The 54,918-nt window shown below is 69.9% G+C and carries 57 protein-coding genes and 4 tRNA genes (2 of these 61 cut by a window edge); 20 read left to right on the top strand and 41 right to left on the bottom strand.

Features of this window, described 5'->3' with window-relative positions; translation table 11 throughout:
• From rpoB to EHO50_RS23105, 11 genes are all read right to left on the bottom strand, one after another.
• Positions 1–1,385: the beginning of a DNA-directed RNA polymerase subunit beta gene (rpoB, locus tag EHO50_RS23160; protein WP_128433109.1), read on the bottom strand. Its footprint begins 2,101 nt before the window's first position; the window shows 1,385 of its 3,486 coding nt (coding positions 1–1,385); its start codon is at positions 1,383–1,385; the stop codon falls past the left edge of the window.
• Between the two features lie 580 nt (positions 1,386–1,965).
• A complete protein-coding gene (rplL, locus tag EHO50_RS23150) occupies positions 1,966–2,355 on the bottom strand; it encodes a 50S ribosomal protein L7/L12 (protein ID WP_003992329.1) in 390 nt (129 codons plus the stop codon).
• A gap of 114 nt (positions 2,356–2,469) precedes the next feature.
• Complete coding sequence (rplJ, locus tag EHO50_RS23145; protein ID WP_030046352.1) at positions 2,470–3,000, bottom strand: 50S ribosomal protein L10; 531 nt, start codon at positions 2,998–3,000, stop codon at positions 2,470–2,472.
• Positions 3,001–3,290: 290 nt separating this feature from the next.
• On the bottom strand, positions 3,291–4,148 hold the full coding sequence (locus EHO50_RS23140; protein ID WP_128433108.1) for an SCO4651 family lipoprotein: 858 nt from the start codon (positions 4,146–4,148) through the stop codon (positions 3,291–3,293).
• A gap of 111 nt (positions 4,149–4,259) precedes the next feature.
• Positions 4,260–5,054 carry an SCO4651 family lipoprotein gene (locus tag EHO50_RS23135; protein ID WP_128433107.1) on the bottom strand — a complete coding sequence of 265 codons (795 nt, stop codon included), beginning with the start codon at positions 5,052–5,054 and terminating at the stop codon, positions 4,260–4,262.
• Positions 5,055–5,184: 130 nt separating this feature from the next.
• Entirely contained in the window at positions 5,185–5,910 is a 726-nt protein-coding gene (gene rplA, locus EHO50_RS23130; protein WP_128433106.1) for a 50S ribosomal protein L1, read from the bottom strand.
• A gap of 79 nt (positions 5,911–5,989) precedes the next feature.
• Positions 5,990–6,424 (bottom strand): 50S ribosomal protein L11, encoded by a 435-nt coding sequence (gene rplK / locus EHO50_RS23125; protein WP_028805116.1) that lies wholly within the window; start codon positions 6,422–6,424, stop codon positions 5,990–5,992.
• Positions 6,425–6,660: 236 nt separating this feature from the next.
• Positions 6,661–7,200 carry a hypothetical protein gene (locus EHO50_RS23120; RefSeq protein WP_128433105.1) on the bottom strand — a complete coding sequence of 180 codons (540 nt, stop codon included), beginning with the start codon at positions 7,198–7,200 and terminating at the stop codon, positions 6,661–6,663.
• A 286-nt stretch (positions 7,201–7,486) separates the two neighbouring features.
• Complete coding sequence (gene nusG / locus EHO50_RS23115) at positions 7,487–8,344, bottom strand: transcription termination/antitermination protein NusG (RefSeq protein WP_128433104.1); 858 nt, start codon at positions 8,342–8,344, stop codon at positions 7,487–7,489.
• A gap of 80 nt (positions 8,345–8,424) precedes the next feature.
• A complete protein-coding gene (gene secE / locus EHO50_RS23110) occupies positions 8,425–8,712 on the bottom strand; it encodes a preprotein translocase subunit SecE (RefSeq protein ID WP_128433103.1) in 288 nt (95 codons plus the stop codon).
• Between the two features lie 108 nt (positions 8,713–8,820).
• A tRNA-Trp gene (locus tag EHO50_RS23105) sits at positions 8,821–8,893 on the bottom strand.
• 284 nt (positions 8,894–9,177) lie between these two features.
• Here EHO50_RS23105 and EHO50_RS23100 point away from each other — a divergent pair.
• Both EHO50_RS23100 and EHO50_RS23095 read left to right on the top strand, forming a co-directional pair.
• The gene (locus tag EHO50_RS23100) at positions 9,178–10,404 is read left to right on the top strand and encodes a pyridoxal phosphate-dependent aminotransferase (RefSeq protein WP_031477886.1); all 1,227 of its coding nucleotides are present in this window, start codon (positions 9,178–9,180) and stop codon (positions 10,402–10,404) included.
• Between the two features lie 134 nt (positions 10,405–10,538).
• Positions 10,539–11,579, top strand: a complete 1,041-nt coding sequence (locus tag EHO50_RS23095) for an adenosine deaminase (protein ID WP_128433099.1) — start codon at positions 10,539–10,541, stop codon at positions 11,577–11,579.
• A gap of 39 nt (positions 11,580–11,618) precedes the next feature.
• Here the strand turns inward: EHO50_RS23095 and EHO50_RS23090 are convergent, their stop codons facing one another.
• Positions 11,619–12,215 carry a TetR/AcrR family transcriptional regulator gene (locus tag EHO50_RS23090; protein WP_128433096.1) on the bottom strand — a complete coding sequence of 199 codons (597 nt, stop codon included), beginning with the start codon at positions 12,213–12,215 and terminating at the stop codon, positions 11,619–11,621.
• A gap of 105 nt (positions 12,216–12,320) precedes the next feature.
• On the opposite strand from EHO50_RS23090, the gene EHO50_RS23085 reads away from it, so the two are divergent.
• Positions 12,321–12,953 (top strand): NAD(P)-dependent oxidoreductase, encoded by a 633-nt coding sequence (locus tag EHO50_RS23085; RefSeq protein ID WP_128433094.1) that lies wholly within the window; start codon positions 12,321–12,323, stop codon positions 12,951–12,953.
• Between the two features lie 34 nt (positions 12,954–12,987).
• On the opposite strand, the gene EHO50_RS23080 is transcribed toward EHO50_RS23085, so the two are convergent.
• From EHO50_RS23080 to EHO50_RS23050, 6 genes are all read right to left on the bottom strand, one after another.
• Positions 12,988–14,043 carry a UDP-N-acetylmuramate dehydrogenase gene (locus EHO50_RS23080; protein WP_128433092.1) on the bottom strand — a complete coding sequence of 352 codons (1,056 nt, stop codon included), beginning with the start codon at positions 14,041–14,043 and terminating at the stop codon, positions 12,988–12,990.
• Between the two features lie 380 nt (positions 14,044–14,423).
• Positions 14,424–14,852, bottom strand: a complete 429-nt coding sequence (locus EHO50_RS23070) for a MaoC family dehydratase (protein WP_128433089.1) — start codon at positions 14,850–14,852, stop codon at positions 14,424–14,426.
• A gap of 3 nt (positions 14,853–14,855) precedes the next feature.
• On the bottom strand, positions 14,856–15,320 hold the full coding sequence (locus EHO50_RS23065) for a MaoC family dehydratase N-terminal domain-containing protein (protein ID WP_128433086.1): 465 nt from the start codon (positions 15,318–15,320) through the stop codon (positions 14,856–14,858).
• Between the two features lie 157 nt (positions 15,321–15,477).
• Positions 15,478–15,642: a 50S ribosomal protein L33 gene (rpmG, locus tag EHO50_RS23060; RefSeq protein WP_003948671.1), complete on the bottom strand. Its 165-nt coding sequence runs from the start codon at positions 15,640–15,642 to the stop codon at positions 15,478–15,480.
• Between the two features lie 90 nt (positions 15,643–15,732).
• A tRNA-Met gene (locus EHO50_RS23055) sits at positions 15,733–15,805 on the bottom strand.
• 46 nt (positions 15,806–15,851) lie between these two features.
• Positions 15,852–15,924, bottom strand: a tRNA-Thr gene (locus EHO50_RS23050).
• Positions 15,925–16,209: 285 nt separating this feature from the next.
• Here EHO50_RS23050 and EHO50_RS23045 point away from each other — a divergent pair.
• The 3 genes from EHO50_RS23045 to EHO50_RS23035 all read left to right on the top strand — a co-directional run bounded on the left by EHO50_RS23045 (position 16,210) and on the right by EHO50_RS23035 (position 18,692).
• Positions 16,210–17,475, top strand: a complete 1,266-nt coding sequence (locus tag EHO50_RS23045) for an amidohydrolase family protein (protein WP_128433083.1) — start codon at positions 16,210–16,212, stop codon at positions 17,473–17,475.
• A 177-nt stretch (positions 17,476–17,652) separates the two neighbouring features.
• A complete protein-coding gene (locus tag EHO50_RS23040; RefSeq protein ID WP_128433081.1) occupies positions 17,653–18,309 on the top strand; it encodes an SDR family oxidoreductase in 657 nt (218 codons plus the stop codon).
• Positions 18,310–18,311: 2 nt separating this feature from the next.
• Positions 18,312–18,692, top strand: coding sequence for a nuclear transport factor 2 family protein (locus EHO50_RS23035; protein ID WP_246101350.1), 381 nt, complete (start codon positions 18,312–18,314; stop codon positions 18,690–18,692).
• Between the two features lie 125 nt (positions 18,693–18,817).
• On the opposite strand, the gene EHO50_RS23030 is transcribed toward EHO50_RS23035, so the two are convergent.
• Together EHO50_RS23030 and EHO50_RS23025 are read right to left on the bottom strand one after the other, a co-directional pair.
• Positions 18,818–19,030: a hypothetical protein gene (locus EHO50_RS23030; protein ID WP_128433079.1), complete on the bottom strand. Its 213-nt coding sequence runs from the start codon at positions 19,028–19,030 to the stop codon at positions 18,818–18,820.
• A gap of 84 nt (positions 19,031–19,114) precedes the next feature.
• Positions 19,115–19,196: transfer RNA gene (locus EHO50_RS23025), tRNA-Tyr, on the bottom strand.
• 224 nt (positions 19,197–19,420) lie between these two features.
• Here EHO50_RS23025 and EHO50_RS23020 point away from each other — a divergent pair.
• Complete coding sequence (locus EHO50_RS23020) at positions 19,421–19,909, top strand: YajQ family cyclic di-GMP-binding protein (protein ID WP_128433077.1); 489 nt, start codon at positions 19,421–19,423, stop codon at positions 19,907–19,909.
• Between the two features lie 124 nt (positions 19,910–20,033).
• On the opposite strand, the gene EHO50_RS23015 is transcribed toward EHO50_RS23020, so the two are convergent.
• Complete coding sequence (locus EHO50_RS23015) at positions 20,034–20,300, bottom strand: GlsB/YeaQ/YmgE family stress response membrane protein (RefSeq protein ID WP_128433075.1); 267 nt, start codon at positions 20,298–20,300, stop codon at positions 20,034–20,036.
• Between the two features lie 136 nt (positions 20,301–20,436).
• Between EHO50_RS23015 and EHO50_RS23010 the strand changes: the two genes are divergently transcribed.
• Entirely contained in the window at positions 20,437–21,711 is a 1,275-nt protein-coding gene (locus EHO50_RS23010; RefSeq protein ID WP_128433073.1) for an APC family permease, read from the top strand.
• Positions 21,712–22,008: 297 nt separating this feature from the next.
• On the opposite strand, the gene EHO50_RS23005 is transcribed toward EHO50_RS23010, so the two are convergent.
• From EHO50_RS23005 to EHO50_RS22945, 13 genes are all read right to left on the bottom strand, one after another.
• A complete protein-coding gene (locus tag EHO50_RS23005) occupies positions 22,009–22,575 on the bottom strand; it encodes an SMI1/KNR4 family protein (RefSeq protein ID WP_128433070.1) in 567 nt (188 codons plus the stop codon).
• A gap of 97 nt (positions 22,576–22,672) precedes the next feature.
• On the bottom strand, positions 22,673–23,068 hold the full coding sequence (locus tag EHO50_RS23000) for a YccF domain-containing protein (RefSeq protein WP_128433067.1): 396 nt from the start codon (positions 23,066–23,068) through the stop codon (positions 22,673–22,675).
• A complete protein-coding gene (gene htpX, locus EHO50_RS22995; RefSeq protein ID WP_128433064.1) occupies positions 23,065–23,925 on the bottom strand; it encodes a zinc metalloprotease HtpX in 861 nt (286 codons plus the stop codon). Before htpX ends, EHO50_RS23000 begins: the two co-directional genes overlap by 4 nt.
• Positions 23,926–24,162: 237 nt before the next feature.
• Entirely contained in the window at positions 24,163–25,686 is a 1,524-nt protein-coding gene (locus EHO50_RS22990; RefSeq protein ID WP_128433062.1) for an NADH-quinone oxidoreductase subunit N, read from the bottom strand.
• Positions 25,683–27,257, bottom strand: a complete 1,575-nt coding sequence (locus EHO50_RS22985; RefSeq protein WP_128433060.1) for a complex I subunit 4 family protein — start codon at positions 27,255–27,257, stop codon at positions 25,683–25,685. Before EHO50_RS22985 ends, EHO50_RS22990 begins: the two co-directional genes overlap by 4 nt.
• A gap of 6 nt (positions 27,258–27,263) precedes the next feature.
• Positions 27,264–29,258, bottom strand: a complete 1,995-nt coding sequence (locus tag EHO50_RS22980; protein WP_128433057.1) for an NADH-quinone oxidoreductase subunit 5 family protein — start codon at positions 29,256–29,258, stop codon at positions 27,264–27,266.
• The gene (gene nuoK, locus EHO50_RS22975) at positions 29,255–29,644 is read right to left on the bottom strand and encodes an NADH-quinone oxidoreductase subunit NuoK (RefSeq protein ID WP_128433055.1); all 390 of its coding nucleotides are present in this window, start codon (positions 29,642–29,644) and stop codon (positions 29,255–29,257) included. Before nuoK ends, EHO50_RS22980 begins: the two co-directional genes overlap by 4 nt.
• Complete coding sequence (locus tag EHO50_RS22970) at positions 29,644–30,408, bottom strand: NADH-quinone oxidoreductase subunit J family protein (RefSeq protein WP_246101412.1); 765 nt, start codon at positions 30,406–30,408, stop codon at positions 29,644–29,646. The genes nuoK and EHO50_RS22970 overlap by 1 nt, the downstream gene beginning before the upstream one ends.
• Positions 30,409–30,425: 17 nt before the next feature.
• Positions 30,426–31,037, bottom strand: a complete 612-nt coding sequence (locus EHO50_RS22965; RefSeq protein ID WP_128433053.1) for a NuoI/complex I 23 kDa subunit family protein — start codon at positions 31,035–31,037, stop codon at positions 30,426–30,428.
• Between the two features lie 2 nt (positions 31,038–31,039).
• Positions 31,040–32,008: a complex I subunit 1/NuoH family protein gene (locus tag EHO50_RS22960; protein ID WP_128433050.1), complete on the bottom strand. Its 969-nt coding sequence runs from the start codon at positions 32,006–32,008 to the stop codon at positions 31,040–31,042.
• On the bottom strand, positions 32,005–33,711 hold the full coding sequence (locus tag EHO50_RS22955) for an NADH-quinone oxidoreductase subunit C (protein ID WP_128433047.1): 1,707 nt from the start codon (positions 33,709–33,711) through the stop codon (positions 32,005–32,007). The genes EHO50_RS22960 and EHO50_RS22955 overlap by 4 nt, the downstream gene beginning before the upstream one ends.
• Positions 33,708–34,355: an NADH-quinone oxidoreductase subunit B gene (locus tag EHO50_RS22950; protein ID WP_128433044.1), complete on the bottom strand. Its 648-nt coding sequence runs from the start codon at positions 34,353–34,355 to the stop codon at positions 33,708–33,710. Before EHO50_RS22950 ends, EHO50_RS22955 begins: the two co-directional genes overlap by 4 nt.
• A complete protein-coding gene (locus tag EHO50_RS22945; RefSeq protein ID WP_128433041.1) occupies positions 34,346–34,768 on the bottom strand; it encodes an NADH-quinone oxidoreductase subunit A in 423 nt (140 codons plus the stop codon). Before EHO50_RS22945 ends, EHO50_RS22950 begins: the two co-directional genes overlap by 10 nt.
• 332 nt (positions 34,769–35,100) lie before the next feature.
• Between EHO50_RS22945 and EHO50_RS22940 the strand changes: the two genes are divergently transcribed.
• From EHO50_RS22940 to EHO50_RS22920, 5 genes are all read left to right on the top strand, one after another.
• Positions 35,101–36,309: a sensor histidine kinase gene (locus EHO50_RS22940; protein WP_128433039.1), complete on the top strand. Its 1,209-nt coding sequence runs from the start codon at positions 35,101–35,103 to the stop codon at positions 36,307–36,309.
• A gap of 126 nt (positions 36,310–36,435) precedes the next feature.
• Positions 36,436–37,800 carry a sensor histidine kinase gene (locus EHO50_RS22935; protein ID WP_128433037.1) on the top strand — a complete coding sequence of 455 codons (1,365 nt, stop codon included), beginning with the start codon at positions 36,436–36,438 and terminating at the stop codon, positions 37,798–37,800.
• Between the two features lie 284 nt (positions 37,801–38,084).
• On the top strand, positions 38,085–38,783 hold the full coding sequence (locus tag EHO50_RS22930; RefSeq protein ID WP_281288234.1) for a response regulator transcription factor: 699 nt from the start codon (positions 38,085–38,087) through the stop codon (positions 38,781–38,783).
• 254 nt (positions 38,784–39,037) lie between these two features.
• Positions 39,038–40,966 (top strand): 2-oxoacid:acceptor oxidoreductase subunit alpha, encoded by a 1,929-nt coding sequence (locus tag EHO50_RS22925; protein WP_128433034.1) that lies wholly within the window; start codon positions 39,038–39,040, stop codon positions 40,964–40,966.
• The gene (locus EHO50_RS22920) at positions 40,959–42,038 is read left to right on the top strand and encodes a 2-oxoacid:ferredoxin oxidoreductase subunit beta (RefSeq protein WP_128433031.1); all 1,080 of its coding nucleotides are present in this window, start codon (positions 40,959–40,961) and stop codon (positions 42,036–42,038) included. Before EHO50_RS22925 ends, EHO50_RS22920 begins: the two co-directional genes overlap by 8 nt.
• A gap of 61 nt (positions 42,039–42,099) precedes the next feature.
• On the opposite strand, the gene EHO50_RS22915 is transcribed toward EHO50_RS22920, so the two are convergent.
• The 3 genes from EHO50_RS22915 to EHO50_RS22905 all read right to left on the bottom strand — a co-directional run bounded on the left by EHO50_RS22915 (position 42,100) and on the right by EHO50_RS22905 (position 43,404).
• A complete protein-coding gene (locus EHO50_RS22915; RefSeq protein WP_128433028.1) occupies positions 42,100–42,351 on the bottom strand; it encodes a hypothetical protein in 252 nt (83 codons plus the stop codon).
• 15 nt (positions 42,352–42,366) lie between these two features.
• Positions 42,367–42,882 (bottom strand): DUF6082 family protein, encoded by a 516-nt coding sequence (locus EHO50_RS22910; RefSeq protein ID WP_128433026.1) that lies wholly within the window; start codon positions 42,880–42,882, stop codon positions 42,367–42,369.
• Between the two features lie 96 nt (positions 42,883–42,978).
• The gene (locus EHO50_RS22905; protein WP_128433022.1) at positions 42,979–43,404 is read right to left on the bottom strand and encodes a winged helix-turn-helix transcriptional regulator; all 426 of its coding nucleotides are present in this window, start codon (positions 43,402–43,404) and stop codon (positions 42,979–42,981) included.
• Positions 43,405–43,493: 89 nt separating this feature from the next.
• Here EHO50_RS22905 and EHO50_RS22900 point away from each other — a divergent pair, with 89 nt between their 5' ends.
• The 4 genes from EHO50_RS22900 (at position 43,494) to EHO50_RS22880 (ending at position 47,366) form a co-directional block, all read left to right on the top strand.
• Entirely contained in the window at positions 43,494–44,348 is an 855-nt protein-coding gene (locus tag EHO50_RS22900; RefSeq protein ID WP_128433020.1) for an SDR family oxidoreductase, read from the top strand.
• 204 nt (positions 44,349–44,552) lie between these two features.
• Positions 44,553–45,506, top strand: coding sequence for an EamA family transporter RarD (rarD, locus tag EHO50_RS22895; protein WP_128433017.1), 954 nt, complete (start codon positions 44,553–44,555; stop codon positions 45,504–45,506).
• A 259-nt stretch (positions 45,507–45,765) separates the two neighbouring features.
• On the top strand, positions 45,766–46,260 hold the full coding sequence (locus EHO50_RS22885; protein WP_128433011.1) for a VOC family protein: 495 nt from the start codon (positions 45,766–45,768) through the stop codon (positions 46,258–46,260).
• Positions 46,261–46,415: 155 nt separating this feature from the next.
• Positions 46,416–47,366 carry a M28 family metallopeptidase gene (locus tag EHO50_RS22880; protein ID WP_128433008.1) on the top strand — a complete coding sequence of 317 codons (951 nt, stop codon included), beginning with the start codon at positions 46,416–46,418 and terminating at the stop codon, positions 47,364–47,366.
• Positions 47,367–47,446: 80 nt separating this feature from the next.
• On the opposite strand, the gene EHO50_RS22875 is transcribed toward EHO50_RS22880, so the two are convergent.
• Positions 47,447–48,721: a tetratricopeptide repeat protein gene (locus EHO50_RS22875; RefSeq protein ID WP_128433005.1), complete on the bottom strand. Its 1,275-nt coding sequence runs from the start codon at positions 48,719–48,721 to the stop codon at positions 47,447–47,449.
• Between the two features lie 287 nt (positions 48,722–49,008).
• Here EHO50_RS22875 and EHO50_RS22870 point away from each other — a divergent pair, with 287 nt between their 5' ends.
• From EHO50_RS22870 to EHO50_RS22860, 3 genes are all read left to right on the top strand, one after another.
• Positions 49,009–49,533: a DUF6668 family protein gene (locus EHO50_RS22870; RefSeq protein WP_246101348.1), complete on the top strand. Its 525-nt coding sequence runs from the start codon at positions 49,009–49,011 to the stop codon at positions 49,531–49,533.
• 68 nt (positions 49,534–49,601) lie between these two features.
• Complete coding sequence (locus EHO50_RS22865) at positions 49,602–50,975, top strand: amidase (protein ID WP_128433002.1); 1,374 nt, start codon at positions 49,602–49,604, stop codon at positions 50,973–50,975.
• 45 nt (positions 50,976–51,020) lie between these two features.
• Entirely contained in the window at positions 51,021–51,608 is a 588-nt protein-coding gene (locus tag EHO50_RS22860) for a flavodoxin family protein (RefSeq protein WP_128432999.1), read from the top strand.
• Positions 51,609–51,615: 7 nt separating this feature from the next.
• Here EHO50_RS22860 and EHO50_RS22855 read toward each other — a convergent pair whose 3' ends face one another.
• The 3 genes in view from EHO50_RS22855 to EHO50_RS22845 are tightly spaced (at most 52 nt apart) and all read right to left on the bottom strand, a layout consistent with a single transcriptional unit that may run on beyond the window.
• On the bottom strand, positions 51,616–52,515 hold the full coding sequence (locus tag EHO50_RS22855) for an ABC transporter permease (RefSeq protein ID WP_128433476.1): 900 nt from the start codon (positions 52,513–52,515) through the stop codon (positions 51,616–51,618).
• A 10-nt stretch (positions 52,516–52,525) separates the two neighbouring features.
• Complete coding sequence (locus EHO50_RS22850) at positions 52,526–53,581, bottom strand: ABC transporter ATP-binding protein (RefSeq protein WP_164904916.1); 1,056 nt, start codon at positions 53,579–53,581, stop codon at positions 52,526–52,528.
• 52 nt (positions 53,582–53,633) lie between these two features.
• Positions 53,634–54,918, bottom strand: the 3' portion of a protein-coding gene (locus EHO50_RS22845) for a LolA family protein (RefSeq protein ID WP_128432996.1). 11 nt of this gene lie beyond the right edge of the window; the window shows 1,285 of its 1,296 coding nt (coding positions 12–1,296); the start codon falls outside the window, past its right edge — the gene reads right to left on this strand; the stop codon is at positions 53,634–53,636.

Below are 54,918 nucleotides of genomic sequence, written 5' to 3'. Positions count from 1 at the left end.
TGCACGTCACGGACCTCGAAGCCGGCCCGCTCACGGGAGAGACCACCCGGGCCAAGAGCCGACAGGCGGCGCTTGTGGGTGAGACCCGACAGCGGGTTGTTCTGGTCCATGAACTGCGACAGCTGGCTGGTGCCGAAGAACTCCTTGATGGAGGCGACGACCGGCCGGATGTTGATCAGGGTCTGCGGCGTGATCGCCTCGACGTCCTGGGTCGTCATGCGCTCACGGACGACGCGCTCCATACGAGCCAGACCGGTACGGACCTGGTTCTGGATGAGCTCGCCGACGCTGCGCAGACGACGGTTGCCGAAGTGGTCGATGTCGTCGGTCTCGACGACGATCGTCTGGCCGTTGTCGGCGGCCGTCTCGGTCTCGCCCGCGTGCAGCTTGACCAGGTACTTGATCGTCGAGATGACGTCCTCGACGGTCAGGACGCCCGCGTCGAGCGGAGCCTCCGCACCCAGCTTCTTGTTGACCTTGTAGCGGCCGACCTTGGCGAGGTCGTAGCGCTTGGGGTTGAAGTAGAGGTTCTCGAGCAGCGTCTGCGCGGCCTCACGCGTGGGGGGCTCGCCCGGACGCAGCTTGCGGTAGATGTCGAGCAGCGCGTCGTCCTGGCCCTGGGTGTGGTCCTTCTCCAGGGTGGCGCGCATGGACTCGTACTCGCCGAACTCCTCGAGGATCTGCTCGGTCGTCCAGCCGAGAGCCTTGAGCAGAACGGTCACGGACTGCTTGCGCTTGCGGTCGATGCGGACACCGACCATGTCGCGCTTGTCGATCTCCATCTCCAGCCAGGCACCCCGGGAAGGGATGATCTTGGCCGAGAAGATGTCCTTGTCGGACGTCTTGTCGATGGAGGAGTCGAAGTAGACACCGGGCGAACGGACCAGCTGCGACACCACGACACGCTCGGTGCCGTTGATGACGAAGGTGCCCTTGTTCGTCATGAGCGGGAAGTCGCCCATGAAGACCGTCTGGGACTTGATCTCGCCGGTCTCGTTGTTGGTGAACTCAGCCGTCACGAAGAGCGGGGCGGCGTACGTGAAGTCGCGCTCCTTGCACTCGTCGATGCTGTTCTTCGGCGGCTCGAAACGGTGGTCGCGGAACGTCAGCGACATCGACCCGGAGAAGTCCTCGATCGGAGAGATCTCCTCGAAGATCTCCTCCAGACCGGACTTGGTGGGGACGTCCTGACCGGACTCCAGAGCCGCCTCGACCCGACTCTGCCAGGCGGTGTTCCCGAGCAGCCAGTCAAAGCTCTCGGTCTGCAGCGCGAGCAGGTTGGGAACCTCGAGGGGCTCCTTGATCTTTGCAAAGGAGATGCGCAGCGGGGCGGTGCTGGCGCCGTTGTTCGTATTCGCGGTCGAGGCAGTGCGCGAGGCGGCCAAGAGGGGGTCCTTCCGAGGGCTCGGACTCACTACGCGCGTACCGGCCCCTCACCGGGGCACAGAGACAGGTGTTCCTTCTCCGACCAAAGAATGGCCAGGTCAGGGATGGTCCGGTCATCGGTGCTCAAGCGAGGGCATGCCCCTGGTGACGGGCAGGGGACAGCTAACAGGCAGCGCAAAGGGTCAGTGTAGCCACTTGGCACACTGATGTCCAGTGCGGGTTTTTCGCGACCCTCGTTGTTCTCAACGCCCTCGGCATGCTTGCCCTCAATGCACGTTGATACTGCCCTCTTCGCCGCCGATCCATGCCTCGGATTCGGATCCTTGTGACGACGCGTCCTGAGAATTGCGCGCTGCGTGCGGTTCGTCAAGGCCCCCATGCCCGAACCCAGGGGCTCCCGGAGACACGACGAAGATCACCATACCCCCCGCCGAAGCGGGCGCAAGGTAACCGTGGCCGCGCCCCCAGGAACGCCGAAGAGCGACCACCCGAATGGATGATCGCTCTTCGGTGCGACTGCGTTACAGCCTCAGGAGGCTGGTTTCAGCATGCGCGGCGGTCGCACTCGACCGAAAGGTCTTACTTGACCTCGACGGAGGCGCCGGCGCCCTCGAGGGACTCCTTGGCCTTGTCCGCGGCCTCCTTGTTGACCTTCTCCAGAACCGGCTTCGGCGCACCGTCGACCAGGTCCTTGGCCTCCTTCAGGCCGAGGGAGGTCAGCTCACGCACGACCTTGATGACCTGGATCTTCTTGTCGCCGGCGCCGGTGAGGACGACGTCGAACTCGTCCTTCTCCTCGGCAGCCTCGGCGGCGGCGCCACCAGCGGCACCACCGGCGACGACGACCGGCGCGGCAGCGGCGGCGGTGACGTCGAACTTCTCCTCGAAGGCCTTCACGAACTCGGAGAGCTCGATGAGGGTCATCTCCTCGAACTGCGCGAGCAGGTCTTCCTGGCTGAGCTTCGCCATGATGGCGGTCCTTCCACTAAATCGGCAGGTGCCGGGTGTACTGGGTGAGGCGGGCGTACGTCGGCCCGCTGTGGCCTCCGCGGTCAGGCTGCGGGGGCCAGTGTGCGAGCCGAATTACTCGGCACCGCCCTGCTCGGCCTGCTTGGCGCGAAGAGCGTCCACGGTGCGGACGAGCTTCGACGGCAGCGCCTGGAAGACGGAGGCAGCCTGGGACTGCTTCGCCTTGAAGGCACCGGCCAGCTTGCTGAGCAGAACCTCGCGGGACTCGAGGTCCGCAAGCTTCTTGATCTCGTCGGCGCTCAGCGCCTTACCCTCAAGGACACCGCCCTTGATGACGAGATTCGGGTTGTCCTTGGCGAAGTCACGGAGACCCTTCGCCGACTCCACCGGGTCACCGGTGACGAAGGCGACAGCCGTCGGACCGTTGAACAGGTCGTCCAGCGTCGTGATCCCGGCCTCGTTGGCCGCAATCTTGGTCAGCGTGTTCTTCACCACGGCGTACTGGGCGTTCTCACCGAGCGAACGACGCAGCGTCTTGAGCTGCGCCACGGTGAGACCGCGGTACTCGGTCAGCACGGCAGCGTTGGAGTTGCGGAACTGCTCCGTCAACTCGGCCACTGCGGCAGCCTTGTCGGGCCTCGCCATGAGCCTCGGCCTCCTTCCGGGTGATTCTGACCGCGCGGACCCGAAGGAGGACTGGGGAAAACGAAACGCCCCGGCGCAGGCGCACGGGGCGGACTCGACCGGTCGCACACACGTTGACGTACGCGCTCCGGGAGTTCTTCCACTGTCACCTGCGCGGGTCGCCCGCATTTTCAGCGGATCCTTCGGCCACCGCACCCTCTTATGAGTGCACGGCAACGACCAGCGGTCTTTGGCTTCTGTAGGAGAGTACGGGACTCGGTCGCCGTCAAGCAAATCGGCCCCTACGGCCCTCAGCTCCTGTTCTTCTTCAGCGGCTTGCGCAGGTCCGCCGTGTCGTCGGCGCGGGGTGCCGGAACTGTCACCGGCTTGCCGTAGTCGAGGAAGGTGAAGGTGAGGTCGAGTCGGCCGTGCCGGCCGAAGCCCTGGGTGCGCAGCCGTTTGAACTGGTCGTCGGCGTCGATCCAGACGTCCAGGGTGAGCTCGTCCACGCCCAGCTTCTCGTACTGGTCGAGGCTGTTCTCGCGGCCCTGGCGGGTGGCGTTGTCGTCGATCTTCTTGAGGGAGGCGCGGAGTTCGTCCATGGTGGCCGTCCCCGCGTAGTGCGTGGTGTCGGCGCCGTCCACCTTCTCGGAGCCGATCCTCTTCACGTCCTCGGCGGTGGTCAGGAAGGCGGCTTCACGGGCCGGGTTGCGGCTCACCTGGTCGCGCAGGCCGCCGACGTCCATGCGCAGGCCGCCGTGCGTGGTGAACTCGGCGTTCGGGCCGTAGCTGATCCAGTGCCGGCCGCCCATCTCCTCGACCATGTCGTCGGTCGCGCTGCCGTACAGCACCCGGCCGACCAGGCGCAGCTCGGACTCGCCCTTCTGATCGCCGCTCAGGTTGGCCGTCCTGAGTCTGGCCACCGGCGGTTTCGTACGGACGCTCGCCTCGTCCGCTATCCGCCCCCGCTCCGGGAACCGGCCGGTCACCCGGTAGTGCAGGGAAGTGACGTCTTCGGACTTCTTCACGGCCTGCGCGACGGCATCGGCGGCCGGTGAGTCCGCGGACTGCTCCGCGCCGCCCCCTGACCCGCAACCGGCGAGCAGCAGCGCGGCGAGGCCGGCGCCCGCCACCCGACGCGGCACGAAGGCACGTACGGCAAGGCTCATTGATTCCCCCCAAGGAACACACGGCTGGTGCGTGGTCGGCGCACAGCAAGATCGGGAGCGTAACCCGGCAGACCTTAGACCCTCTTCCGAGTTCCATGCCCCCAGCGGCACTCACGGGCGCTCAGGGGCCTTCAGCAACTCCTTGAAGTCCGCGGTGTCCTTCGCCGGGGGCTTCTCGACCGCGGCCTTCACTCCGTAGTCGCTGTAGTAGGCGGTCTGGGTCAGCTGCCCGGTGGCCGTCCGGCCCTTCTCGACCTTCTTGACCAGCAGGTTCCGCTTGTCGACCCATATGTCGAAGGTCTGCGTGGTGGCGCCCTCACCCTGCACCGTGCCGGCGTAGTGCGTGGTGTGCTCGCCTCTCACCTTCTCCTCGCCGACCTTCTTTACGTCCGTGGAGGACAGCAGCAGCTTCACCGACGTGTGCGGCGCGGTGGCGCGCATCTGGTCCGCGAGCTCCGCTCCGGAGCTGCCGGCGAGGCGCTTCAGGTCGTCGTAGCCGTACTTGATCCAGTGCTTGCCGTCGGCCTTCTCGGCGAACGTGTCGCCCATGCGCGCGTAATAGGCGTCGGGGAGATAGCGAGCCTGCATCGACGTGGTGCCCAGCCGGCGCATGGTCTCGGCCGTCGTGCCGCCGGTGTACGTGATCGTCAGGGTGCCGGTGAGGCCGTCGCCCCAGGCGAGGGTGCCGTCGGCCTTCATGGAGAGCGTCGAGCCCATGGTGGTCGTGGAATGGACGCGGGCGGACTCGGCGGCGTCGGTGGACCGTTCCACGGTGCGCAGGGCGGCCGTCACTGCGCGAGCGGGCTTCTCGCCGGGGCGGTCGGAGGACGTGCAGGCGGCCAGGGCCGTCAGCGCGGTCAGCAGCGCGATCCAGAGGACCGACCGGCCCGCCCTCGTGCTCGTCATTCGTCCCCCCTGTGCCCATCCCGTGAATGCACGTTAACCCAGGGCACTGACAAACGGGCCGGAGAACGGGGACGGGCCCCGCACCCGGGAGGGGTGCGGGGCCCGTCTGAGAGCCTGCTGAGCCGTTGGCTCAGACCGCGGCCGGGTCCTCCTCGACGAGGAGGTTGCGGGTGCGGTTCGGGTCGAGCGGAATGCCGGGGCCGATCGTGGTGCTGATCGCGGCCTTCTTGATGTAGCGACCCTTGGCGGCGGACGGCTTCAGACGGAGGATCTCCTCCAGCGCGGCGCCGTAGTTCTCCACCAGCTTGGTGTCGTCGAACGACACCTTGCCGATGATGAAGTGCAGGTTCGAGTGCTTGTCGACGCGGAACTCGATCTTGCCGCCCTTGATCTCGGTGACGGCCTTGGCCACGTCGGGGGTGACGGTGCCGGTCTTCGGGTTCGGCATCAGACCACGCGGACCGAGCACGCGGCCGAGGCGGCCGACCTTGCCCATGAGGTCCGGGGTGGCGACGACGGCGTCGAAGTCCAGGCGGCCCTTGGAGACCTCGTCGATCAGTTCGTCGGAGCCGACGATGTCGGCGCCCGCGGCTTCCGCGGCCGCAGCACGGTCACCGGTCGCGAAGACCAGGACCCGGGCGGTCTTACCGGTGCCGTGCGGAAGGTTCACGGTGCCACGGACCATCTGGTCGGCCTTACGCGGGTCGACACCCAGGCGGAAGGCGACCTCGACGGTGCCGTCGAACTTGGTCGTGGACGTCTCCTTGGCGAGACGGACGGCCTCGAGCGGGGCGTAGAGCTTCTCCCGGTCGATCTTCGCGTCCGCAGCGCGGAGAGTCTTGCTGCGCTTGCTCACTACTGCTCCTGTTGCTTCTTAGGAGGTGTGGTCCGGGCCGAGCAGGCCCTGCCACTCACTTCTGCTTGGGGGTTGGAGGTCAGCCCTCGACCGTGATGCCCATGGAACGGGCGGTGCCGGCGATGATCTTCGCGGCGGCGTCCAGGTCGTTGGCGTTGAGGTCGGGCATCTTGGTGGTGGCGATCTCGCGGACCTGCGCCTCGGTGATCTTGGCGACCTTGGTCTTGTGCGGCTCGCCGGAGCCCTTCTCCACGCCCGCGGCCTTGAGGATCATCTTGGCGGCCGGCGGCGTCTTGGTGATGAAGGTGAAGGAACGGTCTTCGTAGACCGTGATCTCCACCGGGATGACCCAACCGCGCTGCGACTCGGTCGCGGCGTTGTAGGCCTTGCAGAACTCCATGATGTTGACGCCGTGCTGACCCAGGGCCGGGCCGACCGGCGGAGCCGGGTTGGCCGCACCGGCCTGGATCTGGAGCTTGATAAGCCCCGTGACCTTCTTCTTCTTGGGAGGCATGCTCTCTCCGGGTCCTTAGTGAGAGGTGTTCCGCCGCCATCCTTACCGCTGGACACCTGGAACGGTGAACGTGCGGATCATCCGGATGGAGGCATACCGCACAACGATAACGGGTAACGCGTCAGGGCCAAAACCGGCAGCTCAGGCGACCGGCCGTCCGCGGCCCGGACAGGGCGGACGGGGCCGACAGGGAGAACCCCGGCCGCCGCGCGCCGGCCGGGGTCCGCGAGGGATGGTCAGCAGCGCTTGGCCGTGGTGACCTGGCCCGGCACCGGGTCGCCGGGGGCGCGCAGCGTGCCGATCGCCGCGGTGCACTCCTTCACCGTGTCGGCGGGCAGGGACCAGAATTCCTGGCTGTTGGTGGCGTTCCACCAGTCCTGGCCCACGACCTCGTCACGGGCGTAGCTGTAGACGCCGGTACTGACGTCGTAGTCCTTGATCTTGTCGCGGAAGCTCTGCCAGACCCAGACATAGCCGTAGTTCGCGCTGCACCTGGGCGAGTAGAACTGCTTCACCGAGGCGACGTGCGCGCCGGCCCGGTTGATATAGGCGGTGGCGCCGATCTGGTAGGCGTCCGAACAGACGCCGGCCGCCTGCGCCTTGACGCTGAGCGGGTTGCCCGCCTCGGACGGGGAGGTCGAGCGCGCGGCGGGGTTCGCGGTGGAGTTCTGCTTGTTCGGCGACGGGGCAGGGCCCGTGCCGGCGACCGCGGTGGTCGTCGGCAGCAGGGCGCAGGCGGACGCCGCCGCCACGACCAGGATGGTTCGAGCACGCATGAGGAAGTTCCCCCTACTTCTTGGTGACTGACCCGATGGGTGCGAATGCCGACGCGGGCAGCGATCAGCCCCGGGGCAAACCGCCACCAAGAGCCATAGATCGCCATGAAGAACGCTGTCCGCGCGTTTCGGTCATCAGGTCAGACCGGCGGGCTCGGCGGATGGTTGTGGCGCAGCACACATTTATTCCGGGGCGCGGTCTGCACAGAGACCGACGGAAACGACGAAAGGGCCTCCGATCAGCGAAAACCGCTGATCGGAGGCCCTTCGCGAGAGCTCTGTACCGCTAGTTCTTCTGAATCTGGTCGAAGGAGAGCTCGACCGGCGTCTCGCGACCGAAGATCTCCACCAGACCCTTGACCTTCTTCGAGTCGGCGTTGATCTCGTTGATCGTGGCCTGCAGCGTGGCGAACGGGCCGTCGGTGACGGTGACCGAGTCGCCGACCTCGAAGTCCAGCACCTGGACCTCGACCTTGCGCTGCGGGGCGGGCTTGCCCTCGGCCTCGGCGGCCTCGCGGGCGGCCTTCTCCTCGGCCTCCGGGGCGAGCATCTTGACGATCTCGTCCAGGGTCAGCGGGTACGGGTCGTAGGCGTTGCCCACGAAGCCGGTGACGCCGGGGGTGTTGCGGACGACGCCCCAGGACTCGTTGGTCAGGTCCATGCGGACCAGGACGTAACCCGGCAGCTTGTTCTGCTTGATCGTCTTGCGGTCGCCGTTCTTGATCTGGACGACCTCTTCCTGCGGCACCTCGGCCTGGAAGATGTAGTCCTCGACGTTCAGCGAGACCGCGCGCTGCTCGAGGTTGGTCTTCACGCGGTTCTCGTAACCGGCGTAGGTGTGGATGACGTACCACTCGCCGGGCAGGGTGCGGAGTTCCTCGCGCAGGGCGGCGACGGGGTCGACCGGCTCGGCCGGCTCCTCCTCGACGTCCTCTTCCTCGTCCTCGACGGCCTCGACGTCACCGCCGGACTCGTCCTCGACGTGGAGGGCGGATTCCTCGGCAGGCTCGCCCGCCTCGGCGTCGGCAGCCTCGACCTCGTCCAGGTCCTCGTCAGCGCCCTCGACGATGTCGAGCTCGTCTTCCACGGACTCGACGTCCTGCCCGTGCGGCTCGATGGCGTCGTTCAGGTTCTGGTCAGACACGGTGGCTGCTTCTTCCTGGATACATAGGGGTGGAACATGCGAAAGGGGCGCCGGTAACCGCGGCGCCCTTCGCTCTTGGCTCAGCCGAAGACGTACTTGGCGGCGTGGTCGAGCCCATAGTCAATCACGGTCACCAGACCGATCATGATGACGACGAAGAGGATCACCACAGTGGTGTACGTCGTCAACTGATTGCGCGTCGGCCAGACGACCTTGCGGAGTTCCGCGACGATCTGGCGGTAGAAGAGCGCGAGTCGCTTCAGCGGGCCCTTCTTGGCGCGCTTGCCACCCTTTCGGGTCTTCTTCTTGGACTCCGGCGCCTCGTCCTGGGCATCAGGCATGTCGATGGAGCCCACGGCGTCCGTCACTCGTCCTCACCTGATTCCGGGTCGTGGCCGTGCCGCGCCCGGTCTGAGCCGCACGGCGGTGCATTGCTGTACGTACATGCGCACACATCCTGGCGAAGGTGTGTGTAGCAGGGCCGGAGGGACTTGAACCCCCAACCGCCGGTTTTGGAGACCGGTGCTCTACCAATTGAGCTACGACCCTTTGTGGTGTCCCCCAACGTACCGCATCCGACCGAGTGCTCGGTGTGCACCGTGCGACCGCGGGCTGCTGAAGGCCAACGAGGTGAGAGTGTACGTGGTCCCGGGCGCGTCGTCGAACAGAAAGTGCCCGTGGGGGGCTTGGTCCGCGAAAGATCGGCCGAAGATCACCGGTGGTCGGGCGCAAGATCCGCTGGCCGTGGCCCGGATCCGCACGGTTGTTCAGCTGATGTTCAGTCTGTGAAACCCCCGTGCCGGGCGCGTTTCCTGTCTGAAACGATGGGCCCCATGAGCGCTGCAACCCCTCCCACCGAGCGCCGGGTCTCCGCCCGAGTCGGCGCGATCTCCGAGTCCGCCACCCTCGCCGTGGACGCCAAGGCCAAGGCCCTCAAGGCCGCCGGGCGTCCGGTGATCGGCTTCGGCGCCGGTGAGCCCGACTTCCCGACCCCGGACTACATCGTCGAGGCCGCCATCGAGGCGTGCAAGAACCCGAAGTACCACCGCTACACCCCGGCCGGCGGTCTGCCCGAGCTGAAGGCCGCGATCGCCGCGAAGACGCTGCGCGACTCCGGCTATGAGCCCGACGTCTCGCAGATCCTGGTCACCAACGGCGGCAAGCAGGCCATCTACGAGGCCTTCGCCGCGATCCTCGACCCGGGCGACGAGGTCATCGTGCCGGCCCCCTACTGGACGACGTACCCGGAGTCGATCCGCCTCGCGGGTGGTGTCCCGGTCGAGGTCGTCGCCGACGAGACGACCGGCTACCGCGTCAGCGTGGAGCAGCTGGAGGCGGCGCGCACGGAGAAGACCAAGGTCGTCCTCTTCGTCTCTCCGTCCAACCCGACCGGCGCGGTGTACTCCGAGGCCGAGACCGAGGCGATTGGCCGCTGGGCCGTCGAGCACGGCCTGTGGGTGATGACGGACGAGATCTACGAGCACCTGGTCTACGGCGACGCGGTGTCCGTGTCGCTGCCCGCGGTCCTGCCGGAGCTGCGCGACAAGTGCATCGTGGTCAATGGTGTCGCCAAGACGTACGCCATGACGGGCTGGCGGGTCGGCTGGATCATCGGCCCGAAGGACGTGGTGAAGGCCGCGACCAACCTCCAGTCGCACGCCACGTCGAACGTCTCGAACGTGGCCCAGGTGGCCGCCCTCGCCGCCGTCTCCGGCGACCTGGACGCCGTCGCGAAGATGCGCGAGGCCTTCGACCGCCGCCGCAAGACGATCGTGCGGATGCTCAACGAGATCGACGGCGTGGTCTGCCCGGAGCCCGAGGGCGCCTTCTACGCCTACCCCTCGGTGAAGGCCCTCATCGGCAAGGAGATCCGCGGCAAGCGTCCGCAGGACTCGGTCGAGCTGGCCGCGCTCATCCTGGAGGAGGCCGAGGTCGCGGTGGTTCCGGGCGAGGCCTTCGGCACGCCGGGCTATCTGCGGCTGTCGTACGCGCTCGGTGACGAGGACCTCGTCGAGGGCGTGAGCCGGATCCAGAAGCTCCTGGCGGAGGCCAGGGACTGACGACCTGCTCACGTGGGCAGGTGGCGGGCCGTTCCCTTCGGGGAGCGGCCCGCTTCGTCGTTTGCGCGTGCGAGCAAGACCACGTTCGGGGAAACCGCTACCGGGGCGGGCGGGGCGTACGGCAGGATCCTGGAATGGAGCGTGTACGTGATGTCTCTGAGCTGCCGAAAGCCCATCTGCACCTGCACTTCACCGGCTCGATGCGGCCGGCGACCCTGCTGGAACTGGCCGACAAGTACGGCGTGCGCCTGCCCGAGGCGCTGACCGACGCGCTGACCAGCGGGGAGTCGCCGAAGCTGCGGGCGACGGACGAACGGGGCTGGTTCCGCTTCCAGCGCCTGTACGACTCGGCGCGCTCGTGCCTACGGCAGCCGGAGGACATCCAGCGCCTGGTCAGGGAGGCCGCGGAGGAGGATCTGAAGGACGGTTCCGGCTGGCTGGAGATCCAGGTGGACCCCACGTCGTACGCGCCCCGGCTGGGCGGTCTGATCCCGACTCTGGAGATCATCCTGGACGCCGTGGAGACGGCGTCGCGGGACACGGGTGTCGGGATGCGCGTCCTGGTCGCCGCGAACCGTATGAAGCACCCCCTGGACGCCCGCACGCTGGCGCGGCTCGCGGTGCGCTACGCCGACCAGGGCGTGGTCGGTTTCGGGCTGTCGAACGACGAGCGTCGGGGTATGGCGCGGGACTTCGACCGTGCCTTCCACATCGCCCGCGAGGGCGGCCTGCTGTCCGCCCCGCACGGCGGCGAGCTGACGGGGCCGTCCTCGGTCCGTGACTGCCTGGACGACCTGGACGCGAACCGGATCGGCCACGGGGTGCGGGCGGCCGAGGACCCGCGGCTGCTGAAGCGCCTCGCCGACCGGGGCGTGACCTGCGAGGTGTGCCCCGCGTCGAACGTCGCCCTGGGCGTCTACGAGAAGCCCGAGGACGTCCCGCTGCGGACGCTGTACGAGGCGGGCGTCCCGATGGCCCTCGGCGCCGACGACCCCCTGCTGTTCGGCTCCCGCCTCGCCGCCCAGTACGAGATCGCCCGCCAACACCACGCCTTCACGGACGAGGAGCTTGCGGAACTCGCCCGGCAGTCGGTACGGGCTTCCGCGGCACCGGAGGAGGTGAAGGGGAAGCTGTTGGCGGGGGTGGACGACTGGCTCGCCCAGCCCGCCTCCTGACATCGCCCCGGCGATACCGGATCAGTCGGCGATACCGGATCAGTTGGCGATACCGGCGAGCAGCGTACGGGCCAGCCGGGCGGCGAACTCGTCCACCGGCGGTCGTACCGCCTCCTTCGTCGCGTCATAGGCGAACGCCCGCTGTGCGCAGGCTCCCATCAGCAGCGACGCCGCCGCGAACGTGTCCGTTTGCGTGCTGACCCGCCCCAGCTCCTGCTCGGCCCTCAGGTATGTGTCGAGCTCCTGGATCGGCACGTGCGGCCCCGACCCCATCTGCCGCATGGTGTCGTCGTGCCGCTGCTTGAGCTGGGTCTGTGCGTACAGCGACGCGGCGATCGGGAAGCTCTGTTCGTAGAACAGCGCCGCCTGGCGGGCGATCTCGGTGAGGTTCTCCTCGAGGGAGTGCCGGCCCGGCTCGGCGGCGAGGCTGCTGAGCAGCGGGCGGAGCGGCGGCAGCCGCTCGGTGAGCACCCGGATGAACAGCTCCTCCTTGCTCTCGAAGTGCTTGTACAGCGCCGCCTCGGAACACCCGGCCGCCCGCGCGATCTCCTTGGTCGTGGCCCGCGCCAGCCCGACCGTACGCATCAACTCGTATGCGGCGTCGAGGAGTCGAACCTGGGCCGGCTTGTTCTCCATGGCTTTTCCAATCGCCCTTGACGGGTGGGTGAGTACTTACCCACTCTAGAGGCAGTCAGGGTGAGTGAATACTCACCCACCCTTCTCATGCATACGGGAGCCCTCATGAAACTCACCGTTTTCGGCGCCACCGGAGGCATAGGCAAGGAGATCGTCCGCCAGGCCCTGGACGCCGGCCACCAGGTCACGGCAGTCGTACGGGACCCCGCACGCCTCCCTCTCGCCGGGGACCGTCTGGAGGTGTTCCGCGCGGATCTCACCGACCCCGGTGCGCTACGGCCCGCCGTAGCCGGCCGGGATGCCGTCCTGTCCGGCCTCGGTGCCCGCAACCGCGGGGACGCCGGCATCGCGACACGGCTCACCCGTACGGTGCTGGCGGCCCTGGAAGCCGAGGAGGTGCGGCGGCTGCTCGTGGTGAGCGCCGCGCCGGTCGGGCCCGAGCCGGAGGGGGACGGATTCCTGGACCGTGCCGTGCGGGGCGTCGTGTCGGCGGTCCTGAAGGACATCTACGCCGACCTGCGGGAGATGGAGGCCGACGTGGCCCGGAGCACCACGGGCTGGACGGTCGTACGGCCTCCGCGACTGCAGGACAAGCCTGTCACCGGCACGTACCGCACGGTCGTGGGCGGGTTTCCGCTCAAGGGGCGCTTCATCGGGCGGGCGGATGTGGCGCACGCGATGCTGGGGATGGTCGGGGATCCGGCGACGGTGAAGCAGGGCGTGGGCGTCGCCTACTGAAGGCGCGCTGGGCGCCTGCCTGCCGCGAGCCCGCCTACAGGCTCACGCCGACCGTCACCGGCTCGTTGACCAGCGTGATACCGAAGGCCTCGCGCACGCCGGCCACGACCTCGCGGGCGAGCGCGAGCAGGTCCTCGGTGGTCGCTCCGCCCCGGTTGGTGAGGGCGAGGGTGTGCTTGGTGGAGATGCGGGCCGGGCCGGTGCCGTACCCCTTGGTGAAGCCCGCCTTGTCGATGAGCCAGGCCGCGGAGGTCTTGGCGTGCCCCTCCCCCGCCGGGTACGCGGGCGGCTCCACGCCGTCGCCGAGGCGTTCACGCACGCGCGCGTGGAACGCGGCGAACTGCTCGTCGGTGAGGATCGGATTGGTGAAGAAGGAGCCGGCCGACCAGGTGTCGTGGTCCTCGGGGTCCAGGACCATGCCCTTGCCGGTACGCAGCTTCAGCACCGTCTCGCGCGCGGCGGCGAGCGGCACGCGGTCGCCGGCTTCGACGCCGAGGGCGCGGGCCGTCTCGGCGTACTTGAGGGGGGCGGAGAGCCCGTCGGCGTCCTCCAACTGGAAGCGGACGCGCAGGACGACGTAGCGCTCGGGGTCGGACTTGAAACGGCTGTGGCGGTAGGAGAAGGCGCAGTCGGCGTTCGGGATGACGATGGTCTTGCCCGCCCTGCGGTCGTACGCGATCACTTCGGTGATCGTCGAGGAGACCTCCTGGCCGTACGCGCCGACGTTCTGGATCGGCGTGGCGCCCGCGGAGCCGGGGATTCCGGCGAGGCACTCGATCCCGGCGAGCCCGGCCTCGACGGTGCGGGCGACGGCGTCGGTCCACACCTCGCCGGCGGCCAGTTCGAGCGTGGTGCCGTCCAGCTCGACGCCCTTGGTGGCGATGACCAGCGCGGTGCCCGCGAAGCCCTTGTCCCCGATGACCAGGTTCGATCCGCCGCCGATGAGCAGCAGCGGGGTGCCACTGGCATCGGCCTCGCGCACGACGTCGATCACCTCGGCGTCGGTCGTGGCGGTGACCAGGCGGGTGGCGGGGCCGCCCAGCCGGAAGGTGGTGAGAGGGGCGAGGGGGGCGTCGTGGAGTTCCTGCACGGGCTCAAGACTACGAGACGGCACTGACAGCCCCGGCACCCATGCGGAGTGCCGGGGCGCAGGCCCGCACCACGCGCGCGTGCCGATCAGCTCAGCCGCCGGATCGCCTCTTCCCAGCGGAGCGGAAGGTCGTCGCTCGACGCCTGCCAGGTGGCGAACTTCGCACCCCGCATCTGCGCCGACAGGCCCAGCGACGTCGGGGCACGGGCGCCCGCGCGGGCGAAGTCCTTGAGCGCCGCGGGCGACTCCCAGGCGGACAGCGTCCGCCCGGCGTACCCCCTACGGCAGGCAAGAGGAGCCGCCCTACGACAGGTAAGGGGCGCCCCACCATGGAGGACGCCCCTTACCTCACGGCACGCGCGTGCCGTTCACCTCGACATTCACCCCAGCTGTACGACCGCCCGCGACATCCCGAGCACCTTCTGCCCAGCGCTCTTCACGGTCAGGTCCACGCGGACCTTGTTGTCGTCGAGCTTGGCCGCGACCTTGCCGCTGACCTCGATCGTGGCGCCCTGGTCGTCGTTCGGCACGACGACGGGCTTGGTGAAGCGGACGCCGTACTCGACGACCGCGGCCGGGTCCCCGGTCCAGTCGGTGACCACACGGATCGCCTCGGCCATGGTGAACATGCCGTGCGCGATGACGTCGGGCAGCCCGACCTCCTTGGCGAACTTCTCGTTCCAGTGGATCGGGTTGAAGTCACCGGAGGCGCCCGCGTACTGGACGAGCGTGGCGCGGGTCACGGGAAAGGTCTGGGCGGGCAGTTCGACGCCGACCTCGACCTCGTCGTACCCAATCTTGGCCGTCATCGGTCAGGCCTCCCCTTCTTCGGAGTCCGCCCCGCGGGCGACGAGCTTCGTCCAGGCGGTCACGACGTGCTCCCCCGCCTCGTCGTGGACCTCGCCGCGGATGTCCACGATCTCGTTGCCCGCCATGGACTTGATCGCCTCGATGGTCGAGGTGACGGTCAGCCGGTCACCGGCGCGCACCGGCCGGGTGTAGGCGAACTTCTGGTCGCCGTGCACCACCCGGCTGTAGTCCAGGCCCAGCTGGGGGTCGGCGATGACCTGTCCCGCGGCCTTGAAGCTGATCGCGAAGACGAAGGTCGGCGGGGCGATCACATCGGAGTGGCCGAGCGCCTTGGCGGCCTCCGGGTCCAGGTACGCAGGGTTGGTGTCCCCCACCGCCTCCGCGAACTCACGGATCTTCTCCCGTCCCACCTCATAGGGGTCGGTGGGCGGGTAGCTCCGCCCCACGAAGGACTGGTCGAGCGCCATGGCTCGGTACCTCCTGCTGTCTGCTGCGATTGACCTGCGGTGGATCTGCTGGTTCGCCTGGCCGATTCGCCCGGGTCGGCCGGAACCGACCGGTAACCGGGGTGGAAACGACGCGAGGCCGCCCCCCAACGGGGACGGCCTCGTGTACGAGCCTGATTTATCGCGTTTCGCGGTGCGCGGTGTGCGCGTTGCAACGCGGGCAGTGCTTCTTCATCTCAAGACGATCCGGGTTGTTACGCCGGTTCTTCTTGGTGATGTAGTTCCGCTCCTTGCACTCCACGCAGGCCAGCGTGATCTTCGGGCGGACGTCGGTGGCAGCCACGTGAGTGCTCCTAAGACGAACGGATGGACTAATTCAACGCAAGAAAGAGTAGCCGATCGAAGGACCGACCCCGCAATCGGCTACTGTCAGTAGCGGTGACCGGACTTGAACCGGTGACACAGCGATTATGAGCCGCTTGCTCTACCGACTGAGCTACACCGCTTTGATGAGATCGGACCCCGCCTTGCGGCGGGAACCTCTCACACCAGAGCCCCAAAACGGAATCGAACCGTTGACCTTCTCCTTACCATGGAGACGCTCTGCCGACTGAGCTATTGGGGCGAGCGATGAAGACATTACACGCTCGGCTGCCGTTCACCCAAATCCGTTTCCCGGCCCCGGTCTGCGGCCGATCGGCGGAGCGCACAGACGCCTCGCAGGCCACCGCGGTACCGCGGAGACGGCTCCGTTCGACGGACCACACCGGTACGACTATTGCGCTCCTGCACGCCAGGGCCGGATCGCCACCCTAGGCTCGACTCACTCTGCGTGATCTTGCGTGCCCGGTGCAGTTCTCCAGCACCGTTCCCGCAGCCCCGATGCGCAGCCCCGAGCCCCTGGAACGCGATGCCCGACAGTCAGCCCCAGCCGCCCCACTCGTCGTCCTCGTCGGGTTCGTCCGGCCCGACCGACCCGGGTGCTCTGCTGCTGTGCGGGGCGCGGCTCACCGACGGCCGGACCGTGGACGTACGGCTGGGTGGCGGACGCATCGAGGCGGTCGGCACGGCCGGGAGCCTGGCGGCGGGCGACACGCGCGCGTGCGGCGCTCGCGTGGACCTCAGCGGCTATCTGCTGCTGCCGGCCCCGGCCGAACCGCACGCCCACGGCGACACCGCGCTCTCCGCCGACGAGGGCGGACCGGTCTCGTACGACCCCCATGACGTCCAGCGCCGGGCCACCGAGGCCGCCCTGCTCCAGCTCGGGCACGGGGCGACCGCGCTGCGGGCACACGTGCGCGTGGGCGACGTCCAGGGGCTGGGCGCGCTGGAAGCCGTACTGCAGGCACGGCGTTCGCTGCGCGGGCTCGCCGAGTTGACGACGGTGGCGATGCCACGGCTGCTGACCGGGGTGGCCGGCGCCGAAGGGCTCGCGATGCTGCGGGACGCGGTGAAGATGGGCGCGTCCGTGGTCGGCGGCTGCCCCGATCTGGATCCGGATCCGACGGGTTACGTGGAGGCGGTCCTGGAGGTCGCCTCCGAGCAGGGCTGCCCCGTCGACCTGCACACCGACGCCACCGACCCGGCCCGCCTGGCCCGCCTCGCCGCGATGGCCGGCGGACTGCGCCCCGGCGTGACGCTCGGCCCGTGCGGCGGCCTGGGGCGCCTGCCGGCCCAGCTGGCCTCCCGCACCGCCGACCAGCTCGCGGCGGCCGGAGTGACGGTGGTCTGCCTGCCACAGGGTGGCTGCGGGGGCGTGGAGCGGCGGGCCACGGCGCCCGTACGACTGCTGCGCGCCGCCGGCGTACGGCTCGCCGCCGGAAGCGGCGCCCTGCGGGACGTGTCGAACCCGGTGGGCCGCGGCGACCCGCTGGAGGCCGCCTACCTGCTGTCCTCCCGCCACGGGCTGCGCCCCGAGGACGCGTACGACGCCGTGAGCGCGTCGGCGCGTGCGGTGCTGGGCCTGCCCGAGGTGCGGGTGGAGGCGGGCTTCCCGGCCGAGTTGCTGGCGGTGCGCGGGGACCGGCTGGCGGGGGCGCTGTCGCTGGCGTACAGCCGCATCGTGGTGCACCGGGGGCGTGTGGTGGCGCGGACGAGCGCGGTGCGGGAGTACTGCAACTCGGCCGTGGCGGCGGAGTTGGGGCTGCCGCGACAGGGGCGGGGGGAGGTGTCTTGAGGCACGTGGGCGCGTGTGCTTGAGCGGTGGGGAGCGCAGGGAGCGGGTTGGCGCGCACAGGGGCGCACTGAGGGCTCGTGCGCCCGGCGACTGTGCCTGAGGTGTGCGCCTGTAGGGGCATGAGGCGTGGCTGAAGTCGTGCGGCGGATGCGGCCGTCCGGGCGTACGGTCGGAAACATGCGCATTGTCATCGCTGGTGGTCATGGTCAGATCGCGCTGCGGCTGGAGCAGCTGCTCGCCGCGCGTGGGGACGAGGTCGCGGGGATCATCCGCAAGGCCGAACAGAGCGACGACCTGCGGGAGGCCGGCGCCGAACCCCTCCTGCTGGACCTGGAGTCGGCCTCGGTCGAGGAGGTCGCGGAACATCTGCAAGGCGCGGACGCGGCGGTCTTCGCGGCCGGCGCGGGCTCAGGCAGCGGGGCCGCCCGCAAGGACACGGTGGACAAGGGCGCGGCGGTCCTGTTCGCCGACGCGGCGGTCCGGGCGGGCGTACGGCGCTTCGTGGTCGTGTCGTCGATGGGAGCCGACCCGAAGCACGAGGGCGACGAGGTCTTCGACGTCTACCTGCGCGCCAAGGGCGAGGCCGACGAGTACGTCCGCGGCCAGGACGCCCTGGACTGGACGATCCTGCGCCCCGGCATGCTGACGAACGACGCCGGAACCGGCCAGGTACGCCTGGAGGCCCACACCGGCCGCGGCCCGATCCCGCGCGACGACGTGGCCGCCGCGCTCGCGGAGTTGCTCGACACCCCGGCGACGGCCGGCCTGACGCTGGAACTGATCAGCGGTTCGGCCCCCGTGTCGGTCGCGGTGAAGTCGGTGGCGGGGAACTGAAGTTGGGCTCGGAGGGGGTTTCGGCCGCGCAGGAGGCGCTGTTGCGGCGCATGTACGAGGCCTTCTCGACGGACGAGCGAGAAGCCTTCATGCAACTGTGCCTCGCGCCCGACGTGGACTGGCCGAACGTCCTGGACGGAGTCCGGCTGCACGGCCGCGAGGCGGTACGCGCGTACTGGGCCCGGCAGTTCGCCGCCGGGCATCCCCTCGTACGACTGGAGGGCCTGCGCCCCGACGAGGACGGCGCGGCCGTGGTGGCGACCGTGCGGCCCGGCATGCGCGACGCGTCGGGCGACCGGTGGGCGGAGGAGACGGTCGAGCACGTGTACCGGTTCGACGCGGACGGGCTGGTGGCGCGGATGGATGTGCGGGCGGGCGTCTAGGGGGCCTGCGTCGGGGTGGGCCTGGTGGGGGTCGGCGAGGGGACGGTGGGGTTCGGCGAGGGTCCGGTGGAGCCCGGTCGATCTCTTGGGCTCCGTGGAGAGCCCGGCGTGGCTCGCTGGAGCTCTCAGAACAGCGGCAGCTGCCCGGGGAACTCCGGTACGACGTACCCGTCCAATGCGGGCTGGGCGGCCCCCAGTTGCGCCTGCCGACGCGATCCGGGACACGACACGAGTTCCCCGTTCTCCCGCGCGCCGGGCGGATCATGCCGTGCGAACCGACCGGCGACGACGGCGATCTCACGACGGCACTCGGGGCAGCTTCTGCGACGCATGGCCATGCAGCCAGTGTGCCCTGGGCGTGGCCCTGGAACGCGAAAACCCCTCCGCTCTACGTTTCCGCAGATCGGAGGGGTTTCTCAGCGTGGCGGCGCCAGGATTCGAACCTGGGAAGGCTGAGCCGGCAGATTTACAGTCTGCTCCCTTTGGCCGCTCGGGCACACCGCCGGGTTTGCTGCCGTTCGAACCGCTTTTCGGCGGTGCTCCCTGGCAACGACGTAAACAATACCCGATGGGGAGGGGTGCTTCGCCACCCGATTGATCGCCGCCCGGGGGACCAGGGGTGGCTAGGCTTGTCCGGATGCGGTCCGGGGCTTGCCCCGGCTCGGCGGCCACCCCCACACCCGCCGATACGCACCCCATACGCACCCCGATACAAGGAGCCACAGGACATGGCCGACTCCAGTTTCGACATCGTCTCGAAGGTCGAGCGGCAGGAGGTCGACAACGCCCTCAACCAGGCCGCCAAGGAGATCTCGCAGCGCTACGACTTCAAGGGCGTGGGTGCCTCGATCTCGTGGTCCGGTGAAAAGATCCTTATGGAGGCGAACTCCGAGGACCGGGTGAACGCTGTCCTCGACGTCTTCCAGTCCAAGCTGATCAAGCGCGGGATCTCGCTGAAGGCCCTGGACGCGGGCGAGCCCCAGCTCTCGGGCAAGGAGTACAAGATCTTCGCGTCGATCGAGGAGGGCATCTCCCAGGAGAACGCGAAGAAGGTGGCGAAGATCATTCGCGATGAGGGCCCGAAGGGCGTCAAGGCTCAGGTGCAGGGCGACGAGCTGCGCGTCAGCTCGAAGAGCCGTGACGACCTGCAGGCCGTGATCGCCCTGCTGAAGGGCAAGGACTTCGACTTCGCGCTGCAGTTCGTGAACTATCGGTGAGCTGCTGATCCGAGCCGGCTCCCGCTACGGCGCCGGCTGCGACGTCGTACGAGGAAGGGTGGGCACCCCGCGGTGCCCACCCTTCTCGCCTGCTGGCTGCGGTCCGGGGTTGTGCTCGTCTCGCTCAGTTGCGCGAGTGGCCGAACAGGATGCGGTAGGCGATCAGAAGCACGAGGGAGCCACCGATCGCGGCGGCCCAGGTGGTGCCGTCGTAGAAGTCCTTGGTGATCGGATGGTCCAGCCAGCGGGACGATATCCAGCCACCGATGAACGCGCCCGCGATGCCGATGACGGTGGTGCCGATGAAACCGCCGGGGTCGCGGCCCGGCAGCAGGAACTTGGCGATGGCCCCGGCCAACAGCCCCAGAATGATCCAGCTGATGATCGTCATGCCGTGAACCTGCCCCTCCGCGCTGTGCCTGCACTTTCCCGGCACTGTGATTTCGGGCGCGCTTGTTCGTGCTCTGTCGATGAAGAAGACGTCACGAGGACACCCCTCGGTTGCAGCGATCAGTAGGGTTCCGGCCATGACACGGTCAAGCTCTGACTCCTCCGAACTGCGGCGCACCCTGGGAGTCGGGGACGCCGTGGTCATCGGGCTCGGCTCGATGGTCGGGGCCGGAATCTTCGCCGCGCTCGGGCCCGCAGCGGACGCGGCCGGGTCCGGGCTGCTGCTCGGACTCGCGATCGCGGCCGTGGTCGCCTACTGCAACGCCACCTCGTCGGCACGCCTGGCCGCGCTGTATCCGGCCTCGGGCGGCACATACGTCTACGGGCGCGAACGGCTCGGGGAGTTCTGGGGGTATCTCGCGGGCTGGTCGTTCGTGGTCGGTAAGACGGCCTCCTGTGCGGCGATGGCGCTCACTGTGGGCGCGTACGTCTGGCCGGGGCAGGCGCACGCGGTGGCTGTCGCGGCCGTGGTGGCGCTGACCGCGGTGAACTACGGCGGCGTCCAGAAGTCCGCCTGGTTGACGCGGGCGATCGTGGCGGTGGTGCTGGCTGTCCTCGCTTGTGTGGTCGTCGTGTGTCTGGGGTCCGGGGAGTCCGATGCCGGTCGCCTGGACGTCGGGGCCTCGGGCGGCGTGGGCGGGGTGCTGCAGGCGGCGGGGCTGTTGTTCTTCGCGTTCGCCGGATACGCGCGGATCGCGACCCTCGGCGAAGAGGTGCGGGACCCGGCCCGCACCATCCCCCGTGCGATTCCGCTGGCCCTGGGCATCGCGCTGGCGGTGTACGCGTGTGTGGCGGTGGCAGTCCTTTCCGTACTGGGGTCGGGTGGTCTGGGGCAGGCGGGCGCGCCGCTGGCCGACGCGGTGCGGGCGGCCGGGGTACCGGGGCTCGTGCCCGTGGTGCGGGTGGGCGCGGCCGTCGCCGCGTTGGGCTCGCTGCTCGCTCTGATCCTGGGCGTCTCGCGGACGACACTGGCCATGGCCCGCGACCGGCATCTTCCTGGCGCCCTGGCAGCCGTGCATCCGCGCTTCCAGGTGCCGCACCGGGCCGAACTCGCCGTGGGGGCGGTGGTCGCGGTCCTGGCCGCCACGGTGGACGTGCGGGGCGCGATCGGGTTCTCCTCCTTCGGTGTGCTGGCGTACTACGCGGTGGCCAACGCTTCGGCCTGGACCCTCGACTCTGCGCCGACTGCTCGGGTCGTGCCGGTGGTGGGACTTCTCGGGTGCGCGGTGCTGGCGTTCTCGCTGCCGGGGGTTTCGGTTGTTGTCGGTGCGGGTGTGCTGGTGGTGGGGGTGGCTGCGTACGGCGTACGGCGGTGGGTGGCGGGGCAGCGGTCGGGTGCCCGGGGACGGTAGGCCGAGGTACGCGTGCGTGTCGCTGGGTGAAGCCAGGTCGGTCCAGCTGGTGTGCCGGGAGCTTGCGGGCCGGGCGGGCGGGGCGGTGCCGAACCGCACGGCATGACCGGTCCGCTCAGCCGGCTGTCGCGGACCGTTCGAAGGCCGTCGATCCACTCGGTACCGATCAGGCGCTTGACGCACACGGTCCCTCAGCGCGCACGACGCACGCGGCCCCCAGCGCAGACGACGCACACGATGACTGCCGACCACTCAACCGGCCGTCGGTCCACTCGCCGACCGCCGGCCCACGCACCGTCAGGACGCCTGTGCCGCCGCCGTGCGTATGTGGAAGTCAGCCCAAGGAGCCATCTCCAGCTCCTCGTTCATCTCCTCGTACCAGCCCGTGCCGTCGACCCAGGCGCGCAGCCAGTCCGTGAGGCTCGGGGCGTCCACGTACCACGCCCGGTCGGCGTCGTCGGCGTTCGGTTCGAAGAGCAGGACGGCGGCCTGAGGGCTGTGGCAGTCCACGCACGCGTACATCGCGCAGCCCCAGTGGGATATCGGCAGGACGCCTTCGGGCCAGGGCCAGTCGGGGTCCTTGCGGGCGCTCTCGCGGTTGGCGAGGTACTGCGTGACGGCGGCGGGCTCGCCGGCCGGAGGGCTGTCGAGCAGGGGCAACAGGCCGTACTCGGGGCCGAATCCGCCGTCTCCTATACGCAGGTAGAGATCGGCGAGCAGCGGGGGCAGCCGGAAGCCGAGGGCGGACTCGGCTTGGGCCAGCGTCGTCGAGTCCACGGGCTCGGGGAGTGAAGGCCAGCCCCACGGGCGGGTGTTGCGGGCCTTGTCCGCCACCCTCGTCAGCAACTGCTCGATCTCGGTCATGCGTTCATGATGCAAGCCGCCACTGACAATCGGTCGGGCCTGTGGACAACCGCCGGGTTGTGGATAAACCGGCCGTCACCACACCCCACTCACTGCCTTACCAGCTCGACGCGAACGGCTTGTCCGTCGACACGATTTCGCGGCCCAGCGGGAACAGCGACACCGGGATCAGCTTGAAGTTGGCGATGCCGAACGGGATGCCGATGATCGTGACGCACAGGGCAAGGCCGGTGACGATGTGACCGATGGCCAGCCACCAGCCCGCGAGGACCAGCCACAGGACGTTACCGACGCAGGAGGGGGCTCCGGCGTCGCGGCGCTCGACCGTGGTGTACCCGAAGGGCCACAGGGCGTAGATGCCGATACGGAAGGCCGCGATACCGAACGGGATGCCGATGATGGTGATGCACAGCAATAGGCCTGCGGCCAAGTAGCCGAGGAACAGCCAGAAGCCGCTCAGGACGAGCCAGATGACGTTCAGGATGGTTTTCACTGGTGGCCTGCCATCTTCTCGAGCCGGGCGATACGCTCCGCCATCGGCGGGTGTGTGGAGAACATCTTGGAGAATCCCTGGCCCGGACGGAACGGGTTGGCGATCATCATGTGACTGGCGGTCTCGATGCGAGGCTCGGGGGGCAGCGGAAGCTGCTTCGTGCCGTGCTCGAGCTTGCGCAGTGCGCTCGCCAGGGCGAGCGGGTCGCCGGTGAGCTGGGCACCGGACGCATCGGCCTCGTACTCCCTGGAGCGGCTGATGGCCAGCTGGATGAGCGAGGCGGCGAGCGGGCCCAGGATCATGATCATCAACATGCCGAGGAGACCGGGGCCGTCGTCGTCATCGGAACGGCCGATCGGGATCAGCCAGGCGAAGTTGACCAGGAACATGATCACCGAGGCGAGGGCACCGGCGACCGACGAGATCAGGATGTCGCGGTTGTAGACGTGGCTCAACTCGTGGCCGATGACGCCGCGCAGTTCGCGCTCGTCGAGGATGCGCAGGATGCCTTCGGTGCAGCACACGGCGGCATTGCGCGGATTGCGGCCCGTCGCGAACGCGTTCGGCGCCTCCGTCGGGGAGATGTAGAGGCGGGGCATGGGCTGGCGGGCCTGGGTGGAGAGTTCCCGGACCATGCGGTACAGCCCCGGGGCCTCGAACTCGCTGACCGGGCGGGCACGCATCGCGCGTAGCGCCAGCTTGTCGCTGTTCCAGTACGCGTACGCGTTCGTGCCCAGGGCGATCAGGACCGCGACGACGAGCCCCATGCGGCCGAAGAAGCTGCCGATGACGATGATGAGTGCGGACAGTCCCCCGAGGAGTACTGCTGTCCTGAGCCCGTTGTGCCGGCGGTGCACGGTACGCCCTCCAAGTCGTGCGGCAGGGGAACCCTTTGCTGCTCGATCTCCGATGCCACTGGTGCCGTGGTGTCACGTCCAGTGGACCCTTCCGTACTGGTCAACGCCAGGCGAGGGCCACGGGTTCCCTGGTGCGTGGGGCGGCGGGCGTGGGCCGTCCGGGTGAGGACGCCCGCACACGGCCACGCGCGCGTGGGGATCGGGTGCTCCACGCGCGCGCACGGAGTGCGCCAGGGTTCAGAAGAGCCCGGTGTCGGCGAAACGCAGGATCAGCTGGGGGGCTCCGGACAGGGCGATGCCGACGACGCCGGTCAGGGCCATCGTGGCCGTCACTGGCACGGGGACGAGGTGCTTGACGGGCTCGCCCTCGGGGGCGCGGAACAGCAGGGCCGTCCACTGGAGGTAGTAGAACAGCGCGATCACGACGTTGACGGCCATGATGACTGCGAGCCAGCCGAGGCCCGCGTCGACGGCGGCGGAGAAGACGGTGACCTTGGCGAACAGGCCGATGATGCCTGGCGGGAGTCCGGCGAGGCAGAGCAGGAAGAAGGCCAGGATCAGGGCGGACAGGGGGTTTCGGGCGTACAGGCCGCGGTAGTCGCTGAGGCGGTTGAGGGTCTTTGTGCGGCCGACGAGTGCGGCCACCGCGAAGGCGCCGAGGTTCACGGCGGCGTACATCAGGGCGTAGGCGACGGTGGAGCCGATGGAGCGCTCGGCGTCGTCGGAGTAGGCGGCGGCCGCGATCGGCACCAGGAGATAGCCGGCCTGGCCGACGGAGGACCAGGCGAGCAGGCGTACCGCGCTGTACGCGCGCGTGGCTTGCTGGCGCAGGGCGCCGACGTTGCCGACGGTCATGGTGAGTGCGGCGAGCGCCGCGAGGGCCGGGCCCCATACGTCGGCGTACGACGGGAGGGCGACGACCGTGACGAGGATCAGGCCGGTGAAGCCGACCGCCTTGCCGACGACCGACAGGTAGGCGGCGACCGGCAGGGGCGCTCCGACGTAGGTGTCCGGCACCCAGAAGTGGAAGGGCACGGCGGCCGTCTTGAAGGCGAAGCCGACCAGCGTGAGGACGACTCCGGTCTGGGTGAGGGTCTGGAACTGTCCGTCGACGTTTTGGATCCGGTCGGCGATCTGAGTGAGGTAAAGGGTGCCGGTGGCGGCGTAAACGAAGCTGATGCCCATGAGGCTGACCGCGGTCGCGGTGACCGAGGACAGGAAGAACTTCAGGGCCGCTTCGGAGGACTTGCGGTCGCCGAAGCGGAGGCCGACCAGCGCGAAGGCTGGGAGAGAGGCGACTTCGAGGGCGACGATGAGGGTCGCCAGGTCCCGTGAGGCCGGCAGCAGGGCGGCTCCGGCGGCGGAGGAGAGCAGCAGGAACCAGAACTCCCCTTCAGGGAGTCCCTTGTCGGCGTCCTTGAGGGCAGTGACCGACAAGAGAGCCGCGAGGAGGGCGCCGCCGAGGACCAGGAACTGGATGACGAGGGTGAAGCGGTCGGCCGTGTAGCTGCAGATGCCCGGGTCGCCGGTGAGGCAGAAGGTGGAGCGGTCGCCGTCGAGGAGGGGCAGCAGCAGGAGCGCGGAGGCTGCCAGGCCGACCACGGCCGTCCAGCCGAGGAGGGTCTTCTTGTTCTCTGCGACGAACAGGTCGGCGACGAGGACCGCGAGTCCGACGACCGCCGCGATGGTGGGCGGCGCGATGGCCAGCCAGTCGACGGACTGGACGAGATTCACGGCCGGCGACTGGGCCAGGGAGCTCATCGGGTGCCTCCTGCGAGGAGCTGCTGCACGGCCGGGTCGGTGAGGCCGAGGAGGGTCTTGGGCCACAGCCCGGCGACGACGGTGAGGGCGACGAGCGGGGTCCAGGCCGCGAACTCGTAACTCTGGACGTCGGCGAGCTTCGGGCCTTCCTGCGGTGCGGCGCCCATGCAGACGCGGCGGACCACGACAAGCAGGTACGCGGCAGTGAGCAGCGTGCCGAAGGCGCCGATCGCCATGAAGGTGAGGAAGGCCGGGCGGCTGAGACCGGCGGCGGGGTCGAACGCGCCGAACAGCGCGAGCATCTCGCCCCAGAACCCGGCGAGGCCCGGAAGTCCGAGCGAGGCGACCGCGGCGAACGCGAGCAGGCCGCCCAGGCGCGGTGCCTTGCCGTAGAGCGCGGCGCCGGTCTGCTCGGCGAGGGCGTCGAGGTCGGTCGTGCCGGTACGGTCCTTCAGCGCGCCGACCAGGAAGAAGAGCAGGCCTGTGATGAGGCCGTGGGCGATGTTGGCGAACAGGGCGCCGTTCACGCCGGTCGGGGTCATCGTCGCGATGCCGAGCAGGACGAAGCCCATGTGGCCGACGGAGGAGTAGGCGATGAGGCGCTTGAGGTCGCCCTTCGCGCCCTGCTTGGCGAGGGCCAGGCAGGCCAGGGATCCGTAGATGATTCCGACGACGGCGAACGCGGCGAGGTACGGCGCGAAGTCGGCGAAGCCGTCGGGCGTGATCGGCAGGAGGATCCGGACGAACCCGTACGTACCCATCTTCAGCAGGACGCCGGCCAGCAGGACCGAGCCGACGGTCGGGGCGGCGGTGTGAGCGTCGGGCAGCCAGCTGTGCAGCGGCCACATCGGGGTCTTGACCGCGAGCCCGATACCGATCGCCAAAACGGCGATGACCTGCACGGATGCGGTCAGTGACCGGCCGTTGTCAGTGGCGAGTGCCACCATGTCGAATGTGCCCGCCTTGATTCCGATCAGGAGCAGGCCGAGCAGCATGACCACGGAGCCGAGCAGCGTGAAGAGGATGAACTTCCAGGCGGCCTCGGCCCGGCCCTCGCCGCCCCAGCGGGCGATGAGGAAGTACATCGGGATGAGGACCATCTCGAAGGCGAGGAAGAAGAGGAGCAGGTCGAGGACGGCGAAGGTGGCGAGGGTGCCGGACTCCAGGACGAGCAGCAGAGCGACGAAGGCCTTCGGGGTCGGGCCCGACGGCATTTTGAAGTACGAGTAGAGCGCGCAGAGGAAGGTCAGCAGCGCGGTCAGGACCAGAAGGGGGAGGGAGATGCCGTCGATGCCGAGGTGGACGCGCACGTCGAGTGCGGGGATCCAGCTGATGTCCGTGCTGGCCTGCATCTTCGACGGCTGGTCGTGGTCGAAGCCGAGCGCGAGGACGATCGCGGCGATGAGGACCACGCCAGTGACGGTGACGCCGTGCCGGAGCACCGCCTGGCCGGGCGACTTTCCCTTCAGCCCGGGCGGGGCGGGCAGGAGAGCGGCGGCGGCGCCGAGAAGCGGGCCGACGACGACGAACGCCAGAAGGAACTGCATCACGGACTCGTTGATATCGATCACGCCTGCTCACGCTCCCGTGGCGACGAGGACGGCGGCGACCGCGAGGACGACGGTGCCGGCGAGCAGCGCGCTCACATAGGTCTGCACATTGCCGGTCTGGGCGCGCCGCACGGCGATGCCGAGCCAGCGGGGTAGGGCGCCCGCACCGCGTACGTACGTGTCGACGACCTCGCGGTCGAGGAACCGGACGAGACTCGCGCCGGCCTGGACCGGGCGGACGAACAGCGCCCGGTACACGGCGTCGAGGTGGAAGCCGACGGCGGCATGGCGGTGCAGCGGGCCGAGCAGCAGTCGGCCCGGGTCCGCCGGGTCGGGTGCGTAGGCCACTCCTCCGTACACGGGCGCGTGGCTGGCGATGGCCTCGGCCTCGACCTGGGCGGCGTCGCCCTCCGGGTGGGCCGCGACCGCGCCCAGCGGGACGCGCGCCGCCACGGAGGTGGTGTGGCGCCAGGCAGCGTAAGTGACGATGCCGCCGACCAGGGCCACACCCGTGCCGAGGACGGAGGTGGTGAGGGTCGGGGCGAGGTCGCGGCCGTCGAACCAGTCGGGGAGCACGCGGTAGGCGAGCGCGCCGACGGCGAGGGACGGGACGGCGAGCACCCACAGCACCACGGTCATCGTCAGCGGCTGCCTGCCGTGGTCGGGGGCCTCGGCGCCCCGGCCGCGGAAGGCCAGCAGCCACAGGCGCATCGCATAGGCCGCGGTGAGCAGGGCCGTGAGCAGGCCGGCGACGAGGACGATCCAGCCCACGGAGCCGGGGACGCGCTCGGCGTGGCCGGTGGCGACGTGTTCGGCGGCGCCGAGGACGGACTCCTTGGAGAAGAAGCCGCTGAACGGCGGGATCGCGGCGAGCGCGAGGAGCGCCACGGTCATCGTCCAGTAGGCGTCGGGGACGCGGTTGCGCAGGTGGGTCATGCGGGACATGGCGGCCAGCGAGTTGGTGCCGGCGGCGTGGATGATCACGCCGGCCGCGAGGAACAGCAGCGCCTTGAAGGCGCCGTGGGAGAGGAGGTGGAAGACGGCGGCACCGCGGTCGGCGACGGCGAGGGCGCCGGTCATGTAGCCGAGCTGGCCGATCGTCGAGTAGGCGAGGACGCGCTTGATGTCGTCCTGGGCGAACGCGGCGAGGCCGGAGCCGATCATCGTGACGGCGGCCATCACCGCGAGGACGATCATCGCGGCCTGGGAGGCCTCGAAGACCGGGAGGAGACGGGCGATGAAGTAGACACCGGCGGCGACCATCGTCGCGGCGTGGATCAGCGCGGAGACGGGCGTCGGGCCCGCCATCGCGTCGGGGAGCCAGGTGTGCAGCGGGAACTGCGCCGACTTGCCCGCCACGCCCGCGAGGAGCAGCAGGGCGATCAGGGTCGGGTGGTCGAGTCCGCCGCTCGCGACGGTGCCGAGGACCTTCGTGATGCGGAAGGACCCGGCGTCGGTGGCCAGCGCGAACAGGCCGATGAGGAAGGGGACGTCACCGAGCTTGGTCACCAGGAAGGCCTTGATGGAGGCGGCGCGGGCCTCCGGGGTCTCCCAGTAGTGGCCGACCAGGAAGTACGAGCAGATGCCCATGATCTCCCAGCCGACCAGCAGCACCATCAGGTCGCCGGAGTAGACGACGAGCAGCATCGCGGAGGTGAACAAGGAGACGAGCGCGGCGTACGAGGGGTAGCGCGGGTCCTCGCGGAGGTAGCCCGTCGAGTAGATCTGCACGCAGGTCGCGACGACGCCGACGAGTACGGCGACGAGGGCGGCGAAGCCGTCGATGTGCAGGGCGAGTTCGATCGGGACCGAGCCGGTGGGCGTGAGTTCGGTGGCGGCGTTGATCGCCTGGTCGCCACCCTGGCGCACGGCGACCACCGCGGCGAGCACGAGGGACGCGAGCGTCGGCAGGACGGCGAGTGGGCGAACGAAGCCGGGCGCCGTGCGGCCCAGGAGCAGGCCGGCTGCGGCGCCGAGGAACGGCAGAAGGGGGACGAGTACGGCGAGGGTGGTCGTGGTCACGCGGTGGCCTCAGCCTTCTCGGCCTGCGGGGCCGTGGAGGCGTCGTGGTCGGGGCCGCCGGTGTCGTGGCTCTCGGCGGTGTCGCGGAGTTTGTCGATGTCCGAGGTGCCGCGGTTGCGGTAGACGGCGAGGACGATCGCCAGGCCGATGCCGATCTCGGCGGCGGCGATGGTGATGGTGAACAGGGTCAGGGCCTGGCCGGAGTGCAGGGTCTCCTCGGCGGCCTTGCTGAGCCAGACGTCGAAGGCGACCAGGTTGAGGTTGACGGCGTTGAGCATCAGCTCGACCGACATCAGGACCAGGATCGCGTTGCGGCGGGCGAGGACGCCGTACAGGCCGGTGCAGAAGAGGAGGGCGGAGAGTACGGCGGGATAGGCGAGATGCATCAGCGCGGCTCCTTCTCGCTCGGGGCGCCGGGCTCGGTGGGGGCGGGAGCGGGGGCGTCGGGAGCGGGGGCGTCGGGAGCGGGGGCGTCGGTCGCCGACGGCTCGCGGACGGACGGGGCGGGCGCGGTGGTGGAGCGGTCGGACGGAGTGTTCGCCGAGGGCGCGCTCGGGGTGGTGCGGCGGCCCGTCGAGGTTCCGGCACCGGCGCCGGGCTGCTCGGTGGCGGTCGCCTTTGCCTGGCGGGACAGGACGATCGCGCCGACCAGGGCGGCGAGGAGGAGGACGGAGAGGCCTTCGAAGGGGAGGACCCAGTTCTGGAAGAGGCTTTCGCCGGTGGCCCTGGTGGAGCCGGCGGCGGGGCCGTCGAGGTCGATCCAGGTCGTGCGGAAGGCGTCGACGACGACCCAGATCAGGGTGGCCGCGGCGGCGAGGGCCACGGTGAGGGCTGCCCAGCGGTTGCCGGAGTCGGCGTCCGGGGAGCGGCCGATGGGGGCCTTGGTGAGCATCAGCCCGAACAGGAGGAGGACGACGACGGAACCGACGTAGATGAGGACCTGCACCCAGGCGATGAACTCGGCGGTGAGCAGGAGGTACTCCACGGCGAGGCCGCCGAGTGTGGCCACCAGCCACAGGGCGGCGTGCACCAGCTGACGGGTGGTGACGGTGACCAGCGCGGCGCCGAAGGTGACCAGGCCGACGAGCAGGAAGGCGATCTCGACGCCGGTCGGGGAGAGAAAGCCGTGCGTGTCGGCGGCCGTGGTCAGCGCGGCGGAGGTGGGGCTCACGACTCGCCCTCCTGCGGCTCGGTCGGCTCGGTCGACTCTTCGGGCTCGGCCTGCGCGGCCTGCGCGGCCGCCAGCTTCTCGGCGGTCTTGCGGGCGGCGGCGATCTCCTTGGGTTCCTCGGCGCCGGGGTCGAGGGCGGGTGGGGCCGGGACGGTCCACATCCACTCGCGGAGCTTGTCGCGCTCGTGGGTGAGCTCGCGGATGTCGGTCTCGGCGTACTCGAACTCCGGCGACCAGAACAGGGCGTCGAAAGGACAGACCTCGATGCAGATACCGCAGTACATGCACAGGGAGAAGTCGATGGCGAAGCGGTCGAGGACGTTCCGGCTGCGTTCGCGGCCGCCGGGGGTCGCCGCCGGGACAGTCTCCTTGTGGGAGTCGATGTAGATGCACCAGTCCGGGCACTCGCGGGCGCACAGCATGCAGACCGTGCAGTTCTCCTCGAACAGGCCGATCACGCCGCGGGTGCGGGGCGCGAGGTCGGGCTGGGTGTCCGGGTACTGCGCGGTGACGGACTTCTTCGTCATCGTGCGGAGGGTGACGGCCAGGCCCTTGGCCAGGCCACTGCCAGGAATGCGGGGCCGGGAAGGCGGGGGAGGCGCAGCCATGGTTACTGGATCACCACCTTGACGATGCCGGTGAGGGCGATCTGGGCGAGGGAGAGGGGGACGAGGAGAGTCCAGGAGAGCTTCTGGAGCTGGTCCTCGCGCAGGCGGGGATAGGTGACGCGGAGCCAGATCACGATGAAGGCGAGGACTGCCGCTTTGAGAAGGGTCCAGACCCAGCCGAGGCCGTCGGCACCCCAGGGGCCGTGCCAGCCGCCCAGGAAGAGGACGGTCGTCAGGCCGCACAGAACCACGATTCCGGCGTACTCGGCGAGGAGGAAAAGAGCGAATCGGAGTCCGGTGTACTCGGTGTAGGCGCCGAAGATGATCTCCGAGTCGGCGACGGGCATGTCGAACGGCGGGCGCTGCAGCTCGGCCAGTCCGGCGACGAAGAAGACGATCGCGCCGACGATCTGCCAGGGCAGCCACCACCACTCGAAGGCGTCGAGGATGCCAGGGAGAGAGACCGTACCGGCCGCCATCGCCACGGATGCGGCGGTGAGCAGCATCGGGAGTTCGTAGGCGAGGAGCTGGGCAGCGGTGCGCAGGCCGCCGAGAAGGGAGAACTTGTTGGCGGAGGCCCAGCCGGCCATGAGTGAGCCGAGGACGCCTACGCCCATGACCGCCAGGACGAAGAAGATGCCCGCGTCGATGACCTCGCCGACCGCGCCCTCGCCCGGGCCGATGGGGATGGCGAGGAGGACGAGCAGGTAAGGGAGGAGGGCCACTGCGGGGGCGAGCTGGAAGATGCGGCGGTCCGCGCCCGCCGGGACGACGTCCTCCTTCTGCGCGAACTTCACGCCGTCGGCGACGAGCTGGGCCCAGCCGTGGAAGCCGCCGGCGTACATCGGGCCGAGGCGGCCCTGCATGTGAGCCATCACCTTGTGCTCGGTCTGGCCGATGATCAGGGGGAAGGTGAGGAAGACGACGAAGACGATCAGGAGTCGCAGGGTGACGTCGAGCACGTCGTTCACTGCGGGCCTCCTGCGGGGTCTGTGCGGTCGTGGGTAGGGGCTTCGGCGTCGTCGGAGCCTTCGTCGGCTTCGGAGGCTTCGGAGGCTTCGGAGGCTTCGGAGGCTTCGGGGGTGGCTGCGGAGTCGGGTGCGCCGGGCTCGGGGGTGGGAGCGGCAGCCGTGGCTTGCTGAGTTCCGGGGGCCTCTTCGCCGGATGCCGCTTCCGGTGCCTCCGATGCATCTCCCTCGGCGGACGTGGCGGGCTCTGCCTTGGCTGCGGTCTTCGACGCGGACTCGGACTCAGTCTGCGGCTCAGGCTCGGCTCGTTGCCTGGGGTCCGGCTCGTCGAAGGCCGGGCGGGCGTGGTGCCACGGGGCGTCCGGGCTGCGCGGGGCGGCGGGGGGTTTCGCGGTGGACGAGAGGGTTGTCGAGGGACTGGTCGAGGAGGTTGACGAGGGCGTAGCGGCTTCGTCGGCCGCAGTCGTCGACGCTGCATCGGAACCCGCCGCATCAGACCCCACCGCGTCGGTAGCCGCCGCGCTGGCCGCCACATCGGGCGCTGCCGCATCGGACGCCGCCCGCTGGCTCGCGGAGCCCTGCGAGGCGCTGCGGGATCGGCGGGGGCCGACGGGAGTGGCACCCGTTTCCGGGCTCTGCGATGCCGAGCCTTCGTTCGCGCTGCGCGCACGCCGCGCCGGTGGGGTGCTGCTCGCGGCCGTCGCCTCCTGCCCGTCACCCGCTCCGGCGGCCGGCGTGGCCGGCGAGGTGTCGGCTGCCGCCGTAGACGCGCCCGTCTCCGCCGAGGGCTCGGCTCCAGGAGCAGCCGTCTGGCCGGCCGAACCCTCTGCCGCTGTACGAGCACGCCGCGCCGCACCGGCTGAAGGCGCTCCAGCCGCCGAATCCGGCCCCTGCTGACTCGCCGACCCCTCAGCCGCCGTACGCGCACGACGCACCGCACCCGCCGCCGGAGCTCCACCAGCCGTTGCCCCCGCCGCCGGAGCCCCACCAACCGTTGCCGTCGGCGCCTCGCCCTGGCTCGCCGAACCCTCCGCCGCCGTGCGGGTGCGCCGTACCGGCCGGTCGCCGGCCGCCCGTGCCGGACGTTCCCCCGCGGCGCGCCCCGCGCCCCTGGCCGGGCGGGCCGGGGCAGGGGGGAGCTGGCCCTTCAGAGGGCCCCATTCGTTCGGGTCGGGGACGCCGGGGGGCAGCATCTGGCGGCGCTTCGGGCCGCCGTGTTCGGACTCGCCGGGTTCCTTGGCGCCGGGCCAGGCCTTGGCGACGCGGGCCGCCAGGACGAAGTCCTTGCGGAGGGGGTGGCCCTCGAAGTTGTCCGGGAGAAGCAGGTGGTCCAGGGCAGGGTGGTCGGTGAACGCCACGCCGAACATTTCGTGCGTCTCGCGTTCGTGCCAGGCCGCGCCCGCGTACACGCCGACCGCCGAGGGCAGCGCAGGCGCCTCGTGCGGGACCGTCGTACGGACGAGCAGGCGCCGTACCGGAGACAGGGCAGCGACGTGGGCCGCGACGCGGAAGCCCGTGCCCGGTTCGTCGACCGCGCTCAGCCAGTCGAAGTAGGTGCAGCCCAGCGCGTCGCGGGCCGTCTCCAGCGCCGCGATCCAGGACGTCGGGGGCACGTCGACCGTCAGGACCTCGTACGACTCCTCGGCCGTGGCCTCGGGGCCGAAGAGGTCCACGACGGGGGCGGGCAGCCAGCCGATCGTCGTCATCGGTGGGCCTCCCCCGCGCCGGCGCCACTGGTGCCGCTACCACCGGCATCCGGCGCACCCGGAGCCTTGACCAGCCCGCTCTGCAGCGCCGCCGTGGACGGACGGGCCGTCTCGCCGTACCGCTCCCCCAGCGACTCCCGCGCGATCTTCTCCTGGAGCTTCAGGATCCCCTGGAGCAGCGCCTCGGGGCGCGGCGGGCAGCCGGGAACGTACACGTCCACCGGGATGATCTGGTCGACGCCCTTGGTGACGGAGTAGGAGTCCCAGTACGGGCCGCCGCAGTTGGAGCAGGCCCCGAAGGAGATGACGTACTTGGGCTCGGGCATCTGTTCGTACAGGCGCTTCACGGCCGGGGCCATCTTGTCCGTGACCGTGCCGGAGACGACCATCAGGTCGGCCTGGCGCGGGCCGGGCGCGAACGGGATCACGCCGAGGCGGATGAAGTCGTGGCGGGCCATCGACGCGGCGATGAACTCGATCGCGCAGCAGGCGAGGCCGAAGTTGAAGACCCAGAGGGAGTAGCGGCGGCCCCAGTTGAGGATCACCTTCATCGGCTCGGGCGCGAGGCGGGCCAGCGCGCCCAGCCGCTTGGGCTCCGGCAGCAGAACCGGCTGCTGCCCATCGGTGTCTGGCGTCACGTCCATGCCAGGACGCCCTTCTTGTATGCGTAGAGCAGGCCCACGGCCAGGAAGCCGAGGAAGATGAACATCTCCACGAGCGTGGTCGCGCCGTAGCCCGGGTCGGCGAAGACCGTCGCCCAGGGGAACAGGAAGATCGAGTCGATGGCGAAGATCACGTAGAGGAAGGCGTAGACGTAGTAGCGGACCTGGGTGTGGGCCCAGCCCTCGCCTACGGGGTCGACGCCGCACTCGTACGTCAGGAGCTTCTCGGGCGTGGGGACCATGGGGCGCAGCAGGCGGCCCGCCCCGAAGGCGACGGCGACGAACAGGACGCCGACGACGGCCAGCAGTCCGACGACCGAGTAGGACTGGAAGTAGTCCGCCGAGACGACGACGTAATGCACATCCGCCGCGACGACGACGGTCTGTTCCGACACGTCCGCCCCTCGCTCCCTGACCTCGTGACCGATGCCCAGGACCGGACCGGTCCCAGAACCTGAGCCCGAACCAGTCCCTGTAACCAGTGTCCTGCTGCTTGTGAACTCGTGAACACCGCTGTTCGACGATCTGTACGCACGGGAGTCTAGGCCCTGCTAAAGACACCGTAAGCAGCCCGTCACGCGTTGAGATCCCCTCGAGATGCGACGGCCGGGCGACCGGCCGGTCACACGGCCCTATGCCGGCCGGGGGGCGGGGTGGGGATTTCCCCCGGCGACGGGGGCGGCCCGCCTCATGGCGCGGTGGCGTACCGCGCGGCACGCTAGCCCATATGACCGAACGCCCCAGCCCTTCGCGGGACGCCTCCGGGCGGTCCGACAGCGAGCAGCCGCCGCTGCCGCCCGCCCGTTTCGCCTACGACCGGCACACCTGGAAGGAGATCGCGCACCTCCTGGCGAACCTTCCGTTGTCGCTGCTCGGCTTCATCTATGTCGTGACGGTGCTGTCCACCGGTGCCTTTCTGACCCTGACGGTGGTCGGGTTCCCCCTGCTCGCGGCCGGGCTGATGGGCGCACGGCAGTTGGGCAAGCTCGAGCGGGCACGCGCGCGTGCGCTGCTCGGGGTGCGGGTGGACGAGCCGAGTCCGCTGCCGTTGCGCGGCGGCAAGGACGGCTTCTTCCCGCAGCTGTGGCTGGCGCTGAAGGACCCCGTCGGCTGGCGCACGATGCTGTACGACTTCATCCGGCTGCCTTGGGGCATCCTCACCTTCACCATCACGCTGACCTCGCTGTTCGTGCTGTGGCCGGTGCTGCCGTTCATCGCGCGGGGCCTGACGAACGCGGACCGCGCGATGGTGCGCGGCCTGCTGTCGCCCTCCGACGAGCTGGAGCGCCGTATCGCCGAACTGGAGTCGGACCGGGGGGTTGTCGTGGATACGGCGGCCGCCGATCTGCGGCGCATCGAACGCGATCTGCACGACGGCGCGCAGGCCCGGCTGGTCAACCTCGCCATGGGGCTGGGCCTGGCCAAGGAGAAGCTGCTGGAGGATCCGGACGCGGCGGCGACGATGGTCGCGGAGGCGCACGGCGAGGTGAAGCTCGCGCTGCAGGAGCTGCGGGACCTGGCGCGCGGCATCCATCCGGCCGTACTGACGGACCGAGGCCTGGACGCCGCTCTGTCGGCGGTCGCCTCGCGCTGCACGGTGCCGGTGAAGGTGACCGTCGACCTGCTGTCCAGACCGGTGGCGGCCATCGAGGGCATCGCCTACTTCACCGTCTCGGAGCTGCTGCAGAACATCAGCAAGCACAGCGGGGCGAAGTCGGCGTCGGTCGACGTGTGGCGCTCGGACGAACGGCTGCTCATCCAGGTGTGGGACGACGGTCGCGGGGGTGCGCGCCTCGACGGCGGCACGGGCATGCGCGGGCTCGCCGACCGGCTGGACGCCGTGGACGGCCTGTTCGTCATCGAGTCACCTCAGGGCGGTCCTACGACCGTGACGGCGGAACTGCCCTGGCGGGACCGCGTCCCCGGGCAGGGGTAGGGAAAACCCCCCGTTCGAGACGCCGACGGCCTCCATGGTCCCTGGACCTGCGGTCGAGCAGGGTGGAAATACGACGGCACAGCCCCGGCGGCGGGGCTGACGGGACGAGGAGAACGGACGACGCCGATGGCCACGGAGTACGGACAGGGCTACGGGCACGGGCTCGGTCACGCCGAGCGCGGCCTCCCCGAGCACGGCGGCGAGCGACGGCACCGGCTGCCGGCCGGGCTGCGGGCGCCGTTCGAGACACGCAGCTGGCGCGAGTTCGGATACGTGCTGCTGAGCCTGCCGATCAGCATCGTGCTGTTCGTGTACGCCGTCACGATGGTGTCGCTGGGCGTGGGCCTGCTGGTGACGTTTCTGGGCATCCCGGTGCTGGCGGCGGGGCTCGCCGGCTGCCGTGGCTTCGGGGCGCTGGAGCGGGCACGCGCGCGTGCGCTGCTGGACCTGGAGGTGGCCGACCCGGAGCCGCTGCGGATGCGCCGGAGCGGCTTCATGGCGTGGATGGGCGCCGTACTGAAGAGCGGGACGTCGTGGCGGAGCCTGCTGTACGCGGTGCTGCACTTCCCGTGGGCGGTGTTCTCCTTCGTCGTCGCCGTGAACGTGTGGGCGTACGGCTGGGCACTGCTGACGTATCCGCTGTGGTTCTGGGTCTTCCCGGTGTGGGCCGGTCAGGACGGCCTTCAGCTGTACGGCGACGAGACCCACCACATCTACCTCGACAACCCCTTCGAGATCACGGTCACCGCCCTGGTCGGACTGCTGTTCACGCTGGCCACACCGTGGATCGTGCGGGCGCTGACGATGGTGGACCGGCTGCTGGTGCACGGCCTGCTCGGACCGTCGCGGCTGGCCACGCGCGTGGTGGAGCTGGAGTCGGACCGGGGTGTCGTGGTCGATACGGCCGCTGCCGACCTGCGGCGCATCGAGCGCGACCTGCACGACGGTGCCCAGGCCCGCCTGGTGGCCCTGGCCATGGATCTGGGCCTCGCGAAGGAGAAGCTGACGGAGGATCCGCAGGCCGCCGCGCGGATGGTGGACGAGGCGCACGGCGAGGTGAAGACGGCGCTTCAGGAACTGCGTGATCTGGCACGCGGGATCCATCCGGCGGTCTTGACCGACCGTGGGCTGGACGCGGCCCTGTCGGCGGTGGCCTCGCGGTGCACGGTGCCGGTGGAGGTCCAGGTCGACCTCGATGAGCGGCCGGTGCCGGCGATCGAGGGGATCGCGTACTTCACGGTGTCGGAGCTGCTGCAGAACATCAGCAAGCATGCGCGGGCCACGTGGGCTGCGGTGGATGTGTGGCGGGTGGAGAACCGGCTGATGTTGCAGGTCGTGGACAACGGGGTGGGGGGTGCCGCCGTCTCCGGGGGGTCGGGACTGGCCGGGCTGACCGAGCGGTTGGACGCGGTGGACGGGATCTTGGTGGTGGACTCGCCGGTCGGGGGCCCTACGCGGGTTACGGCTGAGCTTCCCTGGCGGACCGTGTAGTTCGGGTGTGCCGTTCGACCCACTGAGGTGGGGATCCGGCTCCGGTTGGTTCGGGGCCGGACTCCCGTTTGTTCGCAAGCACTCCCTGAGCACTCCCCGAGCACTTCACGAGCGCTCCCTGAGCACTCCCTGAGCACTTCACGAGCATGCGCCCCGGAGTCGCCCCCTCCGCGCCGCGCGATCCGAACTGCGGCGGGCAGGTTATCCACAGGCCCGGTGCGGGAGGGCCGATCGCGGGATACTGAGGTCGCGAGGGACGACAGGGCCGGGGCACGCTCGGCCGAATGCCAAGGCTCGGGGGGCCGAGGATCGTGGAGGACAGGGTGCGGGTGGTCATCGCCGAGGACTCGGTGCTGCTCAGGGAGGGGCTGACCCGGCTGTTGACCGACCGTGGGCACGAGGTCGTGGCGGGGGTGGGGGACGGCGACGCGCTGATCAAGACCATCACAGAGCTGGACGGACAGGGCGAGCTGCCGGACGTGGTGGTCGCGGACGTACGGATGCCGCCGACGCACACGGACGAAGGAGTGCGGGCGGCCGTACAGCTCCGCAAGACACATCCCGGACTCGGGGTGCTCGTACTGTCGCAGTACGTGGAGGAGCGGTACGCCACGGAGCTGCTGGCCGGGTCCAGCCGTGGAGTCGGCTATCTGCTCAAGGACCGGGTGGCGGAGGTTCGGGAGTTCGTGGACGCGGTCGTGCGGGTGGCCCAAGGGGGTACGGCCCTCGATCCGGAGGTCGTCGCCCAGTTGCTCGGCCGCAGCCGTAAGCAGGACGTGCTCGCGGGGCTCACGCCACGTGAGCGGGAGGTCCTAGGGCTTATGGCCGAGGGGCGGACCAACTCGGCGATCGCCCGGCAGCTGGTGGTGAGCGACGGAGCGGTCGAGAAGCACGTCAGCAACATCTTTCTGAAGCTCGGACTGTCTCAGAGCGATGGTGATCACCGACGTGTTCTGGCGGTGCTCACCTACCTGAACTCCTGACGATCTGACACTGTGTCAGAAAACCGGGATCTGCCGAGACCGAGGCCTAGAACCAAAGAACGAGCGGGGAGCGTCTTCAAAGAAGCGCCGGGGGGCGTGTAAATCATGACAAGTCTGGGTGGCGAACCATCTCAAATCCATGTCCGTCATGCGAATGGCCCGGGGAGGGCGACCTTTGCGGACGTAGGGTTGATCCTGGGAAGGCTTGCGGGAAGGCCATGCCCAGACACCCGTCTTAAGGGAGGTCCAGTTCAGTGACCAGCCAGGTCAGTAGCCCAGCGGAGCAGGCTGACGAAGCCGTCGTGGGAGAGCAGCGCAAACCGGCAGGGACGAAGGACGTCCGCCGGCTGGACCGGGTGATCATTCGTTTCGCGGGGGACTCGGGCGACGGTATGCAGCTCACCGGCGACCGTTTCACCTCGGAGACGGCATCCTTCGGCAACGACCTGTCGACACTGCCGAACTTCCCGGCGGAGATCCGCGCCCCCGCAGGCACCCTGCCGGGCGTGTCCTCCTTCCAGCTGCACTTCGCCGACCACGACATCCTGACCCCGGGCGACGCACCGAACGTGCTGGTCGCGATGAACCCGGCGGCCCTGAAGGCCAACATCGGCGATCTGCCGCGCGGCGCGGAGATCATCGTCAACACGGACGAGTTCACCAGACGGGCGATGCAGAAGGTGGGCTACGACGCCTCACCGCTGGAAGACGGGTCGCTGGACGGCTACAGCCTCCATCCGGTGCCGCTGACGACGCTGACGGTGGAGGCGCTGAAGGAGTTCGACCTCACGCGCAAGGAGGCCGAGCGCAGCAAGAACATGTTCGCGCTGGGCCTGCTGTCGTGGATGTACCACCGGCCCACCGAGGGCACCGAGAAGTTCCTTAAGTCGAAGTTCGCCAAGAAGCCCGACATCGCGGCCGCCAACATCGCCGCCTTCCGCGCGGGCTGGAACTTCGGCGAGACGACCGAGGACTTCGCCGTCTCCTACGAGATCGCCCCGGCGACGACGGCCTTCCCGGTCGGCACCTACCGCAACATCTCCGGAAACCTCGCCCTGTCCTACGGACTGGTCGCCGCGTCCCAGCAGGCGGACCTGCCACTGTTCCTGGGCTCGTACCCGATCACCCCGGCCTCGGACATCCTGCACGAGCTGAGCCGGCACAAGAACTTCGGCGTACGGACCTTCCAGGCCGAGGACGAGATCGCCGGCATCGGCGCGGCGCTGGGCGCGGCCTTCGGCGGCTCACTGGCGGTGACCACGACCTCCGGTCCCGGGGTGGCCCTGAAGTCCGAGACCATCGGGCTGGCCGTGTCGCTGGAGCTGCCGCTGCTGGTGATCGACATCCAGCGCGGTGGGCCCTCCACCGGCCTGCCGACCAAGACCGAGCAGGCGGACCTGCTCCAGGCGATGTTCGGCCGCAACGGCGAGGCACCGGTGCCGATCGTCGCCCCGTGCACGCCGGCCGACTGCTTCGACGCGGCCCTGGAGGCGGCGCGGATCGCGTTGACGTACCGCACTCCGGTGATGCTGCTGTCGGACGGCTATCTGGCCAACGGCTCGGAGCCCTGGCGGATCCCGGAGCTGGACGAGCTGCCGGACCTGACCGTGCAGTTCGCGCAGGGGCCGAACCACACCCTGGAGGACGGCAGCGAGGTCTTCTGGCCGTACAAGCGCGACCCGCAGACCCTCGCCCGGCCGTGGGCGATCCCGGGCACGCCGGGCCTGGAGCACCGGATCGGCGGCATCGAGAAGGAGGACGGCACGGGCAACATCTCGTACGCCCCGGCCAACCACGACTTCATGGTCCGCACCCGCCAGGCCAAGATCGACGGCATCGACGTGCCGGACCTCGAGGTCGACGACCCGCACGAGGCGAAGACGCTGGTGCTGGGCTGGGGATCGACGTACGGCCCGATCACGGCCGCGGTCCGCCGGCTGCGCACGGCCGGCGAATCCATCGCGCAGGCGCATCTGCGCCACCTGAACCCGTTCCCACGCAACCTGGGCGTGGTACTCGGACGCTACGAGAAGGTGGTGATCCCCGAGATGAACCTCGGTCAGCTCGCCACCCTGGTCCGGGCGAAGTACCTGGTGGACGCCCACTCGTACAACCAGGTCAACGGCATGCCGTTCAAGGCGGAACAGCTCGCCAAGGCGCTCAAGGAGGCCATCGATGGCTGAGACGTCCACGGAAGGCACGGGCACGATCGAGGCGCTCTCGCTCGTCCCCAAGGCCGAGGCCCGCCAGTCCATGAAGGACTTCAAGTCCGATCAGGAAGTGCGCTGGTGCCCCGGCTGCGGTGACTACGCGATCCTTGCCGCGGTCCAGGGCTTCATGCCGGAGCTGGGCCTGGCCAAGGAGAACATCGTCTTCGTCTCGGGCATCGGCTGTTCGTCCCGCTTCCCGTACTACATGAACACGTACGGCATGCACTCCATCCACGGCCGCGCCCCCGCGATCGCGACGGGCCTGGCCACATCGCGGCGGGACCTGAGCGTATGGGTGGTGACCGGTGACGGTGACGCGCTGTCGATCGGTGGCAACCACCTGATCCACGCCCTGCGGCGCAATGTGAATTTGAAGATCCTGCTGTTCAACAACCGGATCTACGGCCTGACGAAGGGCCAGTACTCGCCCACCTCCGAGGTCGGCAAGATCACCAAGTCGACGCCGATGGGCTCGCTGGACGCGCCCTTCAACCCGGTGTCGCTGGCGATCGGCGCGGAGGCGTCCTTCGTGGCGCGCACGGTGGACTCCGACCGCAAGCACCTCACCCAGGTCCTGCGCGAGGCCGCGGCCCACAAGGGCACTGCGCTGATCGAGATCTACCAGAACTGCAACATCTTCAACGACGGCGCCTTCGAGGTCCTCAAGGACAAGCAGCAAGCCGAGGAGGCGGTGATCCGCCTCGAACACGGACAGCCGATCCGCTTCGGAACCGACGGCGCGCGGGGCGTCGTACGGGACGCGCAGACCGGTGACCTGAAGGTCGTCACCGTGACACCGGAGAACGAGTCGCAGATCCTGGTCCACGACGCCCACTCCGCGTCCCCGACTACGGCCTTCGCCCTCTCCCGCCTGGCCGACCCGGACACCCTGCACCACACACCGATCGGCGTGTTCCGCTCGGTGGAGCGCCCGGTGTACGACACCCAGATGTCCGACCAGCTGGACACGGCGATCGAGCAGAACGGCAAGGGGGATCTGGGCGCGCTGCTGGCGGGTGGGGACACCTGGACGGTGGTGGGCTGACACTCGACGACGCGAACGCGTGAGGGCCTGGGTGCGCTGCGGCCACCCAGGCCTTTCTTCGTCACGTGTCGGGGATGTCCTTCTTGGCGCGGACGAGGGTGTCACGTGTGATGACGACGATGCGCTCGTAGTCGGCTCGGGCCGCGTCCGCGGGGAGGAGGGGGTCCAGGTCCGCGGTGGCTTCGGTGCCGATGACGGCGAAGTTGCCGTCGCTCAGCTCGAAGATGTCAGGGCAGTTCGCGCCCGACGCGCTTCCCCGCAGGCGCGGGGGGTCTCCGAGGCGACGGACGATGTGAACGGACGATGCATCCATACGGATCAGGCCTCCTCAGCGAGTCTGCGACTCGGAGTCAGGGCCTACGACCCACCACTCGTCCAGGTCGTCCAGCCGCTCGTCCATGATGGCGTCGACGGCCCTGCCGACCCGCGCTTCGAAGGAGTCCGCGGGCAGGTCCTCCCGTCCGTGGACCGACCGCTGCCAGTACTCCACGAAGACGGGGCTGCGGCGCAACACCTTCAAATGGCCGAGGAGCTCACTGCGGTCGAGGACGCCGACCCGGTGGGCGAGCAGAATGAGCCCGTACTGCGCGTTGGCGTTGAACATCTGCCGACGCTTCTCGTCGGACAGATCCGTGAAGGTGCTCAAGGCGTCGGCGAGGGACGGATCGTCGATCGCCCGGTCAAGCCGCTGCAGCAGGAACCCGTGCAGCTGGATCAGGTTCGCGCGGTGCATTTCCTCGGCCAGCCGGCCAGCCGCCTCCGTCATGCGGCCGAGCAGCTGAACGGCTTGCTCAAGCAGCTCCTGCACGGGCGCTTCCCGCTCTTCGTGGTTCGGCACAGCCATGCCCCGCCCCCGATCCGATGAGAGACAACGCTTCCCACCCCCAGCGTGCAAGCGGGCGTGGGAAGCGGAAAGAGGGCGCCAGGACGAGCATGCAATTCAGGAAGCGCCCCGGCGCGCGTCGTACGCCTCGCGCGCCTTCTGCACCTCCCCCATCCGCTCGCTGGTCCACAGCGCCAGCGCCCGTACCTGCTGCGCTGCCTCCCGGCCCAGGTCGGTCAGGGAGTAGTCGACTCTCGGGGGGATCACCGGCTTCGCGTCGCGGTGGATCAGGCCGTCGCGTTCCAGGGTCTGGAGGGTCTGGGTGAGCATCTTCTCGCTGACCCGGCCGATCGCGCGGCGCAGTTCGCTGAAGCGGTAGGGGCGTTCCAGGAGTTCGATCAGGACGAGGACGCCCCAGCGGCTGGTGACGTGCTCCAGGACGAGGCGGTAGGGGCACATCTCCTCACCGACGACGTACTTGCCGGTCGTCGCGCTGGTCGCGTTCGCTGTCGCGCTTGCCGTCGTACCGGTACTCACTGCCATGCAAGTACCTTACTTCAAAGTGGGTACTTTCGCTGAGTTAGCGCACCTCCTAGGGTTAGTGCCAACACACCCCACAAGGAGTTCTGATCATGAGCATCGTCGTCACCGGAGCCACCGGCCACCTGGGCCGCCACGTCGTGGAGCAGCTGCTGGAGAAGGTTCCGGCCGACCAGGTCACCGCCGTCGTCCGCACCCCCGAGAAGGCCGCCGACCTGGCCGAGCGCGGCGTGAAGATCGCAGTCGCCGACTACAACACCCCCGACACCTTCGACACGCTGTTCGCGGCCGGCGACAAGGTCCTGCTCATATCCGGCAGCGAGGTCGGCAACGACCGCGTCGGCCAGCACACGGTCGTCATCAACGCCGCCAAGGCCGCCGGCGTCGCACTCCTCGCCTACACCAGCGCCCCCGGCAGCCTCACGGCCGCGCTCGCCGACGACCACCGCGGCACCGAGAAGGCGCTCCTGGAGTCCGGCCTGCCGTACGTGCTGCTGCGCAACGGCTGGTACCACGAGAACTACACCGAGAACCTCGCCCCGGTGCTCCAGTACAACGCCGTCACCCACGCCGCCGGCGAGGGCCGCGTCTCCTCCGCCTCCCGCGCCGACTACGCGGCCGCCGCCGTCGCCGTACTGACCGGCGAGGGGCACGAGAACAAGACGTACGAGCTGGGCGGCGACGTCGCGTGGAGCTTCGCCGAGTACGCCGCGGAGCTGAGCCGGCAGAGCGGCAAGGAGATCGCCAACAACTCCGTGTCCGTCGAGGACCTCGTAGGCATTCTGACCGGCGCGGGGCTGCCCGAGCCGCTCCCCGCGATCCTGGCCGGCGTGGACGCCAGCATCGAGAAGGGTGAGCTGGCCATCGGCAGTGGGGACCTGTCCCGCCTGACCGGCCGTCCGACCACTCCGATTGCCGAGTCGATCGGAGCCGCGCTCAAGGGCTGAACTCCCCCGGTGCACGCTGAGCTCTCCCGGGGCGCACCGGACTCCCCGGGGGCGCGCTGAACTTCCCCCGGGGCGCCTTGAGAGCCACACCCCCGCCTGTCATGACCGTATGGCGATACGGACATGACAGGCGGGGGTGTTCGGCGTTACCTTCGTGCGAGCCGTCGTAAGGGCGCGGCCGGATGAGGGTGCGAGGGAGGGGCCGTGACCGGGAAATCGGGCGGCGAGCGGCACATAGGAGTGCTGAACGGCTTCGCGGCATATGGGATGTGGGGGCTGGTTCCCCTCTTCTGGCCCCTGCTGAAGCCCGCCGGGGCGGTCGAGATCCTCGCCCACCGGATGGCCTGGTCCCTCGTCTTCGTGGCGATCGCGCTGGCCGTCGTACGGCGCTGGGCCTGGGCCGGTGAGCTGATACGGCAGCCGCGGCGGCTGGCGCTCGTCGCCGTGGCCGCGGGTGTGATCACCGTCAACTGGGGCCTGTACATCTGGTCCGTGAACACGGGCCATGTGGTGGAGGCCTCGCTCGGGTACTTCATCAACCCGCTCGTCACCATCGCGATGGGCGTCCTGCTCCTCAAGGAACGGCTGCGCCCCGCGCAGTGGGCGGCGGTCGGCGTCGGCTTCGCGGCGGTGGTCGTGCTGACCGTCGGGTACGGCCGGCCACCGTGGATCTCCCTCGTTCTCGCCTTCTCCTTCGCCACCTACGGGCTGGTGAAGAAGAAGGTCAACCTCGGCGGAGTCGAGTCGCTGGCCGCGGAGACCGCGATCCAGTTCCTGCCCGCCATGGGATACCTGGTGTGGCTGACCACGCGCGGCGAGTCGACGTTCACGTCGGAGGGACCCGGGCATGCGGCGCTGCTCGCGGCCACCGGCGTCGTCACCGCCGTGCCGCTCGTGTGCTTCGGAGTGGCCGCGATACGGGTGCCGCTGTCGACGCTGGGGCTGCTGCAGTACCTGGCGCCGGTCTTCCAGTTCCTGCTCGGTGTCCTGTACTTCCACGAGGCGATGCCGGCCGAGAGGTGGGCCGGGTTCGCGCTGGTGTGGCTGGCGTTGACGTTGCTGACGGCGGATGCGTGGCGCTCCGCGCGGCGGAACAGGTTGGCCGAGTTGAGCGCGCCTCGGGTCGAGAAGCCGACGCCTGCCGTTGCGGACGCCTGACCTGGGGCGCCGGCCGCCGCCCGCAGGGCGACGCTGCCGCCCCCTGGCCCCGCTTCGGCCCTGAAGGGGCCCCATCAAGAGCCCCGCCAGGCACCCCGCCAGGCGCCCCGTCAGGCGCCCCGTCAGGCGCCCCGTCAGGCGCCCCGTCAAGACTTGGCCACGGGCCTCGCCAGGGGCTCGCCCTCAAACCCCGGACGGGCTGAGACGTCACCGGCGATTCCCATTGCCACCCCGCTCGCGCCCCCCTATGAGTGGTCGCATGACTCAGGCACCCGAACCCGCACCCACCCCCACCTCCGCCCCCACCCCCCTCCACTGGAAGCTCGTGGTCGACTGCGCCAACCCCCAGTCCCAGGCCGACTTCTGGGCCGCCGCGCTGCACTACGAGGTCGAGGACAACGGCGCGTTCATCGAGCGGCTGCTGGAGCTCGGCGCGCTGCCGCGGGAGGCCGTCGTCGAGTTTCACGCCCGCCTCGCCTTCCGGGACCTGGTGGCCGTACGGCATCCGGACGACCCGTACGACCAGGACAGCGGCACCGGGCTGGGGCGGCGACTGCTGTTCCAGCGCGTACCGGAGGCGAAGACCGTCAAGAACCGGCTCCATCTCGATCTGCATGCGCCGGCCGGGGAGCGCGAGCGTGAGGTCGAGCGGCTTCAGGCGCTGGGAGCGAGTGTGCTGCGGCAGGTGAAGGAGCCGGGCGGGGAGTGGGTGGTGATGGCGGATCCAGAGGGGAACGAGTTCTGCGTGCAGTGAGGAACACAACGCAGGGTTTTCCCTATCCGAACTCCAAGTCCGAGTAGCGCTCTTGACGGAGAGTCAGGCTCACCCTCACCATCCAGGCACCCCATTCACTGTGGATCCCCTGTGGTCACCCCACGGGGGTCCCCCTGGAATTCGGAGCCCCCCACATGAAGCTCCCCGTCTCCTGGCGCGCGTCGGCGACCGCCGCAGTCGCGGCTGCCACGCTCCTGACCAGTGGATCCATAGCCGGCGCGGCATCCAAGGCCGACGTCGAGGCCGCCGCCGCACCGGACATACCCGTGGCGAACGTCAAGGCCCACCTCACCCAGCTGCAGTCCATCGCCACCGCCAACGGCGGCAACCGCGCCCACGGCCGCCCCGGCTACAAGGCCTCCCTCGACTACGTGAAGGCCAAGCTGGACGCCGCCGGATACACCACGGCCATCCAGCAGTTCACGTCCTCCGGCCGTACCGGCTACAACCTGATCGCCGACTGGCCCGGCGGCGACACCAACCAGGTCGTCATGGCCGGCTCGCACCTCGACAGCGTCTCCTCCGGCCCCGGCATCAACGACAACGGCTCCGGTTCGGCGGCCGTCTTGGAAACCGCGCTCGCCGTGTCGCGGGCCGGCTACCAGCCCACCAAGCATCTGCGGTTCGCCTGGTGGGGCGCGGAGGAGCTGGGGCTCGTCGGGTCGAGGTACTACGTCAACAACCTGTCCTCCGCCAACCGCGCGAAGATCAGCGGCTATCTGAACTTCGACATGATCGGCTCACCGAACCCCGGCTACTTCGTCTACGACGACGACCCCGCGATCGAGAAGACCTTCAAGGACTACTACGCCGGCCTCGGCGTCGCGACCGAGATCGAGACCGAGGGCGACGGCCGCTCCGACCACGCACCGTTCAAGAGCGCGGGCGTGCCGGTGGGCGGGCTGTTCACGGGGGCGAGCCGTACGAAGACCGCGGCACAGGCGGCCAAGTGGGGCGGTACGTCGGGGCAATCCTTCGACCGCTGCTACCACTCGTCCTGCGACACCACGTCCAACATCAACGACACCGCCCTCAACCGGAACAGCGACGCCGTCGCGCACGCGGTGTGGGAGCTGTCGGAGTAAGCCGCTGAACCAGTGAGCCACTGACTCATTGGGTCACTGGGTCACTGACTCATTGGGTCACTGACTCACTGATCCCCTGATCAACTCCTTGGCGGTTCGGCCGATTTGGCGGCTCGGGCGGCGAGGCGGTCCATGCGGGCGCGGGCCGACTCCAGCTCCTCGATGTCCTCGGCGGCCGGACCGCCCTCGGCCGTGAGCTCGGTCCACAGGCCGAGCAGATCCCGGCCCAGGTCGAGACCCCGTGCCGGATCCCGTACGGCCCGCCAGGCCGTGGCCGCGCCCAGGAGACTGCTGTAGGCCGCCTCCGCGTCCCGGGTGTGGTGGTGAGCCCGGGCCACGCCGAGGGAGAGCCCGAACGCCTGCACCGGATCGCCCGCCAAGTAGGCGGCGTACGCGGCGAGTTCACGCATCCGCAGCACCTCGGGATGCGCCGCCCCCAGCACCGCGGACGCCTCCGCCACGGTCCGCTCCGCAAGCTCCGTCGCCTCCGCCGCCCGCCCCGCCGTCACGGCCTCGTTGATCCGCGCCAACGGTTCAGCGAAGGGCGAGGCGTCGGCGGCGGTGGGCACCCCCTCCCCGAGGACGGCTTCGGCCACGGCATCGAAGCCGCGGGGCGGGGTGGACATGGGGTCGGGGTCAGGGTCCGAGACGTGGATGGGCTCGGGTTCGTCTGCTTGCGGTACGAGGGTTCGTGGCCCGTCGACTTGCGGTACGTCGACCGGCAGCGGCCTCGCGTCCATCTGGGGCGGTGGACCGAACTCCCCCAGCGGCGGCGCGACCGTGCCGGGCACGGCGTCCCGCACCGGCTCGGGCAGCGCGCGCAACCGGAACGTGGGCGAGGCGTCCTGCACAGCGCTCGGCAGGGGTCGTAGGACATGGGTGGGTTTGTCCCGATACGGTGTCGGGCCGGGGGCGGGCGGCTCCGCAGGTAGCCGTACGGCATCCCCCGGCGGCGTCGGCTCCCCCGGCACGCCCTGCAGCGCCGCCGCTTCCGGCGCTCCCGGTGCTCCCGGTGCTCCCGGTGCTCCCGGCGGAGCCGTCCGTACGGGCTCGGCGCTGAAATGGCTGGAGCCGTCCGCGTCCACCCGCAGCGGAACGACGTAACCGATGCGCTCGTCGTGGACCGTGGCATGCACGGCGTGGCCGGCGGCGAAGGCGATGCGCTGGAGGTGGGCCAGAACGACGTGCTGGATCTCCTCACCGGGCGCCGCGGTGACGGGGACGCCGCCGATCGACGCACCGTCGGCGCCCGGACCGGCGGCGGGGACGCGCACGTCGATCGGCGTGGCCACGGGGGCCGCCGAGGCCGCGGCGCGTTTCTGTTCCCGCTTCTTCGCGCGGCTCAGTAGAGACATCGCTTCCCTCACTCGCATGCGTCGGGGAGTTCGCGGACGGCGCACTCGGGTTCCATGGTGCTCCCTCCCGCGGTCGGGCTCCGCTTCCCGGCGTCAAGGTCCGGTCGTACAGGTCCTACACGTCGTTCACGTCGCTCACGTCGTTCACGTACTGTCGAGTCTCTCCGGCCGCGCGCCGCGCGGACGTCACCGTGGCGTCACAGACTCGTTCCAGGAGCTTGTGCCACGTCACAGCGTTCTCATGCCTGACCCGAAGATCGGTGGCGTGACGAGGGAGGAGTGCGGGCATGCGGACTGACATGCACGTGCAGCAGGGGCAGCCGGAACCGGGGCCGAAGATCTGGATCCGCGGGCCCGTGGCCCTGCCGGAGGAACCGCCGCCGCCCTCCCCTTCTGCCGCCGTGCCCCGGCGCTTCTCCTGGGTCGGCACGCACGGTGGGGCGGGTGTCTCCACGCTCGCCGCGGTCTACGGCGGTCACGACTGCGGCCGTAACTGGCCCGGGCCCGCCGATCCGCCGTCGGTGCTGCTCGTCGCCCGTACGCATGCGGCTGGGCTGGCCGCCGCCCTGAACGCCCTTGAGGTGTTCCGGCGCGGGCACGCTCCGCACGGGCTCGATCTCGATGCCGTCGTCCTCGTCGCGGACGCGCCGGGGCGGCTTCCGCGGCCGCTCGCCGAGCGCGTCAAGGTGATCGAATCGGTCATCGACGTGTACCGGGTGCCGTGGGTCCCCGCGTGGCGGCTGGGCGACCTGAGCGGACAGCCGCCTCGGGAGGCCGAGGCGTTGGCGCGGCTGACGGGGCGCACTCGCTGAGGTTGGAGGCGCGCGGGGCCGGGCTGCGAGTTCACCCTTGCGGGGGTGGCCTCCCGGAGAATCAACCCATGACGACCGCACCCGGCGCCGCTCCCGACCCCGACCCTCGCCCGGACCCTGACGCCGCCCCCGGCCCCCTCCCCGACGCCGACCCTGATCCCGGCCCCGCGCCCGCACGCGCCCCCGCGCCCGCGCCCGCGCCCGCCACCCTGTCGGCCGTGGAGATCGCCGCAGCCGTGCGCTCGCGGACCCTCCGTGCCGTAGATGTCGTCGCGTCGGCGCTCGAACGGATCGAGCGGGCCGACCCCGTCCTGTGCGCCTTCCTCGAGGTGTGGGGCGAAGAGGCGCTTCAGCGGGCCCGCGAGGTGGACGCACGGGTCGGCGCGGGTGAGTGGCTGCCGTTGGCCGGCGTGCCGATCGGGGTCAAGGGGCGGCATGGGCTGCGTGCGGCGGGTCCGCTGCTCGCGGCGGGGTGTGTGGCGGTGGGGGCGACATCCGTTCCGGGGCCGGGAACTCCCTGGCAGACCTGGGGGCTTGGCCGGTACGGCCGTACGGTCAACCCCTGGCGGTACGACCGTACGCCGGGCGGCTCCTCCGCCGGTTCCGCGGCGGCTGTGGCGGCAGGGCTGGTTCCGCTTGCGACCGGGAGCGACGGGGCCGGGTCGGTGCGGATTCCGGCGGCGTGGTGCGGGGTGGTCGGACTGAAGGCCGGCAACGGGCGGTTGCCGTCGGCCGACCGTACGGGTCTGGCGGCGCCCGGGGTGTTCGCTCGGTGCGTGGAGGACGTGGCGGCGTACTGGGACGTGATGTCGGGGGCCAACGAGGGGCGGGCCACCCCATCGGTCTCCTTCGACCGCGACGAGCCACCCGGTCCCGGCGCGCACGACAGGCCGGTCGGCCGGTACGACGACGTCCCGACCGCCGTATGGTCCCCCGACCTCGGCTTCGACTCCCCCGACCCGGACGTCGTAGCCGTCGCCCACTCCGCGGCCGTACGGCTCGCCGAGGCCGGTGCGATACGGCTCGTACGCCTCCGGGCTCCGCTCCGCCTCGACGACCCGGCTCCCGCATGGCTCGCCTTGCGAACCCCGGGCGCCGACCCCGCCCCCGACCCTGCCCTCGCCCTCGCCCACCGCATCCGGGCCGCGAACGACAGCCGCCTTGCCGCCCTGTTCGCCGAGGCCGGGCTACTGCTGACGCCGACCGCCCCTACCCCGCCACACGGCCACGACGGCCCTGGTGACCGGTACTCCACCGCGCTCACCTGGGCGTTCAACCTGAGTGGCCATCCGGCAATCAGCATCCCGGCGGGGTTCGGGCCCGACGGGTGTCCGGTCGGCCTACAGGTGGTGGCGGCGCACGGGCGGGAGAGGGTGCTGCTGGATGTGGCGAGCGGGCCCTGGACGGGCGGGCCCTGGACAGGTACTTGCGTACGCATATAATGCATGAGCGAGTAATTGCCGTACGCCGACCATCTGGGGGATCCCATGACCCGCCGCTTCCTGTTCGTCTTGGGCAGCAGCCGCAACGAGGGCAACACCGAGCTGCTGGCCCGCGAGGCCGCGGAGCAGTTGCCGGAGAGCGTCGAGCAGCAGTGGATCAGTCTCGCCGAGCACCCGCTGCCGGACTTCGTGGACCTGCGGCGCGACAGCGACCATGTGCGCCCGCCCGCCGGAAGCACTGCCTCGCTGCTGCTCGACGCCACGCTCGCCGCCACCGACATCGTGATCGCCTCGCCGTTGTACTGGTACTCGGTGTCCGGTCTCACCAAGCGCTACCTGGACTACTGGTCGGGCTGGCTGCGCACCCCCGGCATCGACTTCAAGGCGACGCTGGCCGGGCGCACCCTCTGGGGCATCACCGCACTCGCCCACCCGGAGACCGAGGTGGCCGACCCGCTCGTCGGCACACTCAACAACTCGGCCGCGTACATGGGTATGCGCTTCGGCGGCGTCCTGTCCGGCAACGGCAGCAAGCGTGGTGACGTACTGAACGACGTGGAGGCGCTGGCGCGCGCCAAGACGTTCTTCGCGCAGGAGGCACCGCTCGCCCGTTTCCCCTACGAGGCCGGCTGAGCGCCTCTCAGGCCGTGACGTCCTTCGCCGTGAACCGCGCCCACGCGGCCGAGCCGAACACCGCCGCGTACAGGGCCTGTATCCCGAGGTTCTTGACCAGTTCGTCCCAGTAGACGGGGTCGCGCATGAGGTCGGCGAAGGACAGCCAGTAGTGGGAGAAGAAGTACGGCTGGAGCGCGTGCAGCTGGGGTATCTGGTCGAGGATCTGGACGGTGATCAACAGGCCGACGGTCGTCGCCATCGCCGCGATACCGCTGTTGGTCAGCGTCGAGACGAACAGGCCGAGGGCCGCCACGCCTATGAGTGACGCGGCGACGACCAGGGCGATCAGCAGGGCGCGCCCCAGCCCCTCGGCGAAGCTGATCCGGGTGCCGGAGATGGTCGTCAGGTCACCGAGCGGGAAGAGCAACGCCCCGACCGTGAGTGCCGAGAGTGCGACCACGAGGGTGGCCACCAGGCAGAAGGCCATCGTGGTCGCGTACTTGGTGAGGAGCAGGCGGGAGCGGCCGGCGGGGGCGACGAGCAGATAGCGCAGGGTGCCGGCGTTGGCCTCGCCGGCTATCGCGTCGCCCGCGATGACGCCGATCGCCATCGGCAGGAAGAACGGGAGCGTCGCGGCCAGTGCGGTGAAGACCAGGAACAGGCCGTTGTTGGTGATCTGCGAGATGAAGGCCGGGCCGCCGCCACCGCCGCCGGGGCCGGCCGCCCCGCCGTCGCTCGTCTCGATCTTCACGGCGATCCCGACCAGGATCGGCACGGCGGCCAGGACGGCGAGCAGCGCGAGCGTGCGCCAGCGGCGGAAGGTGGTGAGCAGTTCGCTGCGCAGGAGACCGAAGGTCCACAGCGGGCTGACCTTTCGGCCGCCTTCGATCGCGCTGCCCGGTCGGACAGCTTCAGCCTGCGGCATCCGGTCGACTTCAACCCGCGACATCGAACCCCTCCCCCGTGAGTGCCACGAACGCGTCCTCCAGAGAGGCCCGTTCGACGCCGAAGCCACGCACCCGGACCCCGGCGGTCACCAACGCCGCGTTGACGTCGGCGAGATCACGCTCCGGCGGCTCGGCGGTCACCCGGTCGTCGGTGATGACGACGTCACCGGCGCCCTGCTCCTTCAGCACCCGGGCCGCGTCCCCGGTGTCGGGCGTGGTCACGACGAGCCGGCCACGCGTCCCGGCGGCCAGCTCCGCCACCGCGCCCTGGGTGATCAGCCGGCCCTGCGCCATCACCGCCGCGTGTGTGCAGACCTGCTCGATCTCGTCGAGGAGGTGGGAGGAGAGGAAGACGGTCGTGCCGTCGGACGCCAACTCTCTTATCAGGGAACGTATTTCACGCATCCCCTGTGGGTCGAGGCCGTTGGTGGGCTCGTCGAGGACGAGGAGCCTGCGCGGCTGGAGCAGCGCGGCCGCGAGCCCCAGCCGTTGCTTCATGCCGAGCGAGTACGCCTTGGCCTTCTTGCCCGCGGCGGCCGTCAGGCCCACCCGGTCCAGCGCGGTCGCGACGCGGGTGCGCCGGGTGCGCGGATCGGCGGTCGGGTCGGCGGCGTCGTAGCGGATGAGGTTGTCGCGGCCGGAGAGGAAGCCGTACAGGGCGGGGCCCTCGATGAGCGCGCCGACGTGGGGCAGTACGGCGCGCGCGGACCGGGGCATGGGCCGGCCGAGCACGCGCGCGGTACCGGAGGTGGGCTCGATGAGGCCCATCAGCATGCGGATGGTGGTGGTCTTGCCCGAGCCGTTCGGGCCGAGGAACCCGAAGACACTGCCCACCGGGACGGTCAGATCGAGACCGTCCACGGCGAGCTGCCCGCCGCGGTAGCGCTTGGTGAGCGCACGGGTGGCGATCACCGTACCGACGTCGTCGACCTGGTCGGCCCCGTCGGCCCCCTCGACCCGGTCGGCCCCGTCGGCCCCGTCGGCTCGGTCGGTCCGGTCGGCCTGATCGACCCCGTCGGTGTCCGCGGCGGGCAGTTCCTCCATGGGCTCCTCAGGTTTCTCGATTCGTGGTGCGTGTACGGCGGTCGGTGCCGGGCTACTTCGCCGAGTCGGCCGCCTTGACGAGCGCGTCCTTGTCGACCGCGCCCACGTAGACCTTGCCGTCGTCCGTGATCAGGGCGTTGATCAGGCGGGTCTTGAAGACCGTGCCCGAACCGAACTTGCCGGTGACCTTGTCGCCCAGGGAGTCGAGGAAGCCGCCCATGTCACCGCCGACCTCGGCGCCGGAGGGGACGCCCTCGCCACCGGTGTCGAAGACGGCCACGGAGTTCCAGCCCTCGCCTATGACCTCGGGACCGCCCTCGGCCGCCTTGCCCAGCTCACCCTCGGACTTCGGGCCACCGAACTCCTTCTCGAGCTCCTTGCGGAACTCGTCCTCGGACTTGGTGCCGCGGTGCTCCGGAGCCTCGCCTTCCAGCTCGCCCTCCTCGGTGACCTTCGCACCCTTGGGCGGGGTGAAGTCGAAGGTCGAGGCGGCCGGCTTGGCGAAGCTGACCTGCGTGAAGCCCGCATCGATCACGGCCGCGCCGCCGCTGGACGGGGTCAGCGTGAACTTCAGCGGCATGCCGGTCTTGGCGTCCACGGCCACGGTGATCGCGCCAACCGTGGTCCCGGACTGCTTGGGCTTGATGAGCAGCCGGTACGCGTCCCGACCCGCGACCTGCGCGGTGCCGTCGACAGTGACGGACGTGGTGTCGTCCACCGCCTTGAGGGCTTCCTCGGTGAGGTCCTTGGGAGTGGCGGGTACCTCTTCGGGCTTACCCTGCTTGTCCTGCTTGTCCTGCTTGTCCTTCCCGGCCTGCGCCTCTTCGGCGGTGCCGTGGAAGACCTCGTTCGACTTGCTGTCGTAGCCCCAGATGTCCTTGCCGTTGTGGATGAGGCTGTACTCGGAGGCGTTCTCCAGCAGGGAGAGCTTCTGCTTGTTCTCGCCGTCGAGGGCGACGCGCAGGGTGTGCGTGCCGGACGCCAGCTCGGTGAGCTTGGCGGACGGGTCGGCGGACGATCCGTCACCCGATCCCGACGCCATGGCGCCGGAGGCGAGGCTCGACTCCAGCCCGCCGAGGTCCGGCAGACCCAGATCGGTGGTGATCTTGAAGGTGCCGGACAGCTGCTGCACGTCCGACTGGCCGATCTTCTCGATGAGTTGCTGCGCGGTGATCTCCGGCAGGTCCGGGTCACCGGAATCGGCGATCGCCGGGACGAGCCCGATGGTCGCCGCCGCGACTCCCACGACCGTGACCGGGACGACGTACCGCGCGGCCTTGCGCCGTCCGGCGCGCAGGTCGTCGACCTCCCCGGCGGTCGTACTGTCGTCCGATGCG

The sequence above is a fragment of the Streptomyces cyaneus genome, from assembly GCF_004028635.1.
GTDB lineage: Bacteria > Actinomycetota > Actinomycetes > Streptomycetales > Streptomycetaceae > Streptomyces > Streptomyces cyaneus.
This window is presented reverse-complemented; position numbering and strand designations above follow the sequence as displayed.

What these genes read in the sequence shown, in the direction of transcription:
- EHO50_RS22910 (WP_128433026.1), bottom strand. Translation starts at nt 42,882, where the DNA reads ATGGCTGTGCCGAACCACGAAGAGCGGGAAGCGCCCGTGCAGGAGCTG.
- rplL (WP_003992329.1), bottom strand. Translation starts at nt 2,355, where the DNA reads ATGGCGAAGCTCAGCCAGGAAGACCTGCTCGCGCAGTTCGAGGAGATG.
- EHO50_RS23015 (WP_128433075.1), bottom strand. Translation starts at nt 20,300, where the DNA reads ATGACGATCATCAGCTGGATCATTCTGGGGCTGTTGGCCGGGGCCATC.
- EHO50_RS22935 (WP_128433037.1), top strand. Translation starts at nt 36,436, where the DNA reads ATGGCCACGGAGTACGGACAGGGCTACGGGCACGGGCTCGGTCACGCC.
- EHO50_RS23070 (WP_128433089.1), bottom strand. Translation starts at nt 14,852, where the DNA reads ATGACGGCCAAGATTGGGTACGACGAGGTCGAGGTCGGCGTCGAACTG.
- EHO50_RS22930 (WP_281288234.1), top strand. Translation starts at nt 38,085, where the DNA reads ATGCCAAGGCTCGGGGGGCCGAGGATCGTGGAGGACAGGGTGCGGGTG.
- EHO50_RS23090 (WP_128433096.1), bottom strand. Translation starts at nt 12,215, where the DNA reads ATGGAGAACAAGCCGGCCCAGGTTCGACTCCTCGACGCCGCATACGAG.
- EHO50_RS22885 (WP_128433011.1), top strand. Translation starts at nt 45,766, where the DNA reads ATGACTCAGGCACCCGAACCCGCACCCACCCCCACCTCCGCCCCCACC.
- EHO50_RS23065 (WP_128433086.1), bottom strand. Translation starts at nt 15,320, where the DNA reads ATGGCGCTCGACCAGTCCTTCGTGGGGCGGAGCTACCCGCCCACCGAC.
- EHO50_RS22865 (WP_128433002.1), top strand. Translation starts at nt 49,602, where the DNA reads ATGACGACCGCACCCGGCGCCGCTCCCGACCCCGACCCTCGCCCGGAC.
- EHO50_RS23020 (WP_128433077.1), top strand. Translation starts at nt 19,421, where the DNA reads ATGGCCGACTCCAGTTTCGACATCGTCTCGAAGGTCGAGCGGCAGGAG.
- EHO50_RS22940 (WP_128433039.1), top strand. Translation starts at nt 35,101, where the DNA reads ATGACCGAACGCCCCAGCCCTTCGCGGGACGCCTCCGGGCGGTCCGAC.
- EHO50_RS22920 (WP_128433031.1), top strand. Translation starts at nt 40,959, where the DNA reads ATGGCTGAGACGTCCACGGAAGGCACGGGCACGATCGAGGCGCTCTCG.
- EHO50_RS23140 (WP_128433108.1), bottom strand. Translation starts at nt 4,148, where the DNA reads ATGAGCCTTGCCGTACGTGCCTTCGTGCCGCGTCGGGTGGCGGGCGCC.
- EHO50_RS22900 (WP_128433020.1), top strand. Translation starts at nt 43,494, where the DNA reads ATGAGCATCGTCGTCACCGGAGCCACCGGCCACCTGGGCCGCCACGTC.
- EHO50_RS22875 (WP_128433005.1), bottom strand. Translation starts at nt 48,721, where the DNA reads ATGTCTCTACTGAGCCGCGCGAAGAAGCGGGAACAGAAACGCGCCGCG.
- EHO50_RS22965 (WP_128433053.1), bottom strand. Translation starts at nt 31,037, where the DNA reads ATGGCTGCGCCTCCCCCGCCTTCCCGGCCCCGCATTCCTGGCAGTGGC.
- EHO50_RS23030 (WP_128433079.1), bottom strand. Translation starts at nt 19,030, where the DNA reads ATGGCCATGCGTCGCAGAAGCTGCCCCGAGTGCCGTCGTGAGATCGCC.
- EHO50_RS22870 (WP_246101348.1), top strand. Translation starts at nt 49,009, where the DNA reads ATGCGGACTGACATGCACGTGCAGCAGGGGCAGCCGGAACCGGGGCCG.
- EHO50_RS22990 (WP_128433062.1), bottom strand. Translation starts at nt 25,686, where the DNA reads ATGAGCTCCCTGGCCCAGTCGCCGGCCGTGAATCTCGTCCAGTCCGTC.
- EHO50_RS23005 (WP_128433070.1), bottom strand. Translation starts at nt 22,575, where the DNA reads ATGACCGAGATCGAGCAGTTGCTGACGAGGGTGGCGGACAAGGCCCGC.
- nuoK (WP_128433055.1), bottom strand. Translation starts at nt 29,644, where the DNA reads ATGCATCTCGCCTATCCCGCCGTACTCTCCGCCCTCCTCTTCTGCACC.
- EHO50_RS22850 (WP_164904916.1), bottom strand. Translation starts at nt 53,581, where the DNA reads ATGGAGGAACTGCCCGCCGCGGACACCGACGGGGTCGATCAGGCCGAC.
- EHO50_RS22880 (WP_128433008.1), top strand. Translation starts at nt 46,416, where the DNA reads ATGAAGCTCCCCGTCTCCTGGCGCGCGTCGGCGACCGCCGCAGTCGCG.
- EHO50_RS22950 (WP_128433044.1), bottom strand. Translation starts at nt 34,355, where the DNA reads ATGGACGTGACGCCAGACACCGATGGGCAGCAGCCGGTTCTGCTGCCG.
- EHO50_RS23085 (WP_128433094.1), top strand. Translation starts at nt 12,321, where the DNA reads ATGAAACTCACCGTTTTCGGCGCCACCGGAGGCATAGGCAAGGAGATC.
- rplJ (WP_030046352.1), bottom strand. Translation starts at nt 3,000, where the DNA reads ATGGCGAGGCCCGACAAGGCTGCCGCAGTGGCCGAGTTGACGGAGCAG.
- EHO50_RS22860 (WP_128432999.1), top strand. Translation starts at nt 51,021, where the DNA reads ATGACCCGCCGCTTCCTGTTCGTCTTGGGCAGCAGCCGCAACGAGGGC.
- EHO50_RS22855 (WP_128433476.1), bottom strand. Translation starts at nt 52,515, where the DNA reads ATGCCGCAGGCTGAAGCTGTCCGACCGGGCAGCGCGATCGAAGGCGGC.
- EHO50_RS22905 (WP_128433022.1), bottom strand. Translation starts at nt 43,404, where the DNA reads ATGGCAGTGAGTACCGGTACGACGGCAAGCGCGACAGCGAACGCGACC.
- EHO50_RS23100 (WP_031477886.1), top strand. Translation starts at nt 9,178, where the DNA reads ATGAGCGCTGCAACCCCTCCCACCGAGCGCCGGGTCTCCGCCCGAGTC.
- EHO50_RS23045 (WP_128433083.1), top strand. Translation starts at nt 16,210, where the DNA reads ATGCCCGACAGTCAGCCCCAGCCGCCCCACTCGTCGTCCTCGTCGGGT.
- EHO50_RS22955 (WP_128433047.1), bottom strand. Translation starts at nt 33,711, where the DNA reads ATGACGACGATCGGCTGGCTGCCCGCCCCCGTCGTGGACCTCTTCGGC.
- EHO50_RS23040 (WP_128433081.1), top strand. Translation starts at nt 17,653, where the DNA reads ATGCGCATTGTCATCGCTGGTGGTCATGGTCAGATCGCGCTGCGGCTG.
- EHO50_RS23120 (WP_128433105.1), bottom strand. Translation starts at nt 7,200, where the DNA reads ATGCGTGCTCGAACCATCCTGGTCGTGGCGGCGGCGTCCGCCTGCGCC.
- EHO50_RS22915 (WP_128433028.1), bottom strand. Translation starts at nt 42,351, where the DNA reads ATGGATGCATCGTCCGTTCACATCGTCCGTCGCCTCGGAGACCCCCCG.
- EHO50_RS23135 (WP_128433107.1), bottom strand. Translation starts at nt 5,054, where the DNA reads ATGACGAGCACGAGGGCGGGCCGGTCGGTCCTCTGGATCGCGCTGCTG.
- EHO50_RS23095 (WP_128433099.1), top strand. Translation starts at nt 10,539, where the DNA reads ATGGAGCGTGTACGTGATGTCTCTGAGCTGCCGAAAGCCCATCTGCAC.
- EHO50_RS23010 (WP_128433073.1), top strand. Translation starts at nt 20,437, where the DNA reads ATGACACGGTCAAGCTCTGACTCCTCCGAACTGCGGCGCACCCTGGGA.
- rplK (WP_028805116.1), bottom strand. Translation starts at nt 6,424, where the DNA reads ATGCCTCCCAAGAAGAAGAAGGTCACGGGGCTTATCAAGCTCCAGATC.